Source organism: Pseudomonas sp. ML2-2023-6, assembly GCF_037055265.1.
In the GTDB taxonomy this organism is placed as follows: domain Bacteria; phylum Pseudomonadota; class Gammaproteobacteria; order Pseudomonadales; family Pseudomonadaceae; genus Aquipseudomonas; species Aquipseudomonas kulmbachensis.
Genome location: NZ_CP146347.1, coordinates 754,900 through 810,592, shown reverse-complemented (window position 1 = coordinate 810,592; position 55,693 = coordinate 754,900). Strand labels below are relative to the sequence as shown.

The window sequence follows — 55,693 nt, the reverse complement described above, 5'->3', positions numbered from 1 at the left end:
CAGTTCCCACCTTTGTATAACAGCCTGTCGTGATAGGGCATTTGGAGTGTAGTCCGAGAACACCTGTATGCCGGGTAATTCGTAGCAGCTGCCGAAGGAACGAGGCTGCGTTCGGCCGCGTAGCGGTCGTAAAACTGTTACTGCTGGGCTTCAGACAAAAACCGGGTGCAGAATTTACGGTCGCTTCGCAACCGGACGCAGCCTTCGGCAGCGGCTACATACAGTTGTCCAAGCCTCCTGTTTGATCTTTCAGTTATATAAACATTCTTAAATAGTATTTTTAAGAATATCCGCACCTCACTACTATTGCCCCTACGCCAGCATCCCTGTCGGCACCCCATATTTCAGGAGCAGCACCATGAGCGTATCTCTACGTAGCGTTGACGGTCAGGACGAAGCAACCATTCTGCGGGAAATCCAGAGCGCGCTTCGAGACCTGCGCTTTGGTGCTGTTGAAATCACCGTGCACAACGCTCAGGTGGTTCAGATCGAACGCAAAGAGAAATTCCGCTTGCAGAACCCGAGTCAAAAAAACGCCTGAACCATTCAAAACGCATTCATCTGAGTGCGTTTAATAAAAATTAAGAAATGCTTTGGAGCCTCACCTATGTCCCTACGCCGTTACGCTTTGGCCGCGCTGGCCAGTGCCATTTTTGCTGGCTCCGCTGTAGCCAAAGATTACGAACTACTAAACGTTTCTTACGATCCGACCCGCGAGCTGTACCAGGATTACAACACTGAATTCACTAACTTCTGGAAAGCCAATCATCCCGGCGACAACGTCAAAATCCAACAGTCCCACGGCGGTTCGGGTAAACAGGCTCGCGGCGTGATTGACGGCCTGCGCGCGGATGTCGTGACCCTGGCACTGGCCGGTGACATCGACGAAATCGCCAAGCTGGGTAAAACCCTGCCGGAAAACTGGCAAACCCGCCTGCCGGACGCCAGCACTCCGTACACCTCGACCATCGTATTCCTGGTACGCAAGGGCAACCCTAAAGGCATCAAGGACTGGGGCGATCTGACCAAAGACGGCGTGTCGGTCATTACTCCGAACCCGAAAACCAGTGGCGGTGCCCGCTGGAACTTCCTCGCGGCCTACGCTTATGGCCTCAAAGCCAACGGCGGTGACGAGGAGAAAGCCAAGGAATACGTAAAAACCTTGTTCAAACACGTCCCCGTGCTGGACACCGGTGCACGCGGTTCAACCATTACCTTCGTCAACAACGGCCAAGGTGACGTGTTGCTGGCCTGGGAAAACGAAGCTTTCCTGGCACTGAAAGAAGATGGCGGCACCGATAAATTCGACATTGTCGTACCTTCGCTGTCGATCCTGGCCGAGCCGCCAGTGGCTGTAGTCGATAAAAACGCCGAGAAAAAAGGCAACACCGAGATCGCCAAAGCGTACCTCGAACACCTGTACAGCCCGGCGGGTCAGGAAATCGCCGCGAAGAACTTCTACCGCCCGCGTGACAAGGCTGTCGCTGCCAAATACGCCACGCAGTTTCCGAAACTGGAGCTTGTGACTATCGACAAAGACTTCGGTGGCTGGAAGACTGCGCAACCGAAATTTTTCAATGACGGTGGCGTGTTCGACCAGATCTACCAGGCGCAATAACCTGCGGGGCGGGCCATCAGGCCATGCTGAAAGCTAGAACATCAGGCCCGCAATTGGTTGCGGGCCTCGTGCGTTAACCCAAGGACTTTTATGTCGCGTCGTATCTCCCCCGTCATACCCGGCTTCGGGCTGACACTGGGCTACACCTTGGTGTACCTCAGTCTGATTGTGCTGATTCCACTGGCAGCGATGTTCGTGCATGCCGCTCAACTGACCTGGGACCAGTTCTGGGCCATCATCACCGCCCCCAGGGTGCTGGCAGCGCTGCAACTGAGCTTCGGCACCGCCTTTGTCGCCGCCATCATCAACGGCGTTATCGGGACCGTACTGGCTTGGGTGCTGGTGCGTTACACCTTCCCGGGGCGCAAGGTCATCGACGCCATGATCGACCTGCCATTTGCCCTGCCGACCGCCGTGGCCGGTATCGCACTGACCGCCTTGTACGCGCCCAACGGCTGGATCGGCCAGTTCGCCGCCGACCTGGGCTTCAAAATCGCCTACACCCCGATGGGTATCACCCTGGCACTGACCTTCGTCACCCTGCCATTTGTGGTGCGTACAGTGCAGCCGGTACTGGCTGACATCCCGCGTGAAATCGAAGAAGCTGCCGCCTGTCTGGGCGCCAAGCCGCTGCAAGTGTTCCGCTACATCCTGGTTCCGGCCCTGCTGCCCGCATGGCTGACCGGCTTTGCCCTGGCCTTTGCCCGGGGTGTCGGCGAGTACGGTTCGGTGATTTTTATCGCCGGTAACATGCCGTTCAAAACCGAGATTCTGCCGCTGCTGATCATGGTCAAGCTGGACCAGTACGACTACACCGGCGCCACTGCCATTGGCGTAATGATGCTGGTGGTTTCCTTCATTTTGCTGCTGGTAATCAATTTGATTCAGCGACGCATCGAAAAACCGTGAAGGAGGCCTGACCATGTCCAACTCAACATTAAGCGCCTCATCCGCAGCCAACGCCGCCCGCCGAGGCAGCCCGCTGTCGCGGCGCCTGCTGATCGGCTTCGGCTGGTTGTTTTTCACCCTGTTCCTGTTGCTGCCCCTGCTGATCGTGGTGTCCCAGGGTTTGAAAATGGGCGTAGGTACATTCTTCGACGCCATCCTCGAACCCGACGCCTTGTCGGCCCTCAAGCTGACCATCATTGCGGTGGCGATTTCGGTGCCGCTGAACGTGGTATTCGGCGTCAGCGCGGCCTGGTGCGTAAGCAAATACAGCTTTCGCGGCAAAAGCATCCTGGTCACCCTGATCGACCTGCCGTTTTCCGTCTCGCCGGTGATCGCAGGTCTGGTCTACGTGCTGATGTTCGGCGCACAGGGCTTCTTCGGCCCGTGGTTGCAAGATCACGACATCCAGATCGTCTTCGCTCTGCCGGGCATCGTGCTGGCGACCATCTTCGTCACCGTGCCGTTTGTGGCCCGTGAACTGATCCCGCTGATGCAAGAGCAGGGCACCCAGGAAGAAGAGGCCGCACGCCTGCTGGGCGCCAACGGCTGGCAGATGTTCTGGCACGTCACCGTACCCAACATCAAATGGGGCCTGATCTACGGCGTGGTGCTGTGTACTGCGCGGGCGATGGGTGAGTTCGGTGCGGTGTCGGTGGTTTCCGGGCACATTCGCGGGGTGACCAACACCCTGCCGCTGCACGTCGAGATCCTCTACAACGAATACAACCACGTTGCCGCCTTCGCTGTGGCCACTCTGTTGCTGATCCTGGCGCTCTTCATCCTGCTGCTCAAGCAGTGGAGCGAATCCCGTATTAACCGCCTGCGCGCCAGCGCCGCGGAGGAATAAACCATGTCGATCGAAGTCCGTAACGTCAGCAAGAACTTCAATGCCTTCAAGGCGCTGAACAGCATCAACCTGGATATTCACAGCGGCGAACTGGTGGCTTTGCTTGGCCCGTCGGGCTGCGGTAAAACGACCTTGCTGCGTATCATCGCAGGCCTGGAAACCCCGGACGAAGGCAACATCGTGTTCCACGGTGAAGACGTCTCGGGCCACGACGTGCGTGATCGCAACGTTGGTTTTGTATTCCAGCATTACGCGCTGTTCCGCCACATGACGGTGTTCGACAACGTCGCTTTCGGCCTGCGCATGAAGCCGAAAAAAGAACGCCCGAGCGAAACCCGGATCGCCGAAAAAGTCCACGAACTGCTGAACATGGTGCAACTGGACTGGTTGTCGGATCGCTACCCCGAGCAGCTTTCTGGCGGTCAGCGTCAGCGTATCGCACTGGCCCGCGCATTGGCGGTAGAACCCAAGGTGCTGCTGCTGGACGAACCTTTCGGCGCCCTGGACGCCAAGGTACGTAAAGAGCTGCGCCGCTGGTTGGCGCGCCTGCACGAAGACATCAACCTGACGTCGGTCTTCGTGACCCACGACCAGGAAGAAGCCATGGAAGTGGCTGACCGCATCGTGGTAATGAACAAGGGCGTGATCGAGCAGATCGGCTCACCGGGTGAAGTCTACGAAAACCCGGCCAGCGATTTTGTGTACCACTTCCTCGGTGACTCCAACCGTCTGCACATCGGCGAAGACCAGCACGTACTGTTCCGCCCGCACGAAGTGTCGTTGTCGCGTCACGAACTTGAAGACCACCATGCTGCACAGGTACGCGACATCCGCCCATTGGGTGCGACCACCCGGGTGACGTTGAAAGTTGAAGGGCAAAGCGAGTTGATCGAGGTTGAAGTGGTCAAGGACCACGACAGCCTGACCGATCTGGTGCGCGGCGAGACGTTGTTCTTCAAGCCGAAGGTGTGGCAGAAAGCGTAAACCTGTAGCCGCTGCCGCAGGCTGCGATGGGCTGCAAAGCAGCCCCGCTTGTAAATAAAAAGCGAAGGGCCTGCGGCCCTTTTCGCAGCCTTCTGCAGCGGCTACAAGTACATGGCTTTTACGGCTTTTTCAGTTTCGGATTCGGAAAAAACTGCACCGCCTGCACTTTAGGATCCGGGGCTTTTTTCAGCGCTGACGTATTAACCCGCGTACCCAATTCCTTGGGCACCGACAAACCCTGTTCATTCAACGTGTCCGAATAACCGCAGGCCACGCATTCGCGGTGCGGCACTTCGTCTTCGTTCCACATCATCAATTTGTCAGGCTCGCTGCACGCCGGGCAGACAGCCCCGGCGATAAAACGCTTTTTGGTCACATTCACAGGTGCATCACTCATGCTGCCGAATCCTCGGTCAGGCCGCTGTGACGCAACAAGGCGTCAATCGACGGCTCACGGCCACGGAAGTCCTTGAACAATTCCATCGGGGCCAACGAACCACCACGGGCCAGAATCGCCTGGCGGAATGCCTTGCCGGTGTGAGGGTTGAACACGCCTTCTTCTTCAAAGCGCGAGAACGCATCCGCCGACAGCACTTCAGCCCACTTGTAGCTGTAGTAACCCGCCGCGTAACCGCCCGCGAAGATATGCGCAAAACTGTTAGGGAAGCGGTTGTAAGCCGGTGGGCGCATGACCGACACCTCATCGCGGATGCCGTCCAGCACCTGCGCTACGCTGCGACCGTCACCGTGGGTGGCGTGCAGTTCGAAGTCGAACAGCGAGAACTCCAGCTGACGAACCATCATCAGTCCGGACTGGAAGTTCTTGGCCGCCAGCATCTTGTCCAGCAGGTCTTTGGGCAGTGCCTCGCCGGTTTCGTAATGGCTGGAAATCAGTGCCAGACCTTCAGGCTCCCAGCACCAGTTTTCCATGAACTGGCTCGGCAGCTCGACCGCATCCCAGGCAACACCGTTGATACCGGACACGCCTGCGTGTTCGATCTCGGTCAGCATGTGGTGCAGGCCGTGGCCGAATTCGTGGAACAGGGTGGTGACTTCGTCGTGGGTCAGCAGTGCAGGCTTGCCCGCAACCGCTGGGGTGAAGTTGCACACCAGGTTGGCCACCGGGCTTTGCAACGTTCCGGCCGCAGTGCGGCGACGATCACGGGCGCCGTCCATCCAGGCACCGCCACGCTTGTTGGCACGGGCGTAGAGGTCAAAGAAGAAGCGGCCAATGTGCTCGCCGTTTTCCTTGATTTCAAACAGGCGAACATCCGGGTGCCAGGTGTCGAACCCTTTGATTTCGGCAATTTCAATTCCGTACAGACGCTGCACGATGGCGAACAGGCCGCCCAACACCTTGTCGATCGGGAAGTAAGCGCGCAGTGCCTCTTGGGACACGCTGTAACGCTGCTCGCGCAGTTTCTCGCCGAAGAAGCCTGAGTCCCAGCTTTTCAGCTCCGCAGTGCCTTGCTCGGCGGCGTAGGCTTGCAGTTGTTCAAGATCACGCGCAGCAAAAGGCTTGCTGCGCTTGGCCAGATCGCGCAGGAAGGTCAGCACCTGATCCGGGGTTTCAGCCATTTTGGTGGCCAGGCTCAGCTCGGCAAAGCTGCCAAAACCCAAGAGTTTCGCAAGTTCCTGACGCAGGTCGAGGATCTCTTCCATCACCGGACCGTTGTCGAACTTTCCGGCATTCGGGCCTTGGTCCGAGGCGCGGGTGCAGTACGCAGCGTAGACTTCTTCGCGCAGAGCGCGGTCTTGCGCATAAGTCATGACCGGGAAGTAGCTCGGGAACTCCAGGCTGATCAGCCAGCCGTCCAGACCTTTGGCCTGCGCAGCGGCAGCCATTTGCGCCTTGGCCGAATCGGTCAGACCCGCCAGCGCGGCTTCGTCGGTGATGTGCTTGGTCCAGGCCTGGGTCGCGTCCAACAGTTGGTTGGAAAACTTGCTGCCCAGTTCGGAAAGCTTGCTCTGCACTTCCGCGTAACGCTTCTGCTCAGCCTCTGGCAGGTCAATACCCGACAGACGGAAGTCGCGCAGCGAGTGCTCAAGAATAGTTTTTTGTGCCTGATCGAAATCGGCTACTTGCGGGCTGTGGGCCAGGGCTTCGAAAGCCTGGAACAACTCACGGTTCTGGCCCATCTCGGTGGAATAGGCGCTCAACGCAGGCAGGCAAGCCTCGTAGGCTTCACGCAACTCTGCGCTGTTGCACACTGCATTGAGGTGGCTGACCGGGCTCCAGGCCGCGCCCAGTCGGTCGTTCAGCTCATCCATCGCCAATACCAGGCCAGCCCATGTCGGGTTCTGGCCCTGGTCCTTGAGGATGGCTTGAATGCCGGCGCGGTTGTCGGCGAGGATCTGCTCGATGGCCGGCTGTACGTGCTCAGGACGGATCGCCGAGAACGGCGGCAGGTCGTAGGGCTGCAAAAGAGGGTTGTTCTCGCTCACGTTTGGCACCTTGGCTTGAAGAAACATTGAGCCATCTTAATTACAATCGACTCAGACCGCAGCATTGCAACACCCTATTACGGCTAAAGAAGGAAGCTATTTGTGTCCATCCGTCCATTCCAGCAGCACATACCGACCCTGGGCGAGCGCGCCTTTGTCGACCGCTCGGCGGTGGTGATCGGCGATGTGGAGATCGGCGCCGACAGTTCAATCTGGCCGCTGACCGTGATTCGCGGCGATATGCACCGCATCCGCATCGGCGCCCGCACCAGCGTGCAGGACGGCTGCGTACTGCACATCACCCACGCGGGGCCCTTTAACCCCGAGGGCTTCCCGCTGTTGATCGGCGACGACGTAACCATCGCCCATAAAGTCATGCTGCATGGTTGCAGCGTGGGCAGCCGTATCCTGATCGGCATGGGCAGCATCGTGATGGACGGCGCGGTGATTGAAGACGATGTGATCGTCGGTGCGGGCAGCCTGGTACCACCGGGCAAGCGTCTGGTCAGCGGTTTTCTGTATGTGGGCAGCCCGGTCAAACAGGTGCGTGAGCTGACCGAAAAGGAAAAAGCGTTCTTCACCTACAGCGCCGGCAACTACGTAAAACTCAAGGACCAGCATTTGGCCGAAGGCTATCACCTGGCCGTTTAAGCCCCCTATTTTGGAGCCCTGCATGCATTACCAAAACGTATTGTTCGACCTCGACGGCACCCTGACCGACCCACGCGAAGGCATCACCCGTTCGATCCAGTTCGGCCTGAGCAAGCTGGGCATCGATGAACCTGACCTGACTAAGTTTGAGCACTTTATCGGCCCGCCGCTGCTGCAACAGTTCATGGCCACATATGACTTTGACGAAGCAAAAGCGTGGGAAGCAATGGGCTTTTACCGCGAGCGTTTCGCCGTGACCGGCCTGTATGAAAACCAAGTGTTCGAGGGCGTCACGCCGCTGCTCGAAGAGCTGGTGGCACAGGGTCGCCAACTGTTTATTGCGACTTCAAAACCGCATATCTATGCGCGTGAAATTGCTCGTCATTTTGATTTCGCCAAGCACTTCAAAGTGATCTACGGCAGCGAACTGGATGGCACCCGCACCAACAAGGTCGAGCTGATTGCCCACTTGATAAGTGAGCAAGGCCTGGACCCGGCTCAAACCCTGATGATCGGTGACCGCAAGCACGACCTGATCGGCGCCCGCGACAATGGTATGGACGCAGCAGCTGTGGGTTATGGCTTTGGCAGCTTTGAAGAGCTGAACTCGTTTGCGCCCAAGTACCACTTTGAAACACTGGCCGAGCTGCATCAGGCCTTCAAGCGCTGAAGAGCTTCGTAGCAGCTGCCGTAGGAACGAGGCTGCGTCCGGTTGCGCAGCGACCGTAGAATCTGAAATTCGGGTTTAACTGGCACACTGCAGTGTCTGATTTTACGACTGCTGCGCAGCCGGACGCAGCCTCGTTCCTTCGGCAGCTGCTACCGGCAGTCTTATCTTTGCAGCGGCTGTCGCAACTCAATCTCGCGGCGCAAATCCTCGCGCCAGCCCAGCAAAAAACCCAGCTCCACCACCACAAACAACGGCCCCACGATCAGCCCGGTCAGATCATCGATAAACGCCGGCTTGCGCCCTTCGTAGTAATGCCCGACAAACTGAATCACCCAGCCCAACACAAACAACCCAATGCTCCAACCCAGCCAAGCGGCCGTGCTCAACGACGCCAGCGAATGCCCCAGCCATACCGCCAACCCCAGCAGCAGCGTCATCAATACTCCGAGCCGCAGCTCAAGGCGCAGGTAAAAAACCGCGCTTGCCAGCATCACTAACAACGCCGGTGAAACCCCAGCCCATTGCGGTCGCGACAGCAGCGCAGCCACGGCAACCACAATCAACGGGATGCCAATGAAGTGGCTGACGATATTGCGTCGGTCACGGTGATAGGCCGCGTATTGGCTCAGGTGGTCGACCAGGCTTTTCATGGTGCAGAATCCTCAAGGATCACTTTTTGGTTATAAACAAATAGCTTCTTATTCCTTAGCGAATCTAAAAACCGTCCCTATACTGACTCGGTAACACACATACCGCTGGAGGCGCACACCCATGGGCAACGATTCGATTCGCTATTTGATAGTGCCGGGCTGGCAAGGTTCGTCCGACGATCATTGGCAAACCCACTGGCAAAACAGCTTACCGAACAGTACTCGGGTGGAGCAGGCCGACTGGCTGACGCCGCGCCGCGAGGACTGGATCGCCGCCCTGGCCGAGGCCATTGCCGCCGACAGCACTCCCGTGATTCTGATTGCCCACAGCCTGGGTTGCATTACCGTAGCCCATTGGGCCGAGCGTGCGCCAGAAAGCCTGTTGAGCCAAGTGCGCGGCGCGTTACTGGTAGCCCCGGCCGATGTCGAGCGCCCGGCCTGTGCGCCCGCCTTGCGCAACTTTGCACCTATACCGACCCGACCATTACCGTTCCCCAGCCAGATAGTCAGCTCGGACAACGATGGCGCAGTCAGCGCGCCACGAGCCATGGAGTTCGCCCGCCAATGGGGCGCCGAGGTCGGCATTATCAGCGGTGCCGGGCATATCAACGTCAAGTCCGGACACCAGCGCTGGGAGCAAGGTTTCGCCTTTTTGTACCGCCTGCAAACCCGCATCGAACATGGCGCCCTGCGCCGCGCATGAATTTTTGTAACGCCCGCGCCCACCCTTAGGCGGCGGGCGGGAGCCTGCCATGAGCCTGCATGAAACCTTCGGTCAGCCGTTGCTGACCTTTCCCGACGCGGAAAAAAGCCCCCTGAGCATTCGCGCCAAGGCGCTGGTGTTTGTCGACCCGCGTTCGCGCCAACTACGCAACGACCTGGAACAGTTGGCGCCCCGCGCCTTGCCCGTGTTGATCCGGGGCGAAACTGGCAGCGGCAAGGAGCTGCTGGCGCGGCATATTCACCGCGCCAGCGACCGCACCGGTTTGTTTGTTTCGGTCAATTGCGGGGCGATCAGCCCAACTTATGCCGATGCCGAGCTGTTCGGCTATGCCGCAGGAACCCACAACAGTTCGGCCAGCAGCCGCGCGGGGTGGTTTGGCTCGGCCAATGGCGGCACTTTATATCTGGACGAAATTGGCGACTTGCCTCTGGCGATCCAGGTCAAGCTACTGGCCGCGCTGGAAACCCACGAAGTCACCCGTGTGGGCGCCCATCAACCCAGCCCGGTCGATGTGCGACTGGTCGCGGCCACCAGCATTGATCTGGCCCAGGCGGTAAGTGCCGGCAAATTCCATGAGCGGCTGTATTACTACCTCAGCGAAGGGCGACTGGACTTGCCCGCGTTGCGCGAACGGCCAGGGGACATCCTGTCCCTGGCTGAATACTTTTTAGGCATCTACAGCCAACGCCTGAGCCTGCCCGTGCCGTTTATCAGCGACAGCGCGCAACGGGTACTTGAGCGCTACAGCTGGCCGGGCAACACCCGTGAACTGGAAAACGTGATTCATTTTGCACTGCTGGTGAGCACCGGCGAAGAGATCCAGCCCGAGCACTTGAACCTTCCCGATGGTCTGAGCCAGATTGAACAATTTATAAAAGGGGCGACAGAGCAGGAGTTGGCGGCGCTCAAGCAACTTCTTTCTTGACCCTGTGGGAGCGAGCCTGCTCGTGAAGACGCGCTATCGTTTACGACCTTCGCGAGCAGGCTCGCTCCCACAAACATCTCGTCAAGTGAACAAAATGGCATAAGAAGCTGAATAAATATTATTGTTCTGGAATAAAGAAACTCGGTATTGTCCATTTCGTCTTCCAAGAACCGTCATCCGAACGGTCACACACTTAAGGGTATTGCATGAAAAAGGTTCTGTTGTTTACCGCATTGGCGGCTGCTTTGACTGCAGGCCTGGTACAAGCTGGCGAAAAGCTGGTAGTGGCTGCAACGCCAGTCCCCCACGCCGAAATCCTTGAGTTGATCAAACCAACCCTCGCCAAAGAAGGCGTGGATCTGGAAATCAAAGTGTTCACCGACTATGTGCAACCGAACGTGCAAGTTGCCGAGAAGCACCTGGATGCCAACTACTTCCAGACCCTGCCGTACCTCGAAAGCTTCAACAAAGGTAAAGGTACTAACCTGATCACCGTGGTCGGCGTTCACGTTGAACCGTTCGGCGGCTACTCGAAAAAGATCAAAAACCTGTCTGAGCTCAAAGACGGCGCGACCATCGCTATCCCTAACGAAGGCAGCAACAGCGGCCGTGCTTTGATCCTGCTGCAAAAGGCTGGCTTGATCGAACTCAAAGACCCGACCAACGCTGTTTCCACACCAAAAGACATCGCCAAGAACCCGCACAACTTCAAGTTCAAGGAGCTTGAGTCTGCACTGCTGCCACGCGTGCTGGACCAGGTTGACCTGGACATGATCAACACTAACTACGCGCTGGAAGCGGGTCTGAACCCAGCCACCGACGCGCTGATCATTGAAGGTGCCGATTCGCCGTACGTGAACTTCCTGGTAGCCCGTCCTGACAATAAGGACAGCGTAGCGATCCAGAAGCTGGCCAAGGCCCTGACCAGCCCTGAAGTGAAAGCCTTTATTGCCGAGAAATACAAAGGTGCGGTGCTGCCAGCGTTCTAAACCACGCCCGCTTCACTGCAAACGCCGACGACTTTTAAAGCCGTCGGCGTTTTTATTTGTCGGGCCAATACCACGTGGGCTTATCCAGCATCCGCTGGCCGACCACTTCAGTCTGGCCAAGGTTTTTTTCCAGCACGATGCAGTTGCACTCCGGGTCTTGCTGCAAGGCGGCGATCAGGCGCCGGGCATGGGACACCACCCATATCTGTGAGTGCTGCGAGGCGCTGATGATCAACCGCGCCAAGGCAGGCAACAGGTCCGGGTGCAGGCTGGTCTCGGGCTCGTTGAGCACCATCATGCTCGGCGGGCGCGGGGTGAGCAGGGCGGCGATCAACAACAGATAGCGCAGCGTACCGTCTGACAACTCGGCGGCCGACAATGGCCGCAGCAGCCCCTCCTGATAAAACTCGATATAAAAATGCCCGCCGGGCACGCACTCGATTTCCAGCCTGGCGCCGGGGAACGCATCGCAGATCGCGGCATGCAGGGCTTCGGGGTTGCCAACTTCAAGGATGGTTTGCAACGCCGCCGCCAAATCACGGCCATCGTGATGCAGCACCGGCGTGCGTGTGCCCAGTTGCGGCTGGCGCACAGGAGCGTCGGGGTCGGTGCGAAAGTGATCGTAAAAGCGCCAGCCACGGATGGACTCGCGTAACAGCAAGACTTCAGGCGACGCCTGTAAGCTGCCGATCTGATCGAACAGGCTGTCGAACAACGGCGTGTGCTGTGCCAGCACCTGCCAGTTGCGACCATCACGAGCGCGGACCATGGGCCCTTTGCGCTCCACCAGCTCACTGGCCGGCCGGTAAAAAGGCCCCGCCCAGATACTCTCGTGCTTGATTTGCGGATCGAGGTTGAACTGCGTGCGCCCTGGTATCGGCAAGCCCAAGGCGATGGCGTAGCTGAAGTCCTCTGCGGCAAACCCCAGGCGCAGCCGCTTGGCCCCCTGATGGACGCTGGCATTTATATCGACTTCGCCCTGTTTCATGCGCCGAGAAATCACCTCTGGTCCGGCCCAGAATGTTGAACTCAGACCACCTTCGCGGGCCAGGGCATTGACCACTCCGCCCTGGGCGGTTTCGGCCAACAAGCGCAGTGCTCGGTAAAGATTCGATTTGCCGCTGCCGTTGGGGCCAGTGATCAGATTCAGTCTGGCCAAGGGCACCACCAACTGGTTGATGGAGCGGTAATTGGCCACCGCCAGGGTGGTAAGCATGGATAACCTCATTTCGAAGTAGATATTTGTAGCCGCTGCCGCAGGCTGCGATAAGGGCCGCAGGTCCTTCAAGATTTCAGGGGCAGGTCACTACGCAACCGGTCGCAACCGGCGGCAGCGGCTACAAATACAACGCACATAGAGTCCCACAGAGTGGAAAGCCTGTTCTACGCTATCAACCGTATTCGAATGTTAATCAGCATCACGCAAAGGAGCTTGCATGGCTGGTCCACTGAACACGGGCATTTTGGGCTTAAGCCTGTTGGCGCTACTCACCGCGTGTGGCAAAGAGGGGCCCAAAGAGCCTTTATCGCCTCGGGTGTATGTACAGCAGGTAAGCACTCGCGAATTTGCACTGCCGATTCAACTCAGCGGCGATATTCAAGCCCGGGTCGAAACCCGGCTTTCATTTCGCGTGGGCGGCAAGATTATCGAACGCAAGGTCGATGTGGGTGATCACATCCAGGCCCAACAGGTGCTGGCCCGCCTCGACCCCAAAGACCTGAAGATCCAGGTCGAGACCGCCCAGGCCAGCGTCAACGCGCAGCAAGCGCAAGTGGTGCAAACCCGGGCTGCGTTTATTCGTCAGCAAAAATTGCTGCCAAAAGGCTACACCAGCCAAAGCGAATACGACGCGGCCAACGCGGCCCAACTGAGTGCCAAAAGTGCCTTGGCGGCTGCCCAGGCCCAACTGGCCAACGCCCGCGAACAACTGAGTTACAGCAACCTTGAAGCCGAGGCACCCGGCATCATCACCGCGCGCCAGGCCGAAGTCGGGCAAGTGGTGCAGGCCACCATGCCGATTTTCACCCTGGCCCGCGACGGTGCCCGCGACGCAGTTTTCAACGTGTATGAGTCGTTGTTTATCGAGCCGCCCAAGAACCCCACGGTGCAAGTCACGCTGCTGAGCGATCCGACGATCAAGGTCAACGGCCAGATCCGCGAAATCACCCCCACGGTGGCCGCGCAAAGCGGCACGCTACAAATCAAGGTACAACTGGATGCACTGCCCAAAGGTATGGACCTGGGCTCGATTGTCAGCGTCAACCTGACCCCGCCACCCAGCCGCAGCATCGAGCTTCCATGGTCGGCCTTGACCAAAGACATCAGCGAACCCGCCGTGTGGATCGCCGACGAGCAAAGCAACGTACGCCTGCAGCGGGTCAAGGTCGGGCGTTACCTGACCGGCAGCGTGATCGTCAGCGATGGTCTTAAGGATGGAGAGAATGTCGTGGTCGCAGGCGGACAATTGTTACACCCCGGCATGAAGGTTGAAATCGTCCCAGCCCCAGCCCAGGGGGTGCAGCTATGAGACATTTTTGGGTGATGCCATTGGCCGCCGCCATGCTATTGGGCTGCTCTGAAAAACGGCCACCCGAGCCCGTGCGCCCGGTGCTGTACGTAGTGGCCCAACCAGAGTTGGCGCAAAACCTGGGGCGCTTTGCCGGCAATATCGAGGCCCGTTACGAAAGCACGCTGGGCTTTCGTGTACCGGGGCGCATTGTGCGGCGCTTTTACGATGTGGGCGCGGAGGTCAAACAGGGCGACATTCTGGCCAACCTCGACCCGACCGATCAACAAAACCAGTTGCGCTCGGCCCAAGGTGATCTGGCCAAGGTACAAGCGCAATTGATCAACGCCCGAGCCACCGCCCGACGCCAGCAAGAGCTGCTCGACCGTGGTGTTGGCGCTCAGGCTCAACTGGACACCGCACAAGCCGACCTCAAGACCACCCAGGCCTCGATGCAACAGGCGCAAGCCGCGGTGAACCAGGCCCAGGACCAACTCAGTTACTGCAACCTGCGCGCTGACCATGACGCGGTCATCACCCAATGGCAGGCCGAGGCCGGGCAAGTGGTCAGCATCGGCCAGGAAGTCGTTACCCTGGCCCGCCCTGAAATCAAGGAAGCCGTGATCGACTTGCCGGGCCCGCTGGCCGAGGAGCTCCCCAAAGGCATCGTGTTCCTGGTCGCCGGCCAGCTCGACCCGAACGTCAACACCCGCGCCCATGTCCGTGAGATCGCCCCGCAAGCCGACAGCGCCACCCGTACTCGTCGTACCCGCCTGACACTGGACCAGACTCCGGCTGCATTTCGTCTTGGCAGTTCGGTCAGCGTGACCGTCAGCAGCCCGACCGCCGAGCATTTCCAGTTGCCACTGACCGCCGTGCAGGTCGTCGACGGTCACAGCCGCGTGTGGGTTATCGACAAGGCAGCGCAAACCGTCAGCCCGCGTGACGTCACCGTACAGCGACGCGATGCAAAAACCGTGTTGTTGTCTGGCGGCATAACCGCAGGCGACAACGTAGTCAGCGCCGGCGTGAACAGTCTCAGTCCCGGACAGAAAGTCAGACTCGATAAGGAAAGCTCGCAATGAATGGGAAGTTCAACCTGTCCGAGTGGGCCCTCAAGCATCAGTCATTTGTCTGGTATTTGATGTTTGTGGCGGTGGTCGCCGGGATTTTTTCGTATATCAATCTGGGCCGCGCAGAAGACCCGTCCTTCGCCATCAAAACCATGGTGATCCAGAGCAAGTGGCCTGGTGCTACGGTCGATGAAACCCGATTGCAAATCACCGACCGCATCGAGAAAAAGCTCGAAGAGCTGGATTCGCTCGACTACGTGCAAAGCTATACCCGGCCCGGCGAATCCACGGTGTTTGTGTTCCTCAAGGACACCACCAAGGCCGATGCCATTCCCCATATCTGGTATGAGGTCCGGAAAAAAATCGGCGACATCCGCGGCGATTTCCCCCAGGGCATTCAAGGTCCGGGGTTCGACGATGAGTTCGGTGATGTGTATGGCACCATCTTCGCCTTCACCGGTGACGGCTTCACCATGCGCCAGCTGCGCGACTACGTGGAGCAGGTGCGCACCGGGATTCGCGATGTTCCCAACCGCGGCAAGGTAACGACCATTGGCGAGCAGGAGGAAACCTTCTACCTGGACTTTTCGACCCGCAAACTGGCAGCGCTGGGCCTGGACCAGGAACATATCCTTGAAAGCCTGCAACAACAGAACGCCGTGACCCCCGCCGGTGTCATCGAAGCGGGCCCGGAACGCATGTCGGTACGCACCTCGGGGCAGTTCCACAGTGTTGAAGACCTGGCAGCGGTGAACCTGCGGGTCAACGACCGTTTTTACCGACTGGCCGACATCGCCGATATCAGCCGGGGCTACGTCGACCCGGCAGCCCCCATGTTCCATTACAACGGTAAGCCAGCCATCGGCCTGGCAATCGCCATGATCGACGGCGGCAACATTCAGGAGTTCGGCAAGGAGCTGCAACAACGCATCGACGACCTGACTGCACAGTTGCCGGTGGGCGTGGGCGTACACATGGTGTCCGATCAGGCGCAGGTAGTTGAAGTGGCCGTGAGCGGCTTCACCAGCGCGCTGTTTGAAGCCGTAGTGATCGTATTGGCAGTGAGTTTTATCAGCCTGGGACTGCGCGCCGGGTTGGTGGTAGCGATCTCGATCCCGCTGGTTCTGGCCCTGGTGTTCGTGTTTATGGAGTTCACCGGCATCGCCATGCAACGGGTGTCGCTGGGTGCATTGATCATTGCCCTCGGCTTGCTGGTAGACGATGCGATGATCACCGTGGAGATGATGATCACACGGCTCGAACTGGGGGAAACCAAGGAGCAGGCAGCAACCTTTGCCTATCACTCCACAGCCTTCCCGATGCTCACCGGCACACTGGTCACGGTGGCCGGGTTTGTCCCCATCGGACTGAACAACAGCTCGGCGGGGGAATACACCTTCACCCTATTTGCGGTAATTGCCGTGGCGATGCTGGTGTCATGGGTGGTGGCGGTACTGTTCGCCCCGGTGCTGGGCGTGCATATCCTCAGCGCCAAGGTCAAACCCAAATCCGAGACACCAGGGCGTCTGGCCCAGGTTTTCAACAGCGGTCTGCTGTGGTGCATGCGTAATCGCTGGTGGACCATCGGCGCCACGGTGCTGATGTTTGTAATGGCGGTGTTCGGCATGGGGCTGGTGCAGAACCAGTTCTTCCCGGCCTCCGATCGCCCCGAAATCCTGGTGGACCTGAACCTGCCGCAAAACGCGTCGATTCAGGAAACCCTGAAAGTCACCCAGCGTTTTGAAGAGTCACTCAAGGGCGACCCGGATATCGTGCGCTGGAGCTCGTACATCGGCGAGGGTGCGATCCGTTTCTACCTGCCGCTGGACCAACAACTGCAAAACCCCTTTTATGCTCAGTTGGTGATCGTCAGTACCGGGCTTGAGAGTCGAGATGTGTTGATCGAGCGTCTGAACAAGCGTCTGCGCGAGGAGTTTGTGGGGGTCGGCAGTTTCGTCCATACCCTGGAGCTGGGCCCGCCGGTAGGGCAGCCGCTGCAATACCGGGTCAGCGGGCCGAATATCGATCTGGTGCGCAAGTATTCGATCGACCTGGCCTCGGTGCTCGATGCCAACCCCAACGTCGGTGAAACCATCTTCAACTGGAACGAGCCCGGCAAGGTCCTGCGCATCGATATTGCCCAGGACAAGGCCCGCCAGTTCGGACTGTCGTCCGAGGACGTAGCCCATGTGATGAACAGCATCGTCAGCGGGGCAGCCGTCAGCCAGGTGAAGGACAACATCTACCTGATCAATATCGTCGGACGGGCCAACAGCAGTGAACGTGGCACCCCCGAAACCCTGCTCAACCTGCAAATCACCACGCCGAGCGGCACCTCGATTCCGCTACTGGCCTTTGCCACGGTGCGCTACGAGCTGGAGCAGCCTTTGATCTGGAGCCGTGACCGGATTCCCACCCTGACGCTCAAAGCCTCGGTGCGCGGTTCAATGCAACCGACCGATCTGGTCACGCAGCTCAAACCGGACGTCGACAAGTTCGCCGACAGCCTGCCCTTGGGCTACAACCTGCAAACGGGCGGCACGGTGGAGCAAAGCGCCAAGGCCCAGGGCCCGATCGCCAAGGTAGTGCCGTTAATGCTGTTCTTGATGGCAACGTTCCTGATGATCCAGCTGCAAAGTGTGCAGAAGATGTTCCTGGTGGTGAGTGTCGCGCCGCTGGGGCTGATCGGCGTGGTTCTGGCGTTGGTGCCAACCGGTACGCCGATGGGCTTTGTGGCAATTCTGGGGATTCTGGCGCTGATCGGCATCATCGTCCGTAACTCGGTGATTTTGGTGACCCAGATCGACCAGTACGAGCGTGACGGCTATGACCCGTGGCACGCGGTGATGCAAGCCACCCAGCATCGACGCCGGCCGATCCTGCTCACCGCTGCGGCCGCCAGCCTGGGCATGATCCCGATTGCCCGTGACGTGTTCTGGGGGCCGATGGCCTACGCCATGATCGGCGGGATCCTGTCGGCCACCTTGCTCACGCTGCTGTTCCTGCCAGCGCTGTATGTGGCCTCGTACAAGATCAAGGAGAACAAGAACCCGCCGCCCACACATGTTTGATTATCCCTGTGGGATTAGTGTGAATTTACGAATACCGGTATCAAATCAGCGGTCTTTATCCGCGTGAACGCACATGTGAACCTAGCCCAACGCCTAATCCAATACGGAGTGTTGCCATGAGTTCCACACAACCTGACGTCGCCATTATCACTGGCGCTTCTCGCGGCATCGGTGCCGTTATTGCCAGACAGCTGGCCCGCCAAGGTTTTGCCGTGGTCATCAACTACGCCAGCAGCGCCAGCGAAGCCACTGCCTTGGTCGCAGAACTGCGCAGGGACGGGCACCAGGCGATTGCCGTGCAAGCCGATGTGGCCAGCGCCGCCGACGTAAAGCGCTTGTTCGATGAAACCGAGCAGCAGCTCGGCAAAGTTGATGTACTGATCAATAACGCAGGTGTGCTCAATGTTCTGCCGCTGGCCCAGTACAGCGACGAACTGTACGACCACACCTTCAATATCAATACCAAAGGCACTTTCAACACCCTGCGCGAAGCCGCCACCCGGCTGAACGGCGGCGGGCGCATCGTTAACTTTTCGAGCAGTACGGTGGGCATGAACCTGCCGGGTTACGCGGTGTACATCGCCAGTAAAGCGGCGGTTGAGTCATTGACCCAAGTGTTTGCCAAAGAGCTGCGCGGTCGCCAGATCACAGTCAACGCCGTGGCTCCGGGGCCAGTAGCGACGGAGCTGTTCTTGCGTGGCAAGAGCGAAGAACAGATCCAGACCTTCTCCCAGATGCCGCCCCTGGAGCGCTTGGGCCAGCCGCAAGACATCGCCAATATCGTCTCATTTCTGGTGAGCCCGGCAGCGGATTGGGTCAATGGGCAGATTTTGCGGGCCAATGGAGGGTTGGTGTAAGCAAAAGAGCCCCTCACCCTCCGGGAGAGGGTGAGGGGCTCTTGCCTTGGGCTTTTAACGCTCCGCCTGCCCCTGTTGCATCACCCACTGCACCACTTGCGGCATGAGGGTGTCGCTGGCTTGGCCAAAGCCGGCAACCACGCTCGGCACCATTGGATTGCTCAGTGGCTGGCGCGCTTCAAAACGCTTGGAGGCGATCACCCGCTGGTCGCTGCTACGCACCAAGCGAGCGTTGTACTGGATCAGCACTTGCGGGCTTTTGCCATTGTAGTGTGTCTGGAACGCCAACAATTCCCCACCCAGCTCGTAATCCGACTGCAAGTTGCTGTCGTCGGTACTCAAGCCCTGGATCCGGCCATCCTGCAGGAAGGCATCGAGCAGACGGTTGCGCAGCAGCACCGGCGCGGTATCGCTCCAGCGCGCACCCTTGTAGTTGCTGATCAGGTTGCCTTCGGGCACCACTGCAATGTTCTGGTTGTTCAGCGCACCGCTGGCCATCGGCTTGTCGAGGCGCAACGACCACGTCACCGGGGCGCTGTGGCTGGCAGCAACAGGCACTTGCGCAGCCGGCAACCGATACATATCGACCTGCTCCGGCTTGGGCAAGATTGAACAGGCGCTGAGCAGGCTCAGGCTGGCCGCAAGGACGATAGAACCTGCCAGGCGATAAGTACGCTTCATGGGGTAAATTCCTTGTTCTGTTCGCGGCCCAGCAAGTAACCGCTTGGGTTGGCTTCCAGGCGTCGCGAGATCGAGCGCAATGTGCCTAGGGTTTCGCGCAGTTCATTGACCGCCGGGCCAAGTTGATTCAGACCTTGCAGGCCGCTGTTAAGCGATTGCTCATTGTTGTCGATCAGCTTGTTGATGGTTGCGCTACTTTGTTCCAGAGACTTCATGGCGCTCTCTGCGCTGCTGAACATCTGTTTGCCATCGGTGCTCAGCAGACCATTGGCGTTGCGCATCAGTGCAGTGGTTTGCTCAAGCGTGGCGCTGGCCTGTTTGCCGACCTGGGCCAGCTGTTTCAACGTCTGGCTGATATCGCCACGCTGGCCGGCTATGGCCGTGGTGGTTTGCTCAAGATTATCCAGCGTCTTGCTGACGCGGCTGATGTTCTCTTCAGAGAACAGGCCATTGGCGTTATGCAGCAGCATGTTGACGTTGGCCAACAAGTCGTTGCCATCGGTCAACAGCCGGGCAATCGGCGAAGGCGAAGCCACGATTTCCGGCAGTTTGCCGTCCTTACCCTTGAGGGCAGGGCTGCTCGGATCGCCACCACTGAGCTGGATGATCGAGGTGCCGGTGACGCCGGTCAGCGCCAGCTTGGCCTTGGTGTCGACCTTGACCGGCGTGCCAGCCGCCAGGCGAATACGCGCCAATACGCGACGCGGGTCTTTTTCGTCCAGGCGCAGTTCGATAACGTCACCTACCTTGATTCCGTTGTATTGCACCGAGCTGCCTTTGGACAGACCGCTGACGGCTTCATTGAACACCACTTCGTAATCCTTGAACGTGCTGTCCATGCTCGCCTTCGCCAGCCACAGGCCAAACAGCATGCCTCCAACGACAACCAGGACGCTGAACAGGCCGATCAATACATGATGGGCACGGGTTTCCATGTCATTGCTCCTTAAGCTGGGTTGCCGCTTCGTATGCGGCGCGGCCACGGGGGCCATGGAAATATTCATGAATCCACGGGTCGTCGAAGTCTTCAACTTCACGGATGGGCGCAGCCACCAACACCCGTTTTTGCGACAGCACTGCCACCCGGTCAGTGATGGTGTACAGCGTGTCGAGGTCGTGGGTGACGAGAAACACACTTAAACCCAGCGCATCGCGCAGGGTCAGAATCAGTTGGTCAAACGCTGCCGCACCAATCGGATCGAGCCCGGCGGTGGGTTCGTCAAGAAACAGGATGTCCGGATCCAGCGCCAGCGCCCGTGCCAATGCCGCGCGCTTGACCATCCCGCCCGACAGTGAAGACGGGTATTTGTCGGCGGCCGACAAGGGCAACCCGGCCAGCGCCAGCTTGACGCACGCCAGATGCTCGGCGTCAGGGCGGCTCAGCCCCGCGTGCTCGATCAGGGGCAGGGCGATGTTTTCAGTCACCGTCAGCGAAGAAAACAGCGCACCACGCTGAAACAACACGCCAAAGCGCCGTTCAATCAACGAGCGCTCGGTTTCCTGCAGGTTCATCAGGTCTTGGCCAAACACTCGCACTTGCCCTGATGTGGGCCGACGCAGGCCGACAATACTGCGCAGCAGTACGGATTTACCGGTGCCGGAACCCCCGACCACACCGAGAATCTCCCCCTTGTACACATCCAGATCGAGGTGTTCGTGCACCGTTTGGCTACCAAAGCGGTTGCACAAATCACGCACCTCGATCACCGCCTCGCCGGGCTTGCGCATAGACACACTCACCAGCCCATCTCCATAAAGAACAACGCGGCTACGGCGTCGAGGACGATCACGATAAAGATCGATTGCACCACGCTGGACGTGGTGTGGGCGCCGACAGATTCGGCGCTGCCGCTGACCTTGAAGCCCTCAAGGCAGCCCACTGCAGCGATCAGAAAGGCGAAGAACGGCGCTTTGACCATGCCCACCAGAAAGTGCTGAACACCGATATCGGAGTGCAGCAGCGAAATAAACATGTCGGGGGAAATGCCCAGCGATACCACGCACACCACGGCGCCACCGAGGATGCCCGCCATCATGGCCAAAAAGGTCAGCAGCGGCAGAGCGATCAACAGGGCCAGTACCCGCGGCAGCACCAGCAAGTCCATCGGATCGAGGCCCAAAGTACGAATCGCATCGATCTCTTCGTTGGCCTTCATTGAGCCGATTTGTGCAGTAAAGGCACTGGCCGTGCGGCCAGCCAGCAGGATGGCGGTCAGCAACACGCCAAATTCACGCAGGAAGGAAAACGCCACCAGGTCTACGGTGAAAATTCCTGCGCCAAAGTTGGCCAGCACCGTGGCGCCAAGAAATGCCACCACAGCGCCCACCATAAAGGTCAGCAACACCACAATCGGCGCGGCGTTGAGCCCGATCTGCTCGATATGTGCTACCACTGGTGTAATGCGCCACTGTTTGGGGCGAAACAGATTGCGCACCAGGGTTTGCAGGATCAAGCCGATAAAACCCAGCAGTTGCAGCGTGTCTTGCCACAGCTTGTAGACCGAGCTGCCGATGCGGCTCAACAACAAAATGCCTATGTTCTGCTCAGCGGTTTTGACCGGCACACAGAAATCACGCATTGAGGAATAGACCGTTTGCAGCAAAGCACGGTCGGCGGCGGGAAGTTTCTGTGCGGTTTTGGTCAACTGACTGACGCGCTCTGCACCCAACAACTCCACCAACAGCGACGCACCCGCCGTATCGATACTGGAGACGTCATCCAGGTCGATGGCGGTCTGGGCGTCGTACTGACCGACCAGTTGCTCGGTCTGCTGCTTGAGGCGAGTGTAATGGGCAAGCGTCCAGTCGCCGCTGATCAGCAGTCGCGCAGGATTACTGGACGTGTCTAGTTGGGCATTGCCCGCCATGGCCGTAATAGTCTTAAGCTCCCAGCTCAGTACGTTGAAACGCAGACCTTATGTAATAGCACAATCCTGCAAAAGTGTTTCAGTTTGCCGGAGCTAGCGCAGGCACAGATTGATCTGGATTAACTCGGAAGCGCAAAACGCCGATCATCTGCCCATCTTCAGTCAGCACCCGAACTTGCCAGCGACCCACCGGATCGGGCGGGAAGTTCTGTTTGTGAGTCCAGGCGCGATAGCCCTCTTTGCGCCCGCCATGGATATCCAGGGCTATACGGTCGACTTCCTGGCCGTTGAGTTGCCAAACATGGTAAATCCGCTCGTTCAGACCCCGCGGAGCATTGATCGAGGTATACGCGTAGAGCCCACGAGTACGCAGCTCGCTGACGCTGATGTCCTCGATACTTTCGCCCGGCGTACGGTCTTGCAGCTGGGTGGTGACCGCGACTTCAGTCATCCACAGCGTGGCGGGGGGTACCCAGGAGCGCAGCAACCAGCCGGTGCCACCCAGTACCATGACGATCAGCGGTAGCACCAGCCAGCCGCGCCAGGTTTTCAGCGGCAAGCTCACGGCCAAGCTGGGGATTGAAAGCAACACAGCGGTGCCCAGCGCCAGCTTGTAGCTCTGGGCGGTGGTCAGGTTAAGGATAATCGGCAGCGCCGTCAGCATCGCCGCGAACAGTGCCAGGGTGTGCAACGCCAAAAACAGCCAGCGCCGGGGGGCCAGCCATTTGTAATACAGCGGGTCGGTAATGGTGATCAACGCGCACACACCGAGCAGCCCGGTAAAGACCAACTGGCCGCTGTTCCAGGTAGTGGTGATGAAGAAAAACGGCAGGACGAAAAACAGACTTTCCTGGTGGATCATCTGGGTCGCATAGCGCAGCAAAGGAGGGGGGATTTCGCGTTTGAACACCCGGCTGAACAACTGGGTGAAACTGTTTTCCAGCATCAGCCAGACCCAGCTCACCAGCAGGATCACGGCGATCCAGCGGGCCATACCTTGCTGACGGTCCACCAGAATAAAACTGCTCACACCCGAGCAAAAACCAAACGCCGCGATCAGCCCTGGGTAGCGCTTCATCAACTCAAGGATGCGCTGTACGTAGTGGTTCCAGTCTGGCATTTAGCGATTCACATTCTGTAAGGACAATATCCTCGACAGAATAGCGTTTTAGACGGGATACGTCTGGGACGTTTGCTCAAGTCATGGTGCGAAATCCGTAGCAGCAGCCGAAGGGACGAGGCTGCGTTCGATTGCGAAGCGATCGTAAAATCAGGGCGCGTGTTTTAACTGAATAATCGCGTTTACTGATTCTGCGACGGCTTCGCCGCCGAACGCAGCCTCGTCCCTTCGGCAGCTGCTACGGGACTTGCTTGCAGTTTCTGATTAACGCACGCTGCTTTCGAAGCGGCTCACACCCGTCAACTCCAGCACCAGTTCATCACCCACATTCAGCGGGCCAACACCCACCGGGGTGCCGGTCATGATCACGTCACCGGCTTGCAGCGAGAAGCACGCGGCCATGTGTTGGATCATCGGTACAATCGGATTGAGCATCAGGGCGCTGCTGCCGTCCTGGCGCACTTCGCCATTGATAGTCAGGCGAATGCCAATATCGGCCAAGTCAGCAAACGTGCTGCTCTGTACGAAAGGGGCGAGTACGCAGGCGCCGTCGAACGATTTGGCGATTTCCCACGGCAAGCCCTTGCCCTTGAGCTCTGCCTGTTTGTCGCGCAGGGTCAGGTCCAGGCCGGGAGCAAAACCGGAGATAGCGTCCAGCACTTCTTCCACACTCGGGTTGTTCGACAGGGGCTTGCCGATCAGCACCGAGATTTCTGCCTCGTAGTGGACTGAGCCACGTTCGGTCGGAATGGTAAAACCGCCTTCCAGCGGCACGACACAACTGCCCGGCTTGATGAAAAGCAGAGGTTCAGTCGGGATCGGGTTATCCAGCTCTTTGGCGTGCTCGGCATAGTTACGGCCGATGCACACCACTTTCCCGATAGGAAAGTGAATCCGGGTACCGTCGACATACTGGTGCTGATAGCTCATGGACCGACTCCGCTGTTGGCTAGTGACTCCGTAGCAGCTGCCGAAGGCTGCGTCCGATTGCGAAGCGATCGTAAAACCTCAGAACGTGATTTAACAGGTAGACCACGTTCTACGGACTTACGACGGCTACGCCGCCGAACGCAGCCTCCGGCAGCTGCTACGGGTTTTGTATTGTTAGTTAAACCGCAAAAATCTTGCCGGGGTTCATGATGCCTTTCGGGTCAAACACTGCCTTGAGCGCTTTCATGTACTCGATCTCGACCGGCGAACGGCTGTAGGTCAGGTAATCACGCTTGGTCATACCCACGCCATGCTCAGCAGAGATCGAACCGTTGTACTTCTCGACGGTTTCAAATACCCACTTGTTCACTGTCGCGCACTTGGCGAAGAACTCGTCCTTGCTCAGGTTTTCCGGCTTGAGGATGTTCAAGTGCAAGTTGCCGTCACCAATGTGGCCGAACCAGACGATTTCGAAATCCGGGTAGTGTTCGCCGACAATCGCGTCAATTTCTTTCAAAAATGCCGGGACTTTCGACACAGTGACCGAAATGTCGTTTTTGTAGGGCGTCCAGTGGGAAATGGTCTCGGAGATGTACTCGCGCAGTTTCCACAGGTTTTGCAGCTGGGTTTCGCTCTGGCTCATCACGCCATCGAGCACCCAGCCCTGTTCCATGCAGTGTTCGAAAGTTTCCAGGGCCGCGGTGGCCACTTCTTCGGTGGTCGCTTCGAATTCCAGCAGCGCATAGAACGGGCAGTCGGTCTCAAACGGCGAAGGCACATCACCACGACCCATCACTTTGGCCAGCGCCTTGTCGGAGAAGAACTCAAACGCCGTCAGATCCAGCTTGCTTTGGAACGCGTGCAGCACCGGCATGATCGAGTCGAAATCGGCCGTACCCAACACCATCGCAGTCAGGTTTTTAGGTGCACGGTCCAGACGCATGGTGGCTTCCACCACAAAACCCAGGGTGCCCTCAGCGCCGATAAACAGCTGACGCATGTCGTAGCCGGTGGCGTTTTTGATCAGGTCCTTGTTCAGTTCCAGCACATCGCCCTTGCCGGTCACGACTTTCATGCCCGCCACCCAGTTGCGGGTCATGCCGTAGCGAATCACCTTGATCCCGCCGGCATTGGTGCCGATATTGCCGCCAATCTGGCTGGAACCTGCAGAGGCGAAATCCACCGGGTAGTACAGGCCGTTCTCTTCGGCCAGGTTTTGCAGGTGCTCGGTGACCACACCCGGCTGGCAGACCACGGTGCGGTCGGTCAGGTTGATGTCCAGCACTTGATTCATGTAATCGAACGACACCACCACTTCGCCATTGGCGGCCACGGCGGCGGCGGACAAACCGGTTCGCCCACCCGATGGCACCAGCGCAACGTTGTGGGCGTTGGCCCACAGCACGATGGCCTGCACTTGTTCGGTGGTTTTGGGGAACACAATAGCCAGCGGGGCCGGGGCGAAATGCTTGGTCCAATCCTTGCCGTAAGCATTAAGGGAGTCGGCGTCGGTCAGGACCTTGCCAGGCTCTACCAGGGTCTTTAGCTCATCAATCAAGGCAGGATGGGTCATCAACAGAACTCTCGAACAATTCATGGTCATCCTGAGAACGCTTCACGTCGCAGGAATGGGTGTTTAGCGGGGCTCTTATGCTAGCATACGACCCCCCCGTAGAATCGAGCCGTAGGACGATTCTCGGTGCCGGTCTTCACGCCGGCCAGGTCAGCTCTCGCTGTCCATTCCCTGCCATTTTTTCTCTGGGACACAGGTTTACGCAGATGAGCAAGACTTCTCTCGATAAGAGCAAGATCAAGTTCCTTCTTTTGGAAGGCGTCCACCAATCCGCTGTTGAAGTACTCAAATCTGCCGGGTATACCAGCATTGAGTACATCACCAGTTCCTTGCCTGAAGCCCAGCTGAAGGAAAAGATCGCTGATGCCCACTTTATCGGCATCCGTTCTCGTACCCAGCTGACCGAAGAAGTGTTCGACTGCGCCAAGAAATTGGTTGCTGTTGGTTGTTTCTGCATCGGCACCAACCAGGTCGACCTCAACGCTGCTCGCGAACGCGGTATCGCTGTTTTCAACGCTCCTTACTCCAACACCCGTTCGGTGGCCGAGTTGGTACTGGCTGAAGCGATCCTGTTGTTGCGTGGCATCCCTGAGAAAAACGCTTCCTGCCACCGTGGTGGCTGGATCAAAAGCGCTGCCAACTCCTTCGAAATCCGGGGCAAGAAGCTGGGCATCGTCGGTTACGGTTCGATCGGTACTCAGCTGTCGGTCCTGGCTGAAGGCCTGGGCATGCAAGTGTTCTTCTACGACACCGTGACCAAACTGCCATTGGGCAACGCGACTCAGGTCGGCAACCTGCACGAACTGTTGGGCATGTCCGACATCGTGACGCTGCACGTGCCTGAAACCGCCGCCACTCAGTGGATGATCGGTGAGAAAGAAATCCGCGCCATCAAAAAGGGCGGGATTCTGATCAACGCCGCTCGTGGCACCGTAGTTGAGCTGGACGCCCTGGCTGACGCGATCAAGGACAAGCACCTGATCGGCGCCGCCATCGACGTGTTCCCGGTTGAGCCGCGCTCCAACGACGACGTGTTCGAAAGCCCGCTGCGCGGCCTGGATAACGTAATCCTGACCCCGCACATCGGCGGCTCCACCGCTGAAGCGCAAGCCAACATCGGTCTGGAAGTGGCAGAAAAACTGGTCAAGTACAGCGACAACGGTACCTCGGTATCGTCGGTGAACTTCCCGGAAGTGGCCCTGCCGGCTCACCCTGGCAAGCACCGTCTGCTGCACATCCACGAAAACATCCCGGGTGTGATGAGCGAGATCAACAAGGTCTTCGCCGAAAACGGGATCAACATCTCCGGCCAGTTCCTGCAAACCAACGAAAAAGTTGGCTATGTAGTGATCGACGTCGACGCCGAGTCTTCGGACCTGGCGCAAGAGAAGTTGCAGACCATCAAAGGCACTATCCGTTGCCGCGTGCTGTTCTAAACGCGCTGCAATAAAAAGGGAGACCCTAGGGTCTCCCTTTTTTATGCGTCGAAAACGCTTATTTCACATCAACTGTGATTTTCTTGGACACAATGCTTGGCTTGAACGGTACGTGAACCTGGTTGCCCAGCACCAACTGCAAGGTGTGCTTGCCTGGTGGCAGAGTTACCTGGGTTTCAGTCTGGGCCTTGCCGAAGTGGATATGGTTGGCGTCGGCCGGGATGGGTGCGTTCTCGGCAGGCAACTGGTCGACATCGATCAGCAGGTGGTGGTGGCCTGCGTGAGGGGTGGCCTCGGTAATAGGCGCCAAAGGCATGCCTTCGATACCGAACTTGACCGTGAAGGTTTGATCAACCGTTGCACCGTCTTTAGGTTCGACGATGAACACTTTGCCGCCTTTTGGAGCCGGTTCCGATTCCAGGCCAGCCGCTGAAGCCATGACCGAAGCGCCCATCAATACAGAAGCCAACGCAACACGAGACAGTAGAGCTTTCATTTTTTTCTCCGGTTTTTTTGCAAAATTCTTCGATGCAAGACAACTTTGAGTCAATCTGTTGTCCAACGCCGCAATTGACCAACATAAAGCAAAGCGAACGCCAGTTGCGAATCGCTTGCAACAATTTCAAAGGAGTGACCATGCGTTTTCTGCCAGGCCTGATGCTTTTACTGCCATTGGCGAGCCCTTTTGCTCAAGCTGAACTGATCGATGACGTGAACGACCGCGGCGAACTGCGCATTGCCCTCGAGGGCGACATGCCGCCGTTCAGCTTCAAGCAGGACGGGCGCCTGACCGGCTTCGACGTCGAACTGGGCGAACTGTTGGCACAGGAACTGGAAGTGCATCCCTCCATTCTTGTTACCGACAGCGCTGACCTGCTGCCGGGTGTTGAGAGCGGTAAATACGATGTCGCCATCAACCACATCGCTTTGACTCCCGAACTCCAGGATCGTTTCGACTTCAGCGAACCTTACAGCCACACCCAAGCACAGAAGATCGCCCGCAAGGAAACACCGCACCCGGCCAATACCCTTGCAACACTTCAGGGTCAGCTTCTAGGCGTAGCTCAAGGCAGCCAGTTTGTCGAACATCAGCCATTGGTGACCGTGGCTCAAAAGCCGCCGGTCACGGATGAGGAAGTGACGCTGGCGATACCCTTCCAGAAGGGCAACCCAGCGTTCCAGGCCAGCCTGGACAAGGCGCTGCAACGGGTCAAGGCCGATGGCCGGCTAGAGGCGTTGTCGCAGAAGTGGTTGGTCGGGGATGCAACCCAGCCGTAGGAGTTTTACCCCTGTAGCCGCTGCAGCAGGCTGCGATGGGCAGCGCAGCGGCCCCGACATTTTGAGGGTCCTGCGGACCTTATCGCAGCCTCGTACCTCGTCAGCGGCTGCAGCTTCGTATTACTCGCGCAACACCTTCACATCACTGGCCTTCACTTCAGCCGCCTTGTTGCCCCAACTGGTACGGATGAAATTGACCACATCGGCCACTTCCTGATCCGACAAACGCCAGTCGAAAGCAGGCATGGTGAAGGTCGACGGCGCCGTATGTGTCGCTGGCAACGTCCCACCTTTAAGCACGATATGTATCAGCGACGTCGGGTCGTTTGACTGCAACACCGGGTTACCCGCCAATGCCGGGAACACGCGGGTATAGCCGTGACCATCAGTCCGATGGCAGGCCGCGCAGTTGTCGATATACACCGCCGCGCCGCGCTTGCTGTCGTCACCATTCCATAGGGCATCAGCCACCGTCGAGTCGTACTGATGCGGGGCATCCGCAGGGTCAACCGCAGGTAACGACTTCAAGTAGCGAGCGATAGCGGTCAGGTCTGCCTCGGACATGTACTGCATGCTGTGTACGATCACATCACTCATGCCGCCAAACACCGCACTGCGATCGCTGCGTCCGGTCTTGAGGAACTGCACCAACTGCTCTTCGTTCCAGCTACCCAGGCCGTCCTTGTGGTCGCCACGCAGGTTCTTCGCGATCCAGCCTTCCAGCGGTGCGCTGCCTGACAGGAACGCCGGGCTGTCGCTGGCGCTCAGGGCTTTTTCCTGCATGGTCAGTGCCCGTGGTGTGTGACACGCGCCGCAGTGACCGAGACCTTCCACCAGATAGGCGCCACGGCTGAGCACCGCGTCTTGCCCGGCTTGCGGCTTGAAGTCTGCAACCGCTGGGGCAAACAGCCAGCGCCAGATTGCCAGCGGCCAGCGCATGCTCAGCGGCCACGGAATATCGGCTTCCTGATTGGCTTGCTCGACGGGTTTAACGCCCTTCATGAAATAGGCATACAACGCCTGCATGTCGTCCTGGTTGACCCGCGCATACGATGGATACGGCATGGCCGGATACAAGGTGCTGCCGTTTTGCGCTACGCCGTGGCGTACGGCTTTGTCGAAATCTTCAAAGCTGTAGCTGCCAATGCCGCTTTTACCCGGCGTGATATTGGTCGAATAGATCGTACCGATCGGGGTTTCCATCGCCAGGCCACCGGCAAACGGCTTGCCGTCCTTGGCCGTGTGGCAGGCCACACAGTCACCGGCGCGAGCCAGGTATTCACCTTGCTTGACCAGTGCCTGTGGGTCGCTGTCAGCGGCCACCGCCGAGAAACTGCTGAACAGGGCCAGGGTCGCAATAACAAATGCTTTCATGGTCATCGCTCCTTATGCCTGAACCAGTGGGCCGGGGTTTTTCAGGTACTGCTCGCGGATCGCCCGGGCCGACCAATAGGTCAACGCAGCAACCAGGCCGGTCGGGTTGTATCCCAAGCCTTGCGGGAAGGCCGATGCACCCGGCACAAACACGTTGTGTACGTCCCAGCTCTGCAGGTAACGATTCAGAGCGCTGGTTTTCGGGTTCGTCCCCATGATCGCGCCACCGTTGAGGTGGGTGGTCTGGTAGGAGGCCGTGTTGAAGTGATCACCCACTTGCTTGCCGATTCGTGCAATGGCCTTGGGGTTCATCGCGTCGGCGATCTTGCCCATTTTTTCCATCATGAAACGATTCATTTTGATGTCGTTTTCTTGCCAGTCGAACGTCATACGCAGCAACGGCTGACCGTAGGCATCGCGATAGACCGGGTCCAGGTCGAGGTAGTTGCAACGGTAGGATTGATGCGCACCGTGGGAGTCCATCGACACCTGGTGGGTGTAGTAATCGGCGGTTGCACGCTTCCAGGCACTGCCCCAGGCCGGAGTGCCCGGCGGGTTCGAGGTGCCGGCAATCGGTCGGCTGCCCGCCTGGTTGACCCACATCGGCGAACCACCGACAAAGCCGTGAGGCCCGTGGTCGAAGTTGTCCGCGTTGAAATCATCAATCGCCACGCCATTGCCGCCCGCGCCGATAAAGTTGTTGGTGTGCACGTCTTTATCGAAGTAGGCCTTGATGGTGCCCATGTTCTGATAAGCGAAGTTGCGGCCCACCACACCTTCGTTGGTGACTGGGTCGTAAGGCTTGCCAATCCCCGACAGCAGCATCAAGCGCACGTTATGCAGCTGGAACGCGCCCAGAATCACCAGGTCGGCCGGTTGCTCGATCTCGCGGCCCAGTGCGTCGATGTAGGTCACGCCGGTGGCCTTGCTTTTGCTGCTGTCCAGATTGACCCGAATCACATGGGCGTCAGGGCGCAGCTCAAAGTTGGGCAGCGGCTTGAGCGCTGGGAGAATGTTTACGTTGGGTGATGCCTTGGAATACATGTAGCAGACATAGCCGCTGCAAAAACCGCAGAAATTACACGGCCCCATCTGCGCACCATAGGGGTTGGTGTAAGGTCCCGAGGTGTTGGCCGATGGTAGGTTGTAAGGTTTGTAACCCACCTCATTGGCCGCTTTCTGAAACAACTGTGCGGAGTAGGTGTTCTTCTGCGATACCAGCGGGAAGTTATCGGAGCGATCCGGCGCATAAGGGTTGCCGCCCTTGCCTTGACCGACCAGTTGACCGTTGACGGTCCAGGCCTGGCCCGAGGTACCGAAGACTTTTTCGGCGTAGTCAAAGAACGGCTCCAGCTCTTCATAGCTGACGCCAAAGTCCTGGATGGTCATGCCCTCAGGGATAAAGTTTTTGCCGTAGCGTTCTTCGTAATGGCTGCGCATGCGCAGCTCTGTCGGGTCGACCCGAAAGTGCACGCCCGACCAGTGCAAACCCGCGCCGCCCACACCGTTGCCAGGCAAAAACACACCCAGTTGGCGGTTCGGCAGGGCCACATCCTTGATGCTATGGCGGATAGTGACGGTTTCTTTGGAGACGTCCTGAAACAGCTTTTTACGCACGCTGTAGGTCAGTTCGTCGATCACCTGTGGATAGTTACCGTCCGGGTAGGTGTCCTGCATTGGGCCGCGTTCAAGGGCCACAACATTCAGGCCAGCTTCGGTCAGCTCTTTGGCCATGATCGCGCCGGTCCAGCCAAAACCGACGATAACTGCATCAACTTTCTTCATAACGGTCGACATGCTCAAGCCCTCTCGCCGCGGATGGAAACTGCCGGGAAGGGGTACTGCTCGTTGCGTTCAACCCAATCCATAAAATCAGCGCGCGCGCCGGGGAAGCCGATCATGGTCCAGCCGACCATGCCCTTGTTGCCACCGTGAATCGGGTCGCAAAAGAAGCCTTCCTTGGTGTTTTGCAGCAAAAAGCTGAAAAACATTTTGGCTGGAACGCTCTCGAATTTAGGGGTGCCCGCTTCCAATTGTTTGAGCACTTCGTCTCGGGTAGCGCTGTCTAGCCCAGCAAATGTTGAGTTATAGACCTTTTTGCACAGTTCCTCCGTGGCAGCGATGCCCAGACGATAGATCTGCTTTGGCACCAATTTGCTCTGCCAGCCCATTTCAGGTGGCGCGTCGGCATTGAACGGCCCTTGCATAAACCACAGCGCGCCGCTGGCATAGGGCGTGTTCATCTGGCGGTCGATATATTCCGGAACACCAGCTTCCAGAGCGCCGGGGCCTTGCTCGTCTGCCGGGATCAGACGCGCGACAGCGGCGTTTACAAACACCCACTCTTCAGCGGTGAACCAAGTCGGCTCGTAGGCTTTGCCAGGGCTCGAAGGTCGCTGTGCAGGCTCAGGTGCTGCGGCCGCAGGCGTGGCCATCAGCACGGAACCACCAAGGCCGGTGCTGGCGACGGTGACCACTGGAATCAGGGTCAGGGTTTTGCGCAAAAACTCACGCCGGGGATTGTCTTGCTCAGACATGCGGGGCACCTCATCAGGCAGTCACGGATTACAGCCGCTCATGGGCGGCTTTTCGTTTTGGCAGCGATACGGGTCGACGTCGACCTAAGGAAAACAACACGCAGGCAAAATTTGGTTACAAATACTAACAGGCCAAGCGCCTGGATGAATCGTTTCATGCGTGATTTTGCCGCAGCTGCCATCAGCGCTATAACAGAATTTTTACAAACAGCTCACAGGGTTTTGATCCGGTTTGACTCAATCTGCCGCCACCTCCTGATAATCCCTGTAGAAGTGGTCGAACTGACATGCCGAAAACCCGGTTTTTCCCTGCTCTGTGCCTGACATTACTGGCAGCCTTTGCGTTGCCTCAGGCTCAGGCCGACGAAACAACCCAGGCGCGGCCAGCGCAGTGGGCACAACCCGTTGCTGCGCAATACAACCTGTATCAAATGTCACCGACCCTGTACCGCAGCGCCTTGCCCGACAGCGCTGCACAGCCGTTGCTGGAAAAACTGCAGATCGCCACCGTGATCAACTTCTTGCCCGAGGCCGATGACGCCTGGCTCAAGACCCCCGGTGTCACCCAAGTCCAGCTGCCTTACCGGACCAATCATGTGGATGACGCCGATGTGCTGGCCGCATTGCGCGCCATTCAAACCGCACAAGCCCAGGGCCCGGTGTTGATGCACTGCAAACACGGCGTGGACCGCACTGGCTTGATGGCAGCGATGTACCGCGTGGTGGTGCAGGACTGGAGCAAGGAAGACGCACTCAAGGAAATGACTCAGGGCGGCTTTGGCCAGACCTCACACTTCAAGGATGGCGTCAGCTACATGACGAAAGCCGATATTCCCAAATTGCGTGAAGCCTTGAGCAGCGGCGCCTGCAGTACCAGCGCGTTTGCCTCCTGCGCGGTAAAGGGCTGGTTCAAGTCCAGCTGACTGTTGGCTCGCGCCCACTGCTCCAAAGCAGCCTTGCGCTGTTGTCGGGGCAGTTTGCCGAGTTGTTCAACCTCGCGATAAAACCTTGGCCAATCGCGATCAAGGTGTTCAAACAGCGCAGCGAAAGCCGGCACCCATTGGTCGTACAGGCCAAACGGCAGCAGCTTTGCGTTATTCATCGGCGCATTGACCCACGCATCAAACCGATTATTCCCAGCCCATTCCTTATGGCGTAACTGACGGTACTCGCGGCGCATTCGCTCAAACTCTGCAGCTTTGCGCTGACGCATTTCAGCGTCAGGCACAGGCTGTGCGTAGAGGTCTTGCAGGCGCTGACGGGTGTTGAGTACTAACCCGACAAACTGCTCGCGCTGCTTCAAGCTATCGCGGCTTGAGGGCGGCAGCCCTTGGTGGGCGCGCCATTGGCGGGTACCTTCCTGTTCAACGAAGCTGGCAAAAGACTCATTGAACTCACTGTCATCCTTCACATAGACGCGCTGGTGCGCCAGTTCGTGAAAAATCAGGGTGGCCAGGCGCTCATCGCCCCAGGTGAGCATGCTGTTGAGGATAGGGTCATCAAACCAGCCCAATGTCGAGTAAGCCTCGACCCCACTGATAAGCACGTCATTGCCCTGCTGATGTTGCAGGGCCGCTTCGCCGCGCGCCGCACCCTGGCTGTAAAAACCTCGGTAGGCCACGCACCAGGCAATCGGAAAGCAATGGGTCACGGGGTTGAGGGAAAACTCTGGGGTGGCAAATACATTCCACACCACATAGGGCCGTTTGAGGTCGGCATACAGGCGATAGCTCTGATTGTCCGGCAGGTACAAATGCTGGCTGGCAAAGGTGCGGGCAGCCTGGGCATTAGCCAGATGCTGGCGCAGGACAGGCGGCTGCTGCGGGTCGGCAATCACCTTGGCCACCGGCTGGCGGGCTTTTAATAATTGCCATTGGCCATCGGCCAATTGAGCGTAGTACGCAGCACTGGAACAGCCATTGAGCAGCGGTATCAGGGCAATGGCGAGCAGGCAGCGAATACGCAACGTCATAAAGCGATCTCGATAGGCGAGTGGCGAGTGGCGCAAGATTAACCGAAGGCGACACGCGATAGGCCAATGGATCAGCGCTATGCTTGTGCTTCACACCCTTGTGGAAATCACAATGCGCACGTTTTTGCTATTGCTGACAGCCTGCCTGCTGAGCGCTTGCGTCAGCACGCCATTGCCCGCGCCGGACCCGAAGATGGCCTGGGTCGACCTTGAAACACAAACCGGCAAGCTGGTGATGGCAGAGCGCCTGGACAATCAGCGCATGAGCGACGGACGCTACTTTCAAGTCACCCCGGGCAGCCATGAATTGATGGTGCGTTTCGATTTCGAGGTATTTGTCGGCGGCATGGGCATGTTCAGCGATCCGCAGGAACGGCTGTGCTATGTCACCGTCAATTACGATAACTTCGAGCCCGGCCAGCATTACCGGTTGCAAACACGCTCGCTGGGTTTCAACGCCTACGCCCGACTGTACAACGCAGCGGGCAAGGTGGTGGCCGAGGAGCGGCTGGTTAACTGCTTACCGTGAGGCCTGACGATCGTTGTTCTGATAAATGATTTTTTTGCTGCCGTATTCGCACGACCCAACCACCATATTCTCGTCATGGACGTCTTCGGTAGTCACGATTTCCAGCGTGTAGGACGACACATTGTTGGCCTGGATCTTGGCTTCGATTTCAGCCTTCAGTTCTTCACACGGCTTGGGGGCAGCCAAGGCCGAAGTAGCCATGGCGCAGCAAACAACAGCTAGAGCAAAACGTTTCATGGTGAGACTCCCTTGAGGCAGGACGCAAAGTCATGATCTGACGCGAGTGGCGATCATTCGATCACATTTAGCGCAGCACAGGACTGATCTGTCGCAGCCGGGTACCAACTGCCCGGGCCAACGCCGCCCCGCTTATGGCTGCGGAGCGGCGTGTACCGTCAGCTCACCAGCGTGGCGTCGAGAGTGATTTTCGCATTCAGCACCTTGGACACCGGACAGCCTTCCTTCGCCTTGGTGGTCAGTTCGTCAAATTGCGCCTGGGTTGCGCCGGGCACTTTGGCCTTGAGCACCAGATGCACGGCAGTGATCGCAAAGCCTCCGTCCACCTGATCCAGCGTAACCTCGGCAGTGGTGTCGATACTGTCGGCCTTGAGGCCGGCATCACCGAGGATCATCGACAGCGCCATCGAAAAGCAGCCCGCATGGGCTGCGCCAATCAGCTCTTCGGGGTTGGTGCCCTTGCCGCCTTCAAACCGGGCCTTGAAGCCATATGGCGCTTCGCGCAGCACGCCGGTTTCCGTGGAGATGGAGCCGATACCGGTTTTAAGGTCGCCTGCCCAATGAGCCGATGCTTTCTTTTTGATACTCATGCGTGCCTCCTGAAGTACGGCGCGAAGGTTTCACGCCTTGAATGAACTAGTGAGGGTAGTTCGTCTCACAAAGTTCATCTTGTCGGACCAGTCGTCATTTTTATCGGATCAATTCCCTGCCCACCATTGAAACTCGGGTATATGCCCATATTGCTGTAAGCACTGGCAGATCAAGCGAGCACCTTGACCTGCATCCCACCTGGAGTAGCCAGCTGATGAAACGATTGTCTGACATCAAATTCTCGACCCTCGACCTGGTGCCTGTGCGCGAAAATGGCAGCGCCGCCCAGTCGTTGCGCAATTCGCTGGACTTGGCACAGCACGTAGAAAAGTTGGGTTACAACCGTTTCTGGGTCGCCGAACACCACAATATGGACGGCATCGCCAGCTCGGCGACCTCGGTATTGATCGGTTATCTGGCCGGGGGCACTTCGACCATTCGCGTGGGCTCGGGTGGCGTGATGCTGCCCAACCATGCGCCGCTGGTGATCGCCGAGCAGTTCGGCACTCTGGAAAGTCTGTACCCGGGGCGGATCGATCTGGGCCTTGGTCGTGCGCCGGGTTCGGACCAGATGACCGCCCGCGCCCTGCGCCGTGAGCGTTCAGGCAGTGCCGATGACTTCCCGCAGGATGTGGCCGAGTTGATGCGCTATCTGGGCCCCCGCACCCCGGACCAACAGATAATCGCCATGCCGGGCACCGGGAGCAACGTACCGGTCTGGCTGCTGGGCTCCAGCTTGTTCAGTGCACAACTGGCCGGTGAACTTGGCTTGCCTTACGCCTTTGCCTCACATTTCGCACCGCGCTTGATGCACGAAGCGATTCGCGTGTATCGCAACCACTTCAAGCCATCGGCGACCCTCGACAAACCTTACGTGATGCTTGGCATTCCGCTGGTTGCAGCCGATACCGACGAGCAGGCCGAGTATCTGGCCACTTCTGTACAACAGCGGATTTTGGCGTTGATGCGTGGGCAAAGCCTGGTGCAGCGCCCACCTGTGGAAACGATGGATGGCCTGTGGTTGCCCCACGAGAAAGAGGCGGTGATGAGCTTCCTGGGTCTGGCTATGGTCGGCAGCCCGCAGAAAATTCGCGCCAAACTGGACGTCTTGATCGAACAAACCCAAGCGGACGAGCTGATCTTTACCTGTGATTTGTATGAGCATGCAGACCGCATTCATTCGTATGAATTGCTGTCGCAGGTGATGAAAGAGGCTTAACCCTAAAGCAAACGTGGGAGCGAGCCTGCTCGCGATGGCATCGACGCAGTTCAACTGAAACACCGCGTCGTCTGGCAGCGCGAGCAGGCTCGCTCCCACAGAGAATTACCCGCGCTTGTAGACGATTTCCTTGGTACCGCCTTCGCAGGTACCCACTACTTTGCCGTCAGCCGAAGTGCCTTTTTCCACAGTGGTCAGCGAATAATGCTGGGGCCCGTGAGCCTCAATCTTCGCGGCGATTTCGCTTTTCAGTTCTTCACAAGGCTTGCCCTGTGCAAACGCCGTTCCTGCCAGACTCAGCAAACCTACAGCCAATAAAATCTTTTTCATCGGTCACATTCCCCGGTCAAAACAAAAAGGGTGCAATGCGCATGTGCCGCATTGCACCCAGACGGTGTAGCGGACTTTATGGCAAACGGCCAGCCCGCTGATCAAAAGGCTGTGTCAAATCAACTGGTAGCAATCCGAAAACCGATTTTGAGTGTCACCTGATAGTGCGCCACCTTGCCGTCCTTGATGTGCCCGCGGGTGTCGATCACTTCGAACCATTCCATGTGTTTGATGCTTTTGTTGGCCTCGGCCAGTGCATTACCGATGGCGTCTTCTATGCTGCTCGGGGACGAGCCTACCAGTTCAACTTTCTTGTAGGTGTGATGGTCAGACATAACGTTCTCCTTTGTCGTAGATCAAAGCCTAGCAGCGATTGTGCTAAATACTTTGTAGGCAATCTGAAAGGAAAAGTTCAGGCCAACTGCACTTTCTGAAATCTGCGTAGTCGGACTTAACAAGCACCTCACTCATCAATGCAGGAGAGCCCTAATGGCTAGCAACTCTTTACGTAAAGCCTCATTGCAAAGCATGGAAGCAGAGATCGAGAGCCTGCTCAAGTCTCTGGAAAGCCTCAAGCACGATGCTTCGGACGAATCCAAAAAGACGCTTAGCGCCCTCAAAAGCAATGCCGAGAATGCACTCAAGCATTCGCGCCATCTGCTCAGCGATGCCTACGAAGAAGTGAAAGACAAAACCCGCGAAACCGCGATCGCCACCCGCGAATACGCCCAGGAACACCCGTATGCCACCGCAGGCGTTGCCATAGGCGCACTGGGCCTGCTGGCGGCCTTCCTGATGTGCAAGCGCGGCAACTAATCCGCGCTACGCGCAAGCTCAGCCTTGAGCCATTGCGCCAGTTGCCGGGCGCGCCCATCTGCGGCGCGCTTGGGCAACCATAACGTCAACTGCGCCGCAGTCTCGTTGAAGCCCCACGGCGCCACCAGGCGTCCTGCCTGAAGGTCTTGCACCACCAGCGGCTCGGGGGCAATTGCCACACCCAGGCCCGCAACGGCGGCCTCAAGCAAGTAATACAAGTGTTCAAACCCCTGCCCGAACTTCAAGTCCTTTGATTCGATTGCATTCTGCTGCGCCCAGTTTGGCCAGGCCTGAGGCCGCGAAGTGGTGTGCAGCAACGGTTCGTCGAGCAAGACGCTGGCCGGGGCGTGACGCAGTTGTTCGTAGCGCGCATAGCGCGGGCTGACCACCGGTCCAATACGCTCACTGACCAACTCATACACCTGCATATCCGCGGGCCACGGCGGCTCGGCAAATACCAGCAAGGCATCCAGCCCTGGGCGTCGCGGGTCGAGATCGCCTTCACCGGCCGACAAGTGCAAGCGCAAGTCCGGCAAATCGGCATTCAGTCGACCCAAGCGCGGAATAAACCAGCGCGCCAGCAAACTGCCTGAACAGCCCAGCACAAACGGGGCATCAACCTGGTTTTGCGTGAGTTCAGCGCACACATTTCGTAGACGTTCGAAAGCTTCGCTGCTGGCATCACGCAGGCGGGTTCCGGCGTCGGTAAGCTTTAGTCCACGCCCTTCCTTGACGAACAGGCTCACCCCCAAGTGCTCTTCGAGTACTTTTAGTTGGCGACTAACGGCGCCGTGGGTGACATTCAATTGCTCGGCCGCCTGGCTGACGCTAGTCAGGCGGGCGGTGGCTTCGAATGCCCGCAAGGCATTCAGGGGAGGGAGGTCGCGACTCATGATATCTGTGAGTTTTCCTGACAGGTTACGGCGATCTTATCGGTTTTCATCCTGGGCTGTCGCGGGTAAAGTCAGGTCCATCGACCTTCGTAACTTTTTATCTGGAGCGTCACATGACTCAATCCACCTTGCGTACCGGCCCTGATGCCAATGGCCTGTTTGGCTCATTCGGCGGCCGTTACGTGGCTGAAACCCTGATGCCGCTGATCCTTGATCTGGATCGCGAGTACGAGCTGGCAAAAACAGACCCTGAGTTCATCAAGCAACTGGCCTACTTCCAGCGCGACTACGTGGGCCGCCCAAGCCCGCTGTACTTCGCCGAGCGGCTCACCGAGTTCTGTGGCGGCGCCAAGATCTACCTCAAGCGCGAAGAGCTGAACCACACCGGCGCGCACAAGATCAACAACTGCATCGGCCAGATTCTGCTGGCGCGACGCATGGGCAAAAAACGCATTATTGCCGAGACCGGCGCCGGCATGCACGGCGTGGCCACCGCCACCGTGGCAGCGCGCTTTGGTCTGCAGTGCGTGATCTACATGGGCACCACCGACATCGAGCGCCAGCAGGCCAACGTGTTCCGCATGAAGCTGCTGGGCGCTGAAGTGATCCCGGTTATCGCGGGCACCGGCACTCTCAAAGACGCAATGAACGAAGCCCTGCGTGACTGGGTGACCAACGTTGAAGACACCTTCTACCTGATCGGTACTGTGGCGGGTCCACACCCGTACCCAGCCATGGTGCGCGACTTCCAGGCCGTGATCGGCAAGGAAACCCGCGACCAGATGCAAGCCCAGGAAGGACGCCTGCCAGACAGCCTGGTGGCATGCATCGGTGGCGGCTCCAACGCGATGGGCCTGTTCCACCCGTTTCTGGATGACACCAGCGTCGAAATCATCGGCGTGGAAGCGGCGGGTTACGGCATCGAAACCGGCAAACACGCGGCCAGCCTCAACGGCGGCGAGCCGGGCGTACTGCACGGCAACCGCACCTTCCTGTTGCAGGACGACGATGGCCAGATCATTGACGCCCACTCGATTTCAGCGGGTCTCGACTACCCTGGCATTGGCCCTGAACACGCCTGGTTGCACGACATCGGCCGCGTCGAGTACACCTCGGTGACCGACGACGAAGCCCTGGACGCCTTCCACAAATGCTGCCGCCTTGAAGGCATCATCCCGGCCCTGGAAAGCGCCCACGCGCTGGCCGAAGTATTCAAACGCGCACCCACCCTGCCAGCCGATCACCTGATGGTGGTCAACCTGTCCGGTCGAGGCGACAAAGACATGCAAACTGTGATGCACCACATGGAAAACTCTCAACAAGAGCAATCCCAGCAGGAGAAACACTAATGAGCCGCCTGCAAACGCGCTTCACCGAACTCAAGGAGCAAAATCGCGCAGCCCTGGTCACCTTCGTCACTGCCGGTGACCCGGATTACGCCACCTCGCTGGCGATCCTCAAGGGCTTGCCTGCAGCGGGCGCCGATGTGATCGAATTGGGCATGCCCTTTACCGACCCAATGGCCGATGGCCCGGCGATTCAGCTGGCCAACATCCGCGCCCTGGGTGCCAAGCAGAACTTGGCCAAAACCCTGCAAATGGTTCGCGAGTTTCGTGAAGACAACAGCGACACGCCGTTGGTGCTGATGGGCTACTTCAACCCGATCCACCACTATGGTGTACCCAAGTTTATTGCCGAAGCCAAAGCGGCAGGTGTAGACGGCCTGATCGTGGTCGACATGCCGCCCGAGCACAACAGCGAGCTGTGCGATCCGGCGCAGGCAGCGGGCCTGGACTTTATCCGTCTGACCACGCCGACCACTGACGATGTGCGCTTGCCAACCGTGCTGGCGGGCAGCTCGGGCTTTGTGTACTACGTATCGGTAGCGGGCGTGACCGGTGCCGGTTCCGCGACAACCGAGCAAGTGAGCGCGGCCATTGAGCGTCTGCGTCGCCATACCGACCTGCCGATCAGCGTGGGCTTTGGCATCCGCACCCCAGAACAGGCTGCGGCGATTGCGCGGTTGGCAGATGGCGTGGTGGTGGGCTCGGCCTTGATCAACAAGATCGAGAATGCAGCGACGCCTGAGCAGGCGGTGGATGGTGTGCTGAGCTTGTGTGCAGCGCTGGCAGAAGGCGTGCGTAGCGCCCGCTAATTCAAGATCAAGAGCCCCTCACCCTTGCCCTCTCCCGGAGGGAGAGGGGACTAAAGTCAAAAGCAGTTTTGCGCCACACCCAAGATCGGCTCCCTCTCCCTCGGGAGAGGGTTGGGTGAGGGACAAGGTTCACGCGATCTTACTTCTGCGTCCCATCATCGTGCAGCAAATTGGCCTGGGTCAGGTTGCTGCCCGCGGGCACGCTGCGGGTCAGCCATACGTTGCCGCCAATGGTCGAACCCTGGCCAATGGTGATGCGCCCCAAAATCGTCGCGCCAGCATAGATCACCACATCATCCTCAACGATCGGATGGCGTGGATGGCCCTTCTGCAATTGCCCTGACTCATCCGCCGGAAAGCGCTTGGCGCCCAGCGTCACAGCCTGATAGATCCGCACACGCTCGCCGATAATCGCGGTTTCTCCGATCACAACGCCCGTCCCGTGATCGATAAAGAAACTACGGCCAATCTGCGCGCCGGGGTGAATATCAATGCCGGTGGCCGAGTGCGCAATTTCTGCACTGATCCGTGCCAGCAATGGCAAACCGGCGCGGTACAGGTGATGCGCCAACCGGTGATGAATCACCGCCAGAATCCCCGGATAGCACAACAACACTTCATCCACACTGCGCGCCGCCGGGTCGCCGTGGTAAGCAGCCAGCACGTCGGTGTCCAAAATGCCGCGCAAGCCGGGCAGGGCCAAGGCAAAGTCCTGAATCAGCAAGGTCGCGGTCGCATCCACACCCTCGTCGGGTAACCCGCCCTGGCGTGCCGCGTAGCGCAGCTCCAGCCGAGCTTGGGTCAGCAACGCGTTCAGCGCCACATCCAGTGTGTGGCCGACATAGAAGTCTTCGCTCTCTTCACGCAGGTCTACCGGGCCCAGACGCATTGGAAACAATGCGCCGCACAAGGCTTCAAGAATATCGGCCATCGCGGCACGTGACGGCAGCTCACGACCGCCCTGTTCCCCGCTGACACGCCCGTTTTGTGTACGCCACTGGTTTCGCGCCGTGCGCAGTTGGCAGACGATGGCCTGCAATTGCCAAGGATTGGAACGATCACTCACGATGAATACTCCGCACGATGGCGGCTGGATCGACCAGCCGAAAATTGGCAATGACTTTACGCTATCAAAAGGTTGGCGACTCGGGCAATCACTGGTTAACGCCGACGCCAGGCGCGCCAGCCCACCCCTACGATGACCAGCAACACCAACCCGCCAAAAATGGCCATGCTCAAGCCCTGATAACTGAACAGCGGCTTCTCGATGCGCACATAGCCTGGCTCGGCAAACAACTCGCGCAATGCCGTGTTGGCTTGCTTCAGGGTGATGGCCTGAAGCTGTTTGGCCGGGTCGGCGAAGTGCCCATCGTCGTAGTCGCCCAACGAAGACCAATAGTAATCGGCCAGCGCACTGTTGCCTTGCACCGACCACGCCTTGCGGGCAATGGCGGCGTTCTTGAGCCGGGCAAATATCTGCGGATCCAGCCCGTCCTTGAGCAGTTGCGCCTTGAGTTGCTCAACCACCTGCCGGGCCTGGGCCACGTTATCGCGTTCAACATCCGCATTCAGGCTCAAGAAGCCCACGCCGCCGAACACTTCGCGCTCAGCCCAGGGCCCGTAAGACAAGCCCTTCTTGAGCCGTAGCTCGCTGTACAGCGCCCACTCCAGATAATCGCGCAGCAGGCTCCAGGTTTCATCGGACAGGCCTTCGATCACCGGCTCCGGCAACAGCCAGTGCAGGGTCGCAGTGTCGCCGACCACCCCGCGCACCAGTTCGCGCTCGGCGTCGGCCTTGGCATCAATCGCGGCAAGAGGTTTGTGTTCGCTGGGCTCAACCGGCTCGAGCGCACCGTAGGTACGCTCCAGATAGGCTGGCAGCAGCCGGTCGAGGTCACCGACGATAATCAGCGTCATGTTGTTGGGCGCATACCAGTTCTGGCGCACAGCCTCTAACTGCTGGCGCGTGAGGTTATGCACTTCTGCCCGCTCGGCGCACTTAAGCCCCAACTCGACCGCCAACTGATTACTGGCGCTGTGGCCCAGGTCCTGGCGGTCCAGCCAACGCTGCAAGTGCGAGTAATGACCGCCGTCTTCGCGTTCAACCACTTTCTTGGCGTCGCTGATACGTTGCTCGGTCAGTTGCGTACGGGTCAGCAGGCCCAGGAGCAGGTCGAGGATTTTGCGCTGGTTCCTGGCCGGAGCTTCAATCACAAACGTGGTGTCGGCATTGCTGGTGAAGGCATTCCACTCGCCACCCAGCGCCTGCATGCGCTCCTCCAGGCCACCTTCGCCAGTGTCGTCGATCCCGCTGAACAGCATATGTTCCAGCAAGTGCGGCAATTGCTGGTCGGCGCATGAAAAATCATCCAGGCCCACACCCACCACCAACCGAATGGCCACGTGCCCGCGCTCATTGCCGGGTTTGAGGATCAGTTGCAGACCATTGGGCAGTTGATAGCCCTCGACACTGTAACGATCAAGGGCAAAGCCCTGAGTTGCGCCAAGCAGTAAACAGATGAACAGCAGGCAACGCATAAAAAATCCCTGAATTCTCGAATCCTTGAGCCCGTGCAGCTTAGTCGCTGCTTACCGGCTGACAACAGCCCGCCCCACAACGTTCAAGGTGAATGCTGGGTATCAGCTGCGTCACTGAGCTCCAGCGCTCCGGTTTCAGAGGTTTCCAGCACCACATAAGCGCTGCCACAGAACAGCGAATTCAGGCGCTGCATATCAGCGATCAGCTCCAGATGCATTGAACTGGTCTCGATACTTTGAGTGATTTTACGTTGCAGACGACTCACGTGAGCGTGGGCCAAACGCCGCTCTTGCGCGCGAAAGCGGCGCTTTTCGCGCAACAGCTGGCGTGCGCTCTGAGGATCGGAGCTGAGGAAAACCGTCAGCCCAAGGCGCAGGTTTTCGATCAACTGGGTTTGCAGCCCCACAAGCTCCTCCAGCCCCGTTTCTGAAAACGATCGGCGCTGCGAGGTTTTCTGCTGCTGGACTTTACGCAGCATGCGTTCGATCACGTCGCTGGCAAGCTTGAGGTTGATCGCCAATTCGATGATTTCTGCCCAACGTCGGCTGTCTTGCTCACTCAAGTCTTCCCTGGGCATCTGCGCCAGGTAGAGTTTGACTGCGCTGTACAGCACTTCGACTTCATCGCTCAGGGTGCGCATTTCCTGGGTGACGGCGGTCTGCTTGCCGCGCAGAACATCGAGCATATTGACCAACATGGTGTCGATCAGGTCGCCAATGCGCAGGGTCTCGCGCACTGCGTTGGTCAGTGCCAGGCTCGGTGTGTCGAGCGCTGCCGGGTCCAGATGACGCGGCTTGACCACGCCGTTGGTTTGTTCGCGCTCGGGCAGCAGCCAGGCGCAAATGCGCGCCATCAGACTCACTGTCGGCAACATCAAAAAGCAGCGCACGGTGTTGTAGAGCAGGTGAAAGCCGATCACCAACTCCTGCGCGCTGTAGCTGAGGCTGTCCATCCAGGCCACCAGCGGATTGAGCACGGGCATGATCAGCAACAGGCCGATAAGTTTGTACAGCAGGCTACCCAGAGCCACCTGACGTCCGGCGGCGTTTTGCATATTGGTACTGAGAAACGCCAGCACGCCGCTGCCAATATTGGCGCCAATCACCAAGCCGATTGCCACGTGCAGGCTGATCACGCCGGCGCCAGCCAATGTGGCGGTCAGCAGCACGGCCGCCAAGCTTGAGTAGGAAATCATCGCGAACAGGGCGCCGACCAGCGCATCCAGCAGTATGTCGCCGGTCAACGAGGCGAAAATCACCTTTACGCCTTGGGCATGGGTGATCGGTGAGGCAGCTTCTACGATCAGTTGCAGCGCCAGGATAATCAGCCCCAGACCGATCCCGACGCGGCCCAGTTGCCCGGCACGGGTTTGCTTGCGGGTCAGAAAGAAAATCACACCCAGGAAAATCAGCAGCGGTGACAACCACGACAGGTCGAAGGTCAGCACTCGGGCCATCAGGGCCGTACCAACATCGGCACCGAGCATGGTTGCCAGCGCGGGGGTGAGTGCCATCAGCCCCTGGCCGACAAATGATGTGACCAGCATGGCCGTGGCGTTGCTGCTCTGCACCATGGCCGTGACCACGATCCCGGCGACAAAGGCAAACATGCGCCGGGACACGTTTTGCCCGATGACATGACGCAGGTTGGTGCCGTAGACCCGCAGAATGCCGGTTCGGACGATATGCGTGCCCCAGATCAACAGGGTCACGGCTGAAAGCAGATTGAGCAGGGTCAGCATGCTGGCTCCCTGTAATGGATGTGTCTAAGGATCAGATAGCTGCGGGCCGTTCTTACAGATGTTTCTTAAGATGTAGTCGGCATTTGAGCAGAACGCCAGCATCGCATAGCTGGCGGAGGGTTGAAACGTTTGTGAAACAGATTGGCCAAGCCTTCTGTAGCCGCTGCCGAGGGACGAGGCCGCGAAGCAGCCCCGGTATTTTGAAGGTCCTGCGGCCCTTATCGCAGCGTCGTACCTCGTCAGCGGCTACAAGATATGTGTGTCAGAGGGTACTGAACAGCGGGAATGTCCCCAGCAGCAACGCCGCAACCATGATGCACATGCACACCAGAATTGCCCATTTCAGGGTGAAGCGCTGGTGATCACCAAACTCGATGCCAGCCAGAGCCACCAGCAAGTAGGTCGATGGCACCAACGGGCTGAGCAAATGCACAGGCTGGCCAACAATCGAGGCGCGGGCCATTTCGGCCGCGGTGATGCCGTAATGGCTGGCGGCTTCTGCCAACACAGGCAGTACACCGTAGTAGAACGCATCGTTGGACATGAAGAAGGTGAACGGCATGCTCACCAGCGCGGTGATTACCGCCAGGTAAGGCCCGAGCGCAGGCGGGATCACGGCCAGCAGGCTTTTGGACATGGCGTCGACCATGCCGGTGCCCGACAGGATGCCAGTAAAGATACCTGCCGCAAAAATCAGCCCGACTACCGCCAATACGCTACCCGCATGTGCCGCGACGCGGTCTTTTTGCTGTTGCAGGCAAGGGTAGTTGACGATCATCGCGATGCTGAACGCGACCATAAACAGCACGGGCAGAGGCAGCAAACCGGCGATCAGGGCGACCATCAGCGCCAGGGTTAACGCGCCGTTGAACCAGATCAATTTTGGCCGACGGGCATCCGGGTATTGCGAGACGCTGATTTCGCTGTGGTCGATTTCATCACCATCGCCGTGCAGGTGCAGCTCACCCAGACGCGCACGCTCACGCTTGCCGTAGAACCAGGCGATAGCCAGGATCGCCACGCAGCCAGCGAGCATTGCCGGGATCATTGGCACAAAGATGTCCGAAGGGTCGACATGCAGCGCACTGGCCGCCCGCGCGGTCGGGCCGCCCCAGGGCGTCATGTTCATCACGCCACCCGCCAGAATGATCAGGCCAGCCATGATCCGCGGGCTCATGCCGATACGGCTGTAGAGCGGCAGCATAGCTGCCACGCAAATCATGTAAGTGGTCGCGCCGTCGCCATCCAGAGAGACCACCAGCGCCAGCACCGCAGTACCCACCGAGATCTTCAGCGGGTCGCCTTTGACCAACTTGAGGATCTTGCGCACCGCCGGGTCAAACAGGCCCGAATCGATCATCAGAGCAAAGTAGAGAATGGCAAACATCAGCATCACCCCGGTCGGGGCAAGCTTGGTGATGCCTTCAAGCATCATCGGCCCGATTTTCGGCGCAAAACCACCGAACACGGCAAACAGGATGGGTACCAGAATCAGGGCTATCAGGGCGGAAAGGCGCTTGGTCATGATCAGGTACATAAATGTAATGACCATGGCAAAGCCAAGGAAGGTCAGCATGAAAGTCACCCTTATTGTTGTAGTAGGGCTCTGACTGCGTGTTATGCGCATGCCAGGCCAACCGGTCTGTTGCCGGTGATGACCTGATGCTAGAGGGGGAAGCTTTCAACCAGCTTTCGCCGGTAAAAATTCTTACAGGAGGGTTTGTAGCCGCTGAGGAGAGCAGCGCGGCTGCGCCGCCGATCGCAGCCTTCGTTCCTCGTCAGCGGCTACAGGTCATACGGTCTTTAATCCAGCTTAAGAACCTTGGCCAATACGATTTTCGGGCCTTTCATCTTTTTGATGATAATGCGCAAACCTTCGACTTCCAGTTGCTCTTCTTCGGCGGGTACCCGCTTGAGGGTGTCGTAGATCAGGCCTGCGACGGTTTCGGCCTCTACGTGGTCCAGATCCACACCCAGCAGGCGCTCGATCTTGAACAGCGGTGTGTCACCGCGTACCAGCAGTTTGCCGGGCTGATAAGACAGGATGCCGCGCTCGGCCTTGCGGTGTTCGTCCTGGATATCGCCAACCAGTACTTCCAGCACGTCTTCCATAGTCAGGTAGCCCACGACCTTGCCGTCAGCTTCTTCGACCAGGGCAAAGTGCGCGCCGCCCTTGCGGAACTGCTCAAGCAATTGCGACAGCGGCATATGCCGCGATACGCGTTCCAGCGGCCGGGTCAGCTCTTCAAGGTTGAACGTCTCTGGCAAGTGATCAAGGTCAGCCAGCTCAAGCAGCAGGTCCTTGATGTGCAGCAGGCCGACGAAAGTATTGGTATCGGCGTCGTACACCGGGTAACGGCTGAACTTGTGGCGACGGAACAGCGCCAGGATTTCCTTGAGCGGTGCCTTGGAATCCAGAGTCACCAGGTCTTCGCGGGAGTTGGCCCAGTCGACCACTTCCAGCTCGCCCATTTCGACCGCCGAAGCCAACACGCGCATGCCCTGGTCGCTCGGGTCCTGACCACGGCTCGAGTGCAGGATCAGTTTGAGTTCTTCGCGGCTGTAGGCGTGATCGTGGTGAGCGCCAGGCTCACCTTGACCGGCAATCCGCAAAATCGCGTTGGCGCTGGCGTTGAGCAGGTAAATAGCCGGGTACATGGCCCAGTAGAACAGGTACAGCGGCACGGCGGTCCACAGCGACAGGGTCTCTGGCTTGCGGATGGCCCACGACTTGGGAGCCAGCTCGCCAACCACGATGTGCAGGTACGAAATAATAAAGAAAGCGGCAAAGAACGATACGCCCTTGATTACTTCAGGCGACTCGACACCGATTGCACCCAGCAGCGGTTCCAGGATGTGAGCGAACGCCGGTTCACCGACCCAGCCCAGGCCCAGCGATGCCAGGGTAATACCCAGTTGGCAAGCCGAGAGGTAAGCGTCGAGCTGATTGTGCACGGTGCGCAGGATCTGCCCGCGCCAGCCGTTGACGTCGGCGATGGCCTCGACCCGGGTGGAGCGCAGTTTGACCATGGCGAATTCGGCCGCAACGAAAAAACCGTTGAGCAAAACCAGGATCAGAGCAAAAAGAATCATGCCGAAGTCGGCGAAGAGTGTCGCGAGGGTCAAGCCAGGGGAAGGGTCCATGATGGAGTTTTACGGGTTCCGTCGTTACAAATAGGGAGGTAAGGCCAAGCAATGTAACGGCTGATGTGGCCCTTGCCTAGTGGGAAAAGGCCACAGGGCCTAGTCAACCTGCGTCTGCAGTCGTGGTTTGGCCACCTGAACCGGGGCGAAATGGCAGGTAAACGTACTGCCATGACCCAACACGCTGCTGATCTCCAGGCGTGCGCGATGGCGTAACAGCACATGTTTGACAATGGCCAACCCCAACCCGGTGCCGCCCGTGCTGGCGTTGCGGCTGGAGTCGACGCGGTAGAAGCGTTCAGTGAGGCGCGGCAAGTGTTTTTTGTCGATGCCCACACCCGAATCCTGCACGCTCAGGTGCGCACCCGTGCTGTCTGCCCACCAGCGAATGCGCACACTGCCGCCATCCGGGGTGTATTTGACTGCATTAAAAACCAGGTTGGAAAATGCGCTACGCAACTCGGCTTCACTGCCTTTGAGCGCGCAATCGGCCTCGACGTCGAGGGTAATGGTCTGATTGCGTTGCCCGGATAAGGCCTGGGCATCGCTTTTGATCGAGCGCAGTAACGTGTCGATGGCCACCGGCTGGTTATCAGACGGGTAGTCCGTGGCTTCGAGCTTGGCCAGCAGCAGCAAATCGTTGAGCAAGGTCTGCATGCGTTCACCCTGTTGCTGCATTTGCGACAGCGGGCGCTTCCAACGCGGGTTCACGTCATCGACGTTATCGAGCAGGGTTTCCAGATAGCCGCAGATCACCGTCAATGGCGTGCGCAGCTCGTGGGATACGTTGGCGATAAAGTCTTTACGCATCTGCTCCAGCTGATGAATCCGCGTCACGTCGCGCACCAGCATCAGGTGTTCGTTGTTACCGTAGCGAGTGATATAGAGCTGGATGCGCAGGTGATCATTGACCGGCGAAGGGATATCCAGCGGCTCGCTGTAGTTGTCCTGCTCGAAGTATTCCTTGAAGCGCGGGTGGCGCACCAGATTGGTCACTGGCTGACCGCTGTCCTGAGGCGTCTTCAGGCCCAGCAATGTCTCTGCAGCGCGGTTCCACCATTCCAGGTTGCCGTCGCTATCGAGCATGATGACCGCGTCCTGCAGGGCTGCCGTAGACTCCTGCACCCGATCGATTACCGCTTGCAGGCGCCCGCGTACCCGCTGATCGCGGCGTTGCAGGTGGTAGATGCTGTCAAACACCTCGCCCCACAGGCCATAGCCATCGGGCGGTGCTTCGTCGGGTTTGTGCTGGCGCAGCCACTCGTGCAAACGCAGCAACTGCTTGAGGGTCCAGCCCAGATAGAACGCCAGGCCTATGGCCAGGCTCCAGCCGTAATAGCCACTGAGCAACCCGACCACCAGGCAGGCGGCGACCAGAAGCAACAAATGACGAATCAGAGTGCCATGCCAGTTTTGATTCACGTCGCGCGGGTCCTTGCTTGCCGTTGGATCAGATAAAGCCGGTATCAGGCCTTGGTCGAAAACCGGTAACCGGTGCCACGCACGGTTTGTACCAGATTTTCGTATGCCTCACCGAGCGCTTTGCGCAGGCGGCGGATGTGCACGTCCACGGTGCGCTCTTCCACGTACACGTTGCCGCCCCAGACCTGGTCGAGCAATTGGCCACGCGTGTAGGCACGCTCCTGGTGGGTCATGAAGAATTGCAGCAGGCGGTATTCAGTAGGGCCCATTTCGGCCGGGGTGCCGTCGATGGTCACACGGTGACTGATCGGATCGAGCAGCAAGCCGCCGATCTCGATAGGGGATTCCGCATCGGCCGGGCCTGCGCGGCGTAGTACGGCCTTGAGGCGGGCTACCAGTTCACGTGGGGAAAACGGCTTGGTGATGTAGTCATCAGCGCCGACTTCCAGGCCCTGAATCTTGTTGTCCTCTTCACCTTTGGCCGTCAGCATGATGATCGGAATATCACTGGTCAGCTCTTCGCGCTTGAGGCGTCGGGCCAACTCGATGCCGGACGTGCCGCCGGGCAGCATCCAGTCGAGCAGAATCAGGTCCGGTTTACGGTCCACTATAATGGCGTGAGCGTCCTGAGCATTATCGGCTTCCAGGCAGTCGTAGCCCGCCATTTCCAAGGCCACGGCGATCATCTCACGAATCGGCGCCTCGTCATCAACGATCAAAATGCTCCTGCCAACCATGCCGTAACCCTCGTGTCATTTAACTGTCTTGTGGCGCATTAGATAACGGAATTATTGCAGTCGTGTGACAGCTTTGGGTATCGGACGCGTTCTGTAGGTTAGTGAACTACGCTTTGAGTTCAAATCGTACAACCACATAAAGGACGATTCCGATGACCTCTAGTTCGCTTTCCCTAAAGACATTGCTGCTAGCCGCAGCATTCACCTTGCCAGGGCTGGCGTTTGCAGCTGATCCGGCGATGACCAAAGATGGCATGCTCGTCGACCACAAAGGCATGACGCTCTACACCTTCGCCAAGGATGCGGGTGGCAAATCCATGTGCAACGACAAGTGCGCTACCAACTGGCCGCCGCTGATGGTCGAAGGTAATCATAACGACATGGGCAAGTGGACCATGGTCAAGCGTGATGACGGCACCATGCAGTGGGCCTACGACGGCAAGCCGCTGTACACCTTTGTCATGGACAAGGCTGCTGGCGACATGACCGGCGACGGTAAAATGGACGGCGCCTGGAAAGTCGCCAAGCCTTAGATGATTGTGTAGCCGCTGCCGCAGGCTGCGATAAGGACCGCAGGCCCTTCTGATGGACTGCTGAGCACTCCATCGTAGCCTGCGGCAGCGGCTACAAAAAATTGCCGTGTTTCCTGACCCCATAAAAAAACCTCGCCGACCTTTCACAGGAGGCGAGGTTTTTTATCACGCGAGACTTAAACCGCGTTTGTCGACTGCGGCCGACGCACGTCAGGCTGTTTCCAGGACTCGGCCATCGACTCGTCGATAGCTTGCTGAATGGCCTTTTTGCGGTGTTCCTCAGCGCGGCGGCTGAAGAACCACACCATAAAGGTCACCAGCGACACCGCCAGCAGAATCAGGCTGGCCACGGCGTTGATCTCGGGTTTAACCCCCAGACGCACCGCCGAGAACACTTCCATCGGCAGGGTCGTAGACCCCGGACCGGACACGAAGCTGGCCAATACCAGGTCGTCCAGCGACAGGGCAAAGGACATCATGGCTCCCGCCGCCAATGAAGGCGCGATCATTGGGATGGTGATCAGAAAGAACACTTTCCACGGTTTGGCACCCAGGTCCATGGCTGCTTCTTCGATCGACAGGTCCAGCTCACGCAGACGCGACGACACCACCACGGCCACATAGGCCGAGCAGAACGTGGTGTGGGCGATCCAGATGGTGACGATACCGCGTTCTTGCGGCCAGCCAATCATCTGCGCCATGGCCACGAACAGCAGCAACAGCGACAGACCGGTGATCACTTCCGGCATTACCAACGGCGCCGTCACCAGGCCGCCAAACAGCGTGCGGCCCTTGAAGTGGCTGATACGGGTCAGTACAAACGCCGCCAAGGTACCCAGCGCCACCGCTGCAACCGCCGTGTACAAGGCGATTTCCAGCGAACGCATGACCGAGCCCATCAGCTGGGTGTTGTCCAGCAGGCCCACGTACCACTTCAGCGACCAACCGCCCCATACCGTCACCAGCTTGGAGGCGTTGAACGAGTAGATCACCAGGATCAGCATCGGCAGGTAGATGAACAACAGCCCCGCGACCAACATAAAGCTAGAAAAACGGAAGCGATTCATATCTTGCCCTCCAGCTCTTTAGCCTGGCTGCGGTTGAACAGAATGATGGGCACGATCAGGATCGCCAGCATGACCACGGCAAGCGCGGAGGCTACCGGCCAGTCACGGTTGTTGAAGAATTCTTGCCACAACACTTTACCGATCATCAGGGTTTCCGGCCCGCCCAGCAGTTCCGGGATCACGAACTCGCCTACCACCGGGATAAACACCAGCATGCAGCCGGCGATAATGCCGTTTTTGGACAGCGGAACGGTGATTTTCCAGAAGCTGTTGAAAGTGCTCGAACCCAGGTCGGACGCAGCTTCCAGCAAGCTGTTGTCATGTTTTACGAGGTTGGCGTACAGCGGCAGGATCATAAACGGCAAGTACGAATACACGATGCCGATATACACCGCGATATTGGTGTTGAGGATCTGCAGCGGTTCGTTGATCCAGCCCATCGACATCAGGAAGCCATTGAGAAGGCCGTTGTTGCTGAGGATACCCATCCAGGCATACACACGAATCAGGATCGCGGTCCAGGTCGGCATCATGATCAGCAGCACCAGTACGGTCTGCATCTCTTTGCGCGCATTGGCGATGGCGTAGGCCATCGGATAACCGATCAGCAGGCACAACGCCGTGCTGAAAAAGGCCATCTTCAACGAGCCCAGGTAGGCGGCGATGTACAGCTCGTCGTCGCCCAGCATGGCGTAGTTGCCCAGGTTCAGCAGCAGTTGGACCTTCTGGTCGACGTAGCTGTAGATCTCGGTGTACGGCGGAATGGCGACGTCAGCTTCGGCAAAACTGATCTTCAGTACGATAAAGAACGGCAGCATGAAGAACAAAAACAGCCACAGGAATGGAATCCCGATGACCATATGGCGGCCACCGGGGGTTATTCGTTGCAGTCGGCGTTTGAGTTTTCGCATGTTCATGAGCGCAGTACCACGCCGCTGTCGTCTTCCCACCAGACGTAGACTTCGTCGTCCCAGGTCGGGCGGGCGCCACGGCGTTCGGCGTTGGCTACAAACGACTGGACGATCTTGCCGCTCGGCAGCTCGACGTAGAACACCGAGTGCCCGCCAAGGTAGGCGATGTCATGCACCTTGCCACGCGACCAGTTGTATTCGCATGCCGGTTTCTCGGTGGTGACGAGCATTTTTTCCGGGCGAATGGCGTAGGTGGTGTGTTTGTCTTCCACCGAGGTACTGACACCGTGACCGACGTAAATGTCGTTCTCCAGCTCCGAGCACTTGATGCGCGCATAGCCTTCAGCGTCGTCGACCACTTCACCGTCGAACAGGTTGACGTTGCCGATGAACTCGCAGACCAGGCGGCTGACCGGGGTCTCGTAAATATCGATCGGGCTGCCGATCTGGGCGATCCAGCCCTGGTGCATGATGGCAATGCGCTGGGCCATGGTCATGGCCTCTTCCTGGTCGTGGGTCACCATGACGCAGGTCACGCCGACGCGCTCGATGATCTCTACCAGCTCGAGCTGCATCTGCGAACGCAGTTTTTTGTCCAGTGCGCCCATCGGCTCGTCGAGCAGCAGCAGTTTCGGACGCTTGGCCAACGAACGGGCCAAGGCCACACGTTGACGCTGACCGCCAGACAACTGATGCGGTTTGCGCTTGGCGTACTGGTTCATGTGTACCAGCTTGAGCATTTCGCCGACGCGGGCATCGATCTCGGCGTTGGACATTTTGTCCTGCTTGAGGCCGAAGGCGATGTTTTGCGCCACGGTCATATGCGGGAACAATGCATAGGACTGGAACATCATGTTGATCGGGCGCTCATAGGGCGGCATATCAGTGATGTCGACACCGTCGAGGAAAATACGACCCTCTGTTGGGCGCTCGAAGCCTGCCAGCATGCGCAGCAAGGTAGATTTGCCCGATCCCGATCCGCCGAGCATGGCGAAAATTTCGCCCTTGTTGATTTCCAGGGACACGTCGTCCACGGCAATCGTCTCGTCGAATTTTTTCGTGACCCGGTCGATTTTGACCAGCACCTGCTTAGGTGTCTGGTCGCCCTCGAGGGCTTTCTTATAGGCGCCGGAGGCAACAGCCATTACGAAACTCCCAACAAATTTAGCAGCCCGACCTAGATGGTCGAGCCTTGGATAGGTGGTCTTGCGAGATTACTTGCCCGTCTTGACCTTGGTCCACGTACGCGTCATCAGACGCTGTACTTTCGGCGGTAACTCGGTTGAAACGTACGTTTTGTCCAGCACCGCCTGGGTTGGGTAAACCGCTTCGTCGGTACGAATGGACTCATCCATCACCTTGTCAGCCGCAGGATTGGGGTTGGCATAACCAACATAGTCGCTGACTTGAGCGATCACTTCAGGCTTGAGCAGGTAATTGATGAACGCGTGAGCCTCCTTGACGTTGCTGGAATCCTTGGGGATGGCCAGCATGTCAAACCACAGCGCGCCGCCTTCCTTGGGCACGATATACGCGATATTCACGCCTTTCTTGGCATCTGCGGCCCGAGCCTTGGCCTGGAATACATCACCGGAGAAGCCAATCGCCACACAGATGTTGCCGTTGGCCAGGTCGGAAATGTATTTGGAAGAGTGGAAGTAGGTGACGTATGGACGCACCGACATCAGTGTTGCTTCTGCTTTTTTGTAGTCCTTGGGGTTGGTGCTGTTGGCATCCAGGCCCAGGTAGTTGAGTACGGTAGGCAGCATTTCATCAGCCGAATCCAGGAAGGCTACGCCGCACTTGGTCAGCTTCTTCATGTTCTCGGGTTTGAACACCACATCCCAGGAGTCAATGCTGTCGACCCCCAGTACTTCTTTGACTTTATCGACGTTGTAACCAATCCCGTTGGTGCCCCACAGGTACGGCACGGCATATTGGTTACCCGGGTCGTTGGCCTGAAGGCGCTTGAGCAGGGCCGGGTCGAGGTTGGAATAGTTCGGCAACTGCGACATGTCGAGCTTCTGGAACGCGCCCGCCTTGATCTGCTTGCCCAGGAAATGGTTAGACGGAACGACCACGTCATAACCGGTACGCCCGGC

Annotated in this window: 55 protein-coding genes (1 of these 55 cut by a window edge); 23 read left to right on the top strand and 32 right to left on the bottom strand. The window is 58.4% G+C overall.

Translation table 11 applies throughout. The features are described 5' to 3' along the window. The first annotated feature begins 358 nt into the window (after window positions 1–358). The 5 genes from oscA to V6L79_RS03615 all read left to right on the top strand — a co-directional run bounded on the left by oscA (window position 359) and on the right by V6L79_RS03615 (window position 4,397). Entirely contained in the window at window positions 359–541 is a 183-nt protein-coding gene (oscA, locus tag V6L79_RS03635; protein ID WP_261740422.1) for a sulfur starvation response protein OscA, read from the top strand. Window positions 542–607: 66 nt separating this feature from the next. Then, the gene (locus V6L79_RS03630) at window positions 608–1,618 is read left to right on the top strand and encodes a sulfate ABC transporter substrate-binding protein (RefSeq protein ID WP_261740421.1); all 1,011 of its coding nucleotides are present in this window, start codon (window positions 608–610) and stop codon (window positions 1,616–1,618) included. 90 nt (window positions 1,619–1,708) lie between these two features. Beyond that, window positions 1,709–2,527, top strand: a complete 819-nt coding sequence (cysT, locus tag V6L79_RS03625) for a sulfate ABC transporter permease subunit CysT (RefSeq protein ID WP_261740420.1) — start codon at window positions 1,709–1,711, stop codon at window positions 2,525–2,527. A 13-nt stretch (window positions 2,528–2,540) separates the two neighbouring features. Next, window positions 2,541–3,413, top strand: coding sequence for a sulfate ABC transporter permease subunit CysW (cysW, locus tag V6L79_RS03620; RefSeq protein WP_261740419.1), 873 nt, complete (start codon window positions 2,541–2,543; stop codon window positions 3,411–3,413). Between the two features lie 3 nt (window positions 3,414–3,416). Further along, window positions 3,417–4,397 (top strand): sulfate/molybdate ABC transporter ATP-binding protein, encoded by a 981-nt coding sequence (locus tag V6L79_RS03615; protein WP_261740418.1) that lies wholly within the window; start codon window positions 3,417–3,419, stop codon window positions 4,395–4,397. Window positions 4,398–4,515: 118 nt separating this feature from the next. On the opposite strand, the gene V6L79_RS03610 is transcribed toward V6L79_RS03615, so the two are convergent. Both V6L79_RS03610 and prlC read right to left on the bottom strand, forming a co-directional pair. Beyond that, window positions 4,516–4,794, bottom strand: a complete 279-nt coding sequence (locus tag V6L79_RS03610; protein ID WP_095027602.1) for a YheV family putative zinc ribbon protein — start codon at window positions 4,792–4,794, stop codon at window positions 4,516–4,518. Further along, window positions 4,791–6,869 (bottom strand): oligopeptidase A, encoded by a 2,079-nt coding sequence (prlC, locus tag V6L79_RS03605; protein WP_261740417.1) that lies wholly within the window; start codon window positions 6,867–6,869, stop codon window positions 4,791–4,793. Before prlC ends, V6L79_RS03610 begins: the two co-directional genes overlap by 4 nt. Before the next feature lie 75 nt (window positions 6,870–6,944). Here prlC and V6L79_RS03600 point away from each other — a divergent pair, with 75 nt between their 5' ends. Further along, the gene (locus V6L79_RS03600) at window positions 6,945–7,493 is read left to right on the top strand and encodes a gamma carbonic anhydrase family protein (RefSeq protein ID WP_338579830.1); all 549 of its coding nucleotides are present in this window, start codon (window positions 6,945–6,947) and stop codon (window positions 7,491–7,493) included. Window positions 7,494–7,515: 22 nt separating this feature from the next. Beyond that, window positions 7,516–8,163 (top strand): HAD family hydrolase, encoded by a 648-nt coding sequence (locus V6L79_RS03595; protein ID WP_338579829.1) that lies wholly within the window; start codon window positions 7,516–7,518, stop codon window positions 8,161–8,163. Between the two features lie 161 nt (window positions 8,164–8,324). Here the strand turns inward: V6L79_RS03595 and V6L79_RS03590 are convergent, their stop codons facing one another. Then, entirely contained in the window at window positions 8,325–8,813 is a 489-nt protein-coding gene (locus V6L79_RS03590) for an Mpo1-like protein (RefSeq protein WP_338579828.1), read from the bottom strand. Between the two features lie 121 nt (window positions 8,814–8,934). On the opposite strand from V6L79_RS03590, the gene V6L79_RS03585 reads away from it, so the two are divergent. The 3 genes from V6L79_RS03585 to V6L79_RS03575 all read left to right on the top strand — a co-directional run bounded on the left by V6L79_RS03585 (window position 8,935) and on the right by V6L79_RS03575 (window position 11,451). Further along, entirely contained in the window at window positions 8,935–9,516 is a 582-nt protein-coding gene (locus tag V6L79_RS03585; RefSeq protein WP_321835240.1) for an alpha/beta hydrolase, read from the top strand. Between the two features lie 49 nt (window positions 9,517–9,565). Further along, window positions 9,566–10,462 (top strand): sigma 54-interacting transcriptional regulator, encoded by an 897-nt coding sequence (locus V6L79_RS03580; RefSeq protein ID WP_261740412.1) that lies wholly within the window; start codon window positions 9,566–9,568, stop codon window positions 10,460–10,462. A 206-nt stretch (window positions 10,463–10,668) separates the two neighbouring features. Then, window positions 10,669–11,451, top strand: coding sequence for a MetQ/NlpA family ABC transporter substrate-binding protein (locus V6L79_RS03575; RefSeq protein WP_338579827.1), 783 nt, complete (start codon window positions 10,669–10,671; stop codon window positions 11,449–11,451). Window positions 11,452–11,503: 52 nt separating this feature from the next. On the opposite strand, the gene V6L79_RS03570 is transcribed toward V6L79_RS03575, so the two are convergent. Further along, the gene (locus V6L79_RS03570) at window positions 11,504–12,667 is read right to left on the bottom strand and encodes an AAA family ATPase (RefSeq protein WP_338579826.1); all 1,164 of its coding nucleotides are present in this window, start codon (window positions 12,665–12,667) and stop codon (window positions 11,504–11,506) included. Between the two features lie 220 nt (window positions 12,668–12,887). Between V6L79_RS03570 and V6L79_RS03565 the strand changes: the two genes are divergently transcribed. The 4 genes from V6L79_RS03565 to V6L79_RS03550 all read left to right on the top strand — a co-directional run bounded on the left by V6L79_RS03565 (window position 12,888) and on the right by V6L79_RS03550 (window position 18,959). Next, window positions 12,888–13,979 (top strand): efflux RND transporter periplasmic adaptor subunit, encoded by a 1,092-nt coding sequence (locus V6L79_RS03565; RefSeq protein ID WP_321835235.1) that lies wholly within the window; start codon window positions 12,888–12,890, stop codon window positions 13,977–13,979. Beyond that, a complete protein-coding gene (locus V6L79_RS03560; RefSeq protein WP_321838257.1) occupies window positions 13,976–15,043 on the top strand; it encodes an efflux RND transporter periplasmic adaptor subunit in 1,068 nt (355 codons plus the stop codon). The genes V6L79_RS03565 and V6L79_RS03560 overlap by 4 nt, the downstream gene beginning before the upstream one ends. Further along, window positions 15,040–18,102 (top strand): efflux RND transporter permease subunit, encoded by a 3,063-nt coding sequence (locus V6L79_RS03555; protein WP_261740407.1) that lies wholly within the window; start codon window positions 15,040–15,042, stop codon window positions 18,100–18,102. Before V6L79_RS03560 ends, V6L79_RS03555 begins: the two co-directional genes overlap by 4 nt. A 116-nt stretch (window positions 18,103–18,218) precedes the next feature. Then, entirely contained in the window at window positions 18,219–18,959 is a 741-nt protein-coding gene (locus tag V6L79_RS03550; RefSeq protein WP_261740406.1) for an SDR family oxidoreductase, read from the top strand. A gap of 54 nt (window positions 18,960–19,013) precedes the next feature. Here the strand turns inward: V6L79_RS03550 and V6L79_RS03545 are convergent, their stop codons facing one another. The 7 genes from V6L79_RS03545 to V6L79_RS03515 form a co-directional block, all read right to left on the bottom strand. Then, window positions 19,014–19,640 carry an ABC-type transport auxiliary lipoprotein family protein gene (locus tag V6L79_RS03545; RefSeq protein ID WP_261740405.1) on the bottom strand — a complete coding sequence of 209 codons (627 nt, stop codon included), beginning with the start codon at window positions 19,638–19,640 and terminating at the stop codon, window positions 19,014–19,016. Beyond that, window positions 19,637–20,575: an MlaD family protein gene (locus tag V6L79_RS03540; RefSeq protein WP_261740404.1), complete on the bottom strand. Its 939-nt coding sequence runs from the start codon at window positions 20,573–20,575 to the stop codon at window positions 19,637–19,639. Before V6L79_RS03540 ends, V6L79_RS03545 begins: the two co-directional genes overlap by 4 nt. A gap of 1 nt (window position 20,576) precedes the next feature. Beyond that, the gene (locus V6L79_RS03535; protein ID WP_261742525.1) at window positions 20,577–21,368 is read right to left on the bottom strand and encodes an ABC transporter ATP-binding protein; all 792 of its coding nucleotides are present in this window, start codon (window positions 21,366–21,368) and stop codon (window positions 20,577–20,579) included. An 8-nt stretch (window positions 21,369–21,376) separates the two neighbouring features. Then, window positions 21,377–22,507, bottom strand: a complete 1,131-nt coding sequence (locus V6L79_RS03530; RefSeq protein WP_338579825.1) for an MlaE family lipid ABC transporter permease subunit — start codon at window positions 22,505–22,507, stop codon at window positions 21,377–21,379. A gap of 79 nt (window positions 22,508–22,586) precedes the next feature. Beyond that, window positions 22,587–23,627 carry a DUF2914 domain-containing protein gene (locus V6L79_RS03525; protein WP_261740402.1) on the bottom strand — a complete coding sequence of 347 codons (1,041 nt, stop codon included), beginning with the start codon at window positions 23,625–23,627 and terminating at the stop codon, window positions 22,587–22,589. Window positions 23,628–23,891: 264 nt separating this feature from the next. Then, window positions 23,892–24,557, bottom strand: coding sequence for a fumarylacetoacetate hydrolase family protein (locus tag V6L79_RS03520; protein ID WP_321835228.1), 666 nt, complete (start codon window positions 24,555–24,557; stop codon window positions 23,892–23,894). Between the two features lie 178 nt (window positions 24,558–24,735). Continuing rightward, window positions 24,736–26,130, bottom strand: a complete 1,395-nt coding sequence (locus tag V6L79_RS03515) for an FAD-binding oxidoreductase (RefSeq protein ID WP_321835226.1) — start codon at window positions 26,128–26,130, stop codon at window positions 24,736–24,738. A gap of 206 nt (window positions 26,131–26,336) precedes the next feature. Here V6L79_RS03515 and serA point away from each other — a divergent pair, with 206 nt between their 5' ends. After that, on the top strand, window positions 26,337–27,566 hold the full coding sequence (serA, locus tag V6L79_RS03510) for a phosphoglycerate dehydrogenase (RefSeq protein ID WP_048361436.1): 1,230 nt from the start codon (window positions 26,337–26,339) through the stop codon (window positions 27,564–27,566). Between the two features lie 58 nt (window positions 27,567–27,624). On the opposite strand, the gene V6L79_RS03505 is transcribed toward serA, so the two are convergent. Next, window positions 27,625–28,062 carry a DUF4399 domain-containing protein gene (locus V6L79_RS03505; RefSeq protein WP_261740398.1) on the bottom strand — a complete coding sequence of 146 codons (438 nt, stop codon included), beginning with the start codon at window positions 28,060–28,062 and terminating at the stop codon, window positions 27,625–27,627. Between the two features lie 140 nt (window positions 28,063–28,202). Here V6L79_RS03505 and V6L79_RS03500 point away from each other — a divergent pair, with 140 nt between their 5' ends. After that, window positions 28,203–28,844: a transporter substrate-binding domain-containing protein gene (locus V6L79_RS03500; protein WP_338579824.1), complete on the top strand. Its 642-nt coding sequence runs from the start codon at window positions 28,203–28,205 to the stop codon at window positions 28,842–28,844. A gap of 120 nt (window positions 28,845–28,964) precedes the next feature. On the opposite strand, the gene V6L79_RS03495 is transcribed toward V6L79_RS03500, so the two are convergent. Genes V6L79_RS03495 through V6L79_RS03485 form a run of 3 tightly spaced genes read right to left on the bottom strand, consistent with a single transcriptional unit; the run spans window position 28,965 to window position 32,755 of the window. Next, window positions 28,965–30,224, bottom strand: coding sequence for a c-type cytochrome (locus tag V6L79_RS03495; RefSeq protein WP_405046608.1), 1,260 nt, complete (start codon window positions 30,222–30,224; stop codon window positions 28,965–28,967). Window positions 30,225–30,230: 6 nt separating this feature from the next. Continuing rightward, window positions 30,231–32,015 carry a GMC family oxidoreductase gene (locus V6L79_RS03490; RefSeq protein ID WP_261740395.1) on the bottom strand — a complete coding sequence of 595 codons (1,785 nt, stop codon included), beginning with the start codon at window positions 32,013–32,015 and terminating at the stop codon, window positions 30,231–30,233. Between the two features lie 2 nt (window positions 32,016–32,017). Then, entirely contained in the window at window positions 32,018–32,755 is a 738-nt protein-coding gene (locus tag V6L79_RS03485) for a gluconate 2-dehydrogenase subunit 3 family protein (RefSeq protein ID WP_261740394.1), read from the bottom strand. Between the two features lie 287 nt (window positions 32,756–33,042). Between V6L79_RS03485 and V6L79_RS03480 the strand changes: the two genes are divergently transcribed. Beyond that, a complete protein-coding gene (locus V6L79_RS03480) occupies window positions 33,043–33,678 on the top strand; it encodes a dual specificity protein phosphatase family protein (protein WP_261740393.1) in 636 nt (211 codons plus the stop codon). Here the strand turns inward: V6L79_RS03480 and V6L79_RS03475 are convergent. After that, window positions 33,567–34,727, bottom strand: a complete 1,161-nt coding sequence (locus V6L79_RS03475; protein ID WP_338579823.1) for an aminopeptidase — start codon at window positions 34,725–34,727, stop codon at window positions 33,567–33,569. The genes V6L79_RS03480 and V6L79_RS03475 overlap by 112 nt on opposite strands. 112 nt (window positions 34,728–34,839) lie before the next feature. Here V6L79_RS03475 and V6L79_RS03470 point away from each other — a divergent pair, with 112 nt between their 5' ends. After that, entirely contained in the window at window positions 34,840–35,256 is a 417-nt protein-coding gene (locus tag V6L79_RS03470; RefSeq protein WP_261742524.1) for a hypothetical protein, read from the top strand. On the opposite strand, the gene V6L79_RS03465 is transcribed toward V6L79_RS03470, so the two are convergent. Both V6L79_RS03465 and V6L79_RS03460 read right to left on the bottom strand, forming a co-directional pair. Continuing rightward, on the bottom strand, window positions 35,248–35,493 hold the full coding sequence (locus V6L79_RS03465; protein ID WP_261740391.1) for a DUF1161 domain-containing protein: 246 nt from the start codon (window positions 35,491–35,493) through the stop codon (window positions 35,248–35,250). The genes V6L79_RS03470 and V6L79_RS03465 overlap by 9 nt on opposite strands. 158 nt (window positions 35,494–35,651) lie before the next feature. Beyond that, window positions 35,652–36,083 carry an OsmC family protein gene (locus V6L79_RS03460; protein ID WP_094999634.1) on the bottom strand — a complete coding sequence of 144 codons (432 nt, stop codon included), beginning with the start codon at window positions 36,081–36,083 and terminating at the stop codon, window positions 35,652–35,654. 215 nt (window positions 36,084–36,298) lie between these two features. On the opposite strand from V6L79_RS03460, the gene V6L79_RS03455 reads away from it, so the two are divergent. Further along, complete coding sequence (locus V6L79_RS03455; protein WP_261740390.1) at window positions 36,299–37,303, top strand: LLM class flavin-dependent oxidoreductase; 1,005 nt, start codon at window positions 36,299–36,301, stop codon at window positions 37,301–37,303. Window positions 37,304–37,408: 105 nt separating this feature from the next. Here the strand turns inward: V6L79_RS03455 and V6L79_RS03450 are convergent, their stop codons facing one another. Together V6L79_RS03450 and V6L79_RS03445 are read right to left on the bottom strand one after the other, a co-directional pair. Next, window positions 37,409–37,633, bottom strand: a complete 225-nt coding sequence (locus V6L79_RS03450; RefSeq protein WP_338579822.1) for a DUF1161 domain-containing protein — start codon at window positions 37,631–37,633, stop codon at window positions 37,409–37,411. 119 nt (window positions 37,634–37,752) lie between these two features. Beyond that, a complete protein-coding gene (locus V6L79_RS03445) occupies window positions 37,753–37,968 on the bottom strand; it encodes a dodecin (RefSeq protein ID WP_261740388.1) in 216 nt (71 codons plus the stop codon). Between the two features lie 154 nt (window positions 37,969–38,122). Here V6L79_RS03445 and V6L79_RS03440 point away from each other — a divergent pair, with 154 nt between their 5' ends. Further along, entirely contained in the window at window positions 38,123–38,449 is a 327-nt protein-coding gene (locus V6L79_RS03440) for a YqjD family protein (RefSeq protein WP_261740387.1), read from the top strand. Here V6L79_RS03440 and V6L79_RS03435 read toward each other — a convergent pair. Then, a complete protein-coding gene (locus V6L79_RS03435) occupies window positions 38,446–39,342 on the bottom strand; it encodes a LysR family transcriptional regulator (RefSeq protein ID WP_338579821.1) in 897 nt (298 codons plus the stop codon). The genes V6L79_RS03440 and V6L79_RS03435 overlap by 4 nt on opposite strands. Before the next feature lie 113 nt (window positions 39,343–39,455). Between V6L79_RS03435 and trpB the strand changes: the two genes are divergently transcribed. Beyond that, complete coding sequence (trpB, locus tag V6L79_RS03430) at window positions 39,456–40,691, top strand: tryptophan synthase subunit beta (RefSeq protein ID WP_261740385.1); 1,236 nt, start codon at window positions 39,456–39,458, stop codon at window positions 40,689–40,691. Next, on the top strand, window positions 40,691–41,497 hold the full coding sequence (gene trpA, locus V6L79_RS03425) for a tryptophan synthase subunit alpha (RefSeq protein WP_338579820.1): 807 nt from the start codon (window positions 40,691–40,693) through the stop codon (window positions 41,495–41,497). Before trpB ends, trpA begins: the two co-directional genes overlap by 1 nt. A 139-nt stretch (window positions 41,498–41,636) precedes the next feature. On the opposite strand, the gene epsC is transcribed toward trpA, so the two are convergent. The 7 genes from epsC to phoB all read right to left on the bottom strand — a co-directional run bounded on the left by epsC (window position 41,637) and on the right by phoB (window position 51,080). Then, entirely contained in the window at window positions 41,637–42,563 is a 927-nt protein-coding gene (epsC, locus tag V6L79_RS03420; RefSeq protein WP_261740383.1) for a serine O-acetyltransferase EpsC, read from the bottom strand. A 95-nt stretch (window positions 42,564–42,658) separates the two neighbouring features. Next, window positions 42,659–44,035, bottom strand: coding sequence for a pitrilysin family protein (locus V6L79_RS03415; RefSeq protein ID WP_321838251.1), 1,377 nt, complete (start codon window positions 44,033–44,035; stop codon window positions 42,659–42,661). 83 nt (window positions 44,036–44,118) lie between these two features. Continuing rightward, window positions 44,119–45,777, bottom strand: a complete 1,659-nt coding sequence (locus V6L79_RS03410; RefSeq protein ID WP_321835192.1) for a Na/Pi cotransporter family protein — start codon at window positions 45,775–45,777, stop codon at window positions 44,119–44,121. A 262-nt stretch (window positions 45,778–46,039) separates the two neighbouring features. Further along, entirely contained in the window at window positions 46,040–47,353 is a 1,314-nt protein-coding gene (locus V6L79_RS03405) for a CitMHS family transporter (RefSeq protein WP_261740380.1), read from the bottom strand. 227 nt (window positions 47,354–47,580) lie between these two features. Further along, window positions 47,581–48,921, bottom strand: coding sequence for a hemolysin family protein (locus V6L79_RS03400; RefSeq protein WP_261740379.1), 1,341 nt, complete (start codon window positions 48,919–48,921; stop codon window positions 47,581–47,583). Between the two features lie 99 nt (window positions 48,922–49,020). Further along, window positions 49,021–50,343: a phosphate regulon sensor histidine kinase PhoR gene (gene phoR, locus V6L79_RS03395; protein WP_261740378.1), complete on the bottom strand. Its 1,323-nt coding sequence runs from the start codon at window positions 50,341–50,343 to the stop codon at window positions 49,021–49,023. Between the two features lie 44 nt (window positions 50,344–50,387). Further along, window positions 50,388–51,080, bottom strand: coding sequence for a phosphate regulon transcriptional regulator PhoB (gene phoB, locus V6L79_RS03390; protein WP_016782809.1), 693 nt, complete (start codon window positions 51,078–51,080; stop codon window positions 50,388–50,390). Window positions 51,081–51,232: 152 nt separating this feature from the next. Here phoB and V6L79_RS03385 point away from each other — a divergent pair, with 152 nt between their 5' ends. Continuing rightward, complete coding sequence (locus V6L79_RS03385) at window positions 51,233–51,613, top strand: hypothetical protein (protein ID WP_261740377.1); 381 nt, start codon at window positions 51,233–51,235, stop codon at window positions 51,611–51,613. A gap of 176 nt (window positions 51,614–51,789) precedes the next feature. Here the strand turns inward: V6L79_RS03385 and V6L79_RS03380 are convergent, their stop codons facing one another. From V6L79_RS03380 to V6L79_RS03365, 4 genes are all read right to left on the bottom strand, one after another. Beyond that, window positions 51,790–52,680 carry an ABC transporter permease subunit gene (locus V6L79_RS03380; protein WP_321838250.1) on the bottom strand — a complete coding sequence of 297 codons (891 nt, stop codon included), beginning with the start codon at window positions 52,678–52,680 and terminating at the stop codon, window positions 51,790–51,792. Next, window positions 52,677–53,597 carry an ABC transporter permease subunit gene (locus V6L79_RS03375; protein ID WP_338579819.1) on the bottom strand — a complete coding sequence of 307 codons (921 nt, stop codon included), beginning with the start codon at window positions 53,595–53,597 and terminating at the stop codon, window positions 52,677–52,679. Before V6L79_RS03375 ends, V6L79_RS03380 begins: the two co-directional genes overlap by 4 nt. Beyond that, the gene (locus V6L79_RS03370) at window positions 53,594–54,736 is read right to left on the bottom strand and encodes a polyamine ABC transporter ATP-binding protein (RefSeq protein WP_338579818.1); all 1,143 of its coding nucleotides are present in this window, start codon (window positions 54,734–54,736) and stop codon (window positions 53,594–53,596) included. The genes V6L79_RS03375 and V6L79_RS03370 overlap by 4 nt, the downstream gene beginning before the upstream one ends. Window positions 54,737–54,805: 69 nt before the next feature. Next, on the bottom strand, window positions 54,806–55,693 hold the 3' portion of the coding sequence (locus V6L79_RS03365) for a polyamine ABC transporter substrate-binding protein (RefSeq protein WP_261740376.1). 207 nt of this gene lie beyond the right edge of the window; only the last 888 of its 1,095 coding nucleotides appear in the window; its start codon lies beyond the right edge, outside the window — the gene reads right to left on this strand; the stop codon is at window positions 54,806–54,808.

Excerpts from the sequence above, each read along its gene's own strand:
- trpB (WP_261740385.1), top strand. The coding sequence starts at position 39,456 with ATGACTCAATCCACCTTGCGTACCGGCCCTGATGCCAATGGCCTGTTT.
- V6L79_RS03530 (WP_338579825.1), bottom strand. The coding sequence starts at position 22,507 with ATGGCGGGCAATGCCCAACTAGACACGTCCAGTAATCCTGCGCGACTG.
- V6L79_RS03580 (WP_261740412.1), top strand. The coding sequence starts at position 9,566 with ATGAGCCTGCATGAAACCTTCGGTCAGCCGTTGCTGACCTTTCCCGAC.
- V6L79_RS03595 (WP_338579829.1), top strand. The coding sequence starts at position 7,516 with ATGCATTACCAAAACGTATTGTTCGACCTCGACGGCACCCTGACCGAC.
- V6L79_RS03445 (WP_261740388.1), bottom strand. The coding sequence starts at position 37,968 with ATGTCTGACCATCACACCTACAAGAAAGTTGAACTGGTAGGCTCGTCC.
- V6L79_RS03610 (WP_095027602.1), bottom strand. The coding sequence starts at position 4,794 with ATGAGTGATGCACCTGTGAATGTGACCAAAAAGCGTTTTATCGCCGGG.
- V6L79_RS03415 (WP_321838251.1), bottom strand. The coding sequence starts at position 44,035 with ATGCGTTGCCTGCTGTTCATCTGTTTACTGCTTGGCGCAACTCAGGGC.
- V6L79_RS03380 (WP_321838250.1), bottom strand. The coding sequence starts at position 52,680 with ATGAATCGCTTCCGTTTTTCTAGCTTTATGTTGGTCGCGGGGCTGTTG.
- V6L79_RS03465 (WP_261740391.1), bottom strand. The coding sequence starts at position 35,493 with ATGAAACGTTTTGCTCTAGCTGTTGTTTGCTGCGCCATGGCTACTTCG.
- prlC (WP_261740417.1), bottom strand. The coding sequence starts at position 6,869 with ATGTTTCTTCAAGCCAAGGTGCCAAACGTGAGCGAGAACAACCCTCTT.
- V6L79_RS03405 (WP_261740380.1), bottom strand. The coding sequence starts at position 47,353 with ATGCTGACCTTCCTTGGCTTTGCCATGGTCATTACATTTATGTACCTG.
- V6L79_RS03525 (WP_261740402.1), bottom strand. The coding sequence starts at position 23,627 with ATGCCAGACTGGAACCACTACGTACAGCGCATCCTTGAGTTGATGAAG.
- oscA (WP_261740422.1), top strand. The coding sequence starts at position 359 with ATGAGCGTATCTCTACGTAGCGTTGACGGTCAGGACGAAGCAACCATT.
- V6L79_RS03470 (WP_261742524.1), top strand. The coding sequence starts at position 34,840 with ATGCGCACGTTTTTGCTATTGCTGACAGCCTGCCTGCTGAGCGCTTGC.
- phoB (WP_016782809.1), bottom strand. The coding sequence starts at position 51,080 with ATGGTTGGCAGGAGCATTTTGATCGTTGATGACGAGGCGCCGATTCGT.
- V6L79_RS03505 (WP_261740398.1), bottom strand. The coding sequence starts at position 28,062 with ATGAAAGCTCTACTGTCTCGTGTTGCGTTGGCTTCTGTATTGATGGGC.
- V6L79_RS03450 (WP_338579822.1), bottom strand. The coding sequence starts at position 37,633 with ATGAAAAAGATTTTATTGGCTGTAGGTTTGCTGAGTCTGGCAGGAACG.
- V6L79_RS03495 (WP_405046608.1), bottom strand. The coding sequence starts at position 30,224 with ATGACCATGAAAGCATTTGTTATTGCGACCCTGGCCCTGTTCAGCAGT.
- V6L79_RS03440 (WP_261740387.1), top strand. The coding sequence starts at position 38,123 with ATGGCTAGCAACTCTTTACGTAAAGCCTCATTGCAAAGCATGGAAGCA.
- V6L79_RS03555 (WP_261740407.1), top strand. The coding sequence starts at position 15,040 with ATGAATGGGAAGTTCAACCTGTCCGAGTGGGCCCTCAAGCATCAGTCA.
- V6L79_RS03500 (WP_338579824.1), top strand. The coding sequence starts at position 28,203 with ATGCGTTTTCTGCCAGGCCTGATGCTTTTACTGCCATTGGCGAGCCCT.
- V6L79_RS03475 (WP_338579823.1), bottom strand. The coding sequence starts at position 34,727 with ATGACGTTGCGTATTCGCTGCCTGCTCGCCATTGCCCTGATACCGCTG.
- V6L79_RS03550 (WP_261740406.1), top strand. The coding sequence starts at position 18,219 with ATGAGTTCCACACAACCTGACGTCGCCATTATCACTGGCGCTTCTCGC.
- V6L79_RS03385 (WP_261740377.1), top strand. The coding sequence starts at position 51,233 with ATGACCTCTAGTTCGCTTTCCCTAAAGACATTGCTGCTAGCCGCAGCA.
- V6L79_RS03460 (WP_094999634.1), bottom strand. The coding sequence starts at position 36,083 with ATGAGTATCAAAAAGAAAGCATCGGCTCATTGGGCAGGCGACCTTAAA.
- V6L79_RS03570 (WP_338579826.1), bottom strand. The coding sequence starts at position 12,667 with ATGCTTACCACCCTGGCGGTGGCCAATTACCGCTCCATCAACCAGTTG.
- V6L79_RS03590 (WP_338579828.1), bottom strand. The coding sequence starts at position 8,813 with ATGAAAAGCCTGGTCGACCACCTGAGCCAATACGCGGCCTATCACCGT.
- V6L79_RS03520 (WP_321835228.1), bottom strand. The coding sequence starts at position 24,557 with ATGAGCTATCAGCACCAGTATGTCGACGGTACCCGGATTCACTTTCCT.
- trpA (WP_338579820.1), top strand. The coding sequence starts at position 40,691 with ATGAGCCGCCTGCAAACGCGCTTCACCGAACTCAAGGAGCAAAATCGC.
- cysW (WP_261740419.1), top strand. The coding sequence starts at position 2,541 with ATGTCCAACTCAACATTAAGCGCCTCATCCGCAGCCAACGCCGCCCGC.
- V6L79_RS03485 (WP_261740394.1), bottom strand. The coding sequence starts at position 32,755 with ATGTCTGAGCAAGACAATCCCCGGCGTGAGTTTTTGCGCAAAACCCTG.
- V6L79_RS03535 (WP_261742525.1), bottom strand. The coding sequence starts at position 21,368 with ATGCGCAAGCCCGGCGAGGCGGTGATCGAGGTGCGTGATTTGTGCAAC.
- V6L79_RS03585 (WP_321835240.1), top strand. The coding sequence starts at position 8,935 with ATGGGCAACGATTCGATTCGCTATTTGATAGTGCCGGGCTGGCAAGGT.
- V6L79_RS03490 (WP_261740395.1), bottom strand. The coding sequence starts at position 32,015 with ATGTCGACCGTTATGAAGAAAGTTGATGCAGTTATCGTCGGTTTTGGC.
- V6L79_RS03370 (WP_338579818.1), bottom strand. The coding sequence starts at position 54,736 with ATGGCTGTTGCCTCCGGCGCCTATAAGAAAGCCCTCGAGGGCGACCAG.
- V6L79_RS03480 (WP_261740393.1), top strand. The coding sequence starts at position 33,043 with ATGCCGAAAACCCGGTTTTTCCCTGCTCTGTGCCTGACATTACTGGCA.
- V6L79_RS03560 (WP_321838257.1), top strand. The coding sequence starts at position 13,976 with ATGAGACATTTTTGGGTGATGCCATTGGCCGCCGCCATGCTATTGGGC.
- V6L79_RS03410 (WP_321835192.1), bottom strand. The coding sequence starts at position 45,777 with ATGCTGACCCTGCTCAATCTGCTTTCAGCCGTGACCCTGTTGATCTGG.
- V6L79_RS03515 (WP_321835226.1), bottom strand. The coding sequence starts at position 26,130 with ATGACCCATCCTGCCTTGATTGATGAGCTAAAGACCCTGGTAGAGCCT.
- V6L79_RS03435 (WP_338579821.1), bottom strand. The coding sequence starts at position 39,342 with ATGAGTCGCGACCTCCCTCCCCTGAATGCCTTGCGGGCATTCGAAGCC.
- V6L79_RS03400 (WP_261740379.1), bottom strand. The coding sequence starts at position 48,921 with ATGGACCCTTCCCCTGGCTTGACCCTCGCGACACTCTTCGCCGACTTC.
- cysT (WP_261740420.1), top strand. The coding sequence starts at position 1,709 with ATGTCGCGTCGTATCTCCCCCGTCATACCCGGCTTCGGGCTGACACTG.
- V6L79_RS03565 (WP_321835235.1), top strand. The coding sequence starts at position 12,888 with ATGGCTGGTCCACTGAACACGGGCATTTTGGGCTTAAGCCTGTTGGCG.
- V6L79_RS03545 (WP_261740405.1), bottom strand. The coding sequence starts at position 19,640 with ATGAAGCGTACTTATCGCCTGGCAGGTTCTATCGTCCTTGCGGCCAGC.
- V6L79_RS03540 (WP_261740404.1), bottom strand. The coding sequence starts at position 20,575 with ATGGAAACCCGTGCCCATCATGTATTGATCGGCCTGTTCAGCGTCCTG.
- serA (WP_048361436.1), top strand. The coding sequence starts at position 26,337 with ATGAGCAAGACTTCTCTCGATAAGAGCAAGATCAAGTTCCTTCTTTTG.
- V6L79_RS03630 (WP_261740421.1), top strand. The coding sequence starts at position 608 with ATGTCCCTACGCCGTTACGCTTTGGCCGCGCTGGCCAGTGCCATTTTT.
- V6L79_RS03615 (WP_261740418.1), top strand. The coding sequence starts at position 3,417 with ATGTCGATCGAAGTCCGTAACGTCAGCAAGAACTTCAATGCCTTCAAG.
- V6L79_RS03375 (WP_338579819.1), bottom strand. The coding sequence starts at position 53,597 with ATGAACATGCGAAAACTCAAACGCCGACTGCAACGAATAACCCCCGGT.
- V6L79_RS03455 (WP_261740390.1), top strand. The coding sequence starts at position 36,299 with ATGAAACGATTGTCTGACATCAAATTCTCGACCCTCGACCTGGTGCCT.
- V6L79_RS03575 (WP_338579827.1), top strand. The coding sequence starts at position 10,669 with ATGAAAAAGGTTCTGTTGTTTACCGCATTGGCGGCTGCTTTGACTGCA.